A 57671-nucleotide genomic window follows, 5' to 3' on the forward strand; every position below is an offset into this window, starting at 1 on the left:
GACCAAACCAACCTGCAGTTATAAAAGATTCGCCAGCTGAAAAAGCAGGTATTAAAGATGGTGATATTATTTTAGAAGTCAATGGTGAAAAGATTACTGTTGATAATCCTTTGGCTAATACAGTTAGCAAATCAAAACCTGGTGATAAGCTAGAGTTAAAAATTTGGCGAGATGGCAAAGAAATAACAATTACGGTTACTCTTGAAGAAATGAAATCATAATTATAATGGAAAATTTACTAAAACAAACTGAAGATTTACGAGAGAAAATCCTAGAAACCTGGAGGTTACTTTGACCTTGATCGCAAATCAAGTCAGGCACATAGTTTACGCTTAGAAATGAATGAACCTAGTTTTTGGGATGACCAAGAACGAGCAGTTGAAGTTGGTAAGACTGCTGAAGCCTTAGATCAAGAAGTTTTGGCCTGGCAACAATTATTAGACGAAGTGCGACAACTTGAAGAATTAATTGCTCTTTCACAAGAGCAAGGTGATACCAGTTTAGCTGAAGAATCAGACAAACAATTTTTCCTTCTTAAAAAGAAATTTGAGGAGTTGGAATTTTTTGTCTTTTTTTCTGGTGCCTATGATGTGAGCAATGCGATTATCTCTTTACATGCTGGAACCGGGGGAGTTGATGCACAAGATTGGACAGAAATGCTAGAACGAATGTTCTTGCGTTTTTGTGAGCGTCATAATTGGAAAGCAGAAATTGTTGATCGAACGGTTGGTAATGAAGCTGGTTTAAAAAGTGTAACGTTTAATGTTACCGGTCGCTATGCCTATGGTTATCTTAAATCTGAGGCTGGTGTTCATCGTTTAGTTCGTATTTCTCCTTTTGATTCCGAGGGCATGCGCCATACTTCTTTTGCTTTGGTAGAAGTATTACCTGAATTACCAGATAACGAAGGTGTGGAAATAAAACCCGAAGATATTTCTGTTGATTTTTTTCGATCCTCAGGACCTGGCGGACAAAATGTTAATAAAACTTCAAGCGCTGTTCGTTTAGTGCATATTCCAACCGGTATTGTTGTTGCCACACAAACTGAACGTTCCCAGCATCAGAATCGTGAATTAGCTATGAAAATATTACGAGGTAAGTTACATCAGTTGAGCCTAGATAGTCGAGCTGAAGAAAATGCTGTTTTGCGTGGCAAGGTTGAAAAAGCAGCCTGGGGAAAGCAAATTCGTTCTTATGTTTTACAGCCATATCAGTTGGTTAAAGATCATCGAACTGGTTATGAAGAAACTGATGTTGAAGCAGTATTGAATGGCAAAATTGAAGGGTTTATTGATGCATATTTGAGAAGTAAGTCGAAAACGTAATTCCTTTCTGTCATCCCTGCTTATACACTGTCATTCCCCTAATAATCCTGTCATCCCCGTCCCCGCCTTCGCGGGGATAAACTCCGGCGGGGATCTAGTGAAAGATCTGAGATAAAACTTAACCTAGATCCCCGACCAAGTCGGGGATGACAATGGGTAGTTCGTGGGAGGCACATATTTGAGTATTAAGCTTTTAATTTGCTATGGAGGGATCATTACCCAAGGGTAGGGTATTGTTAATTGCTTGTCTTGGATTTATTTTCGGGATTGGTATTTTTTCATTTGGGCAACTATTTTCTGAATTGTGGTGTTTTGGATTGGCTATATTTTTTTGTCTGTGTGCTGTTTGGTCAAATTATAGAAAAAAAATATATATTTCTATAATTTCTATTCTCGCCCTAGGTTTTTTTCTAGCTGGGTGGAGATATAGTTTGAGTTATCCAAATATAGATTCTAATCATATTAGTTTTTATAATAACCAGATCAAAACGTTTGAAGGAATAGTTATCAAGGAGCCAGTTGAGAAAAATCAAAAAAGACAATTAACAATACAGACAAATCAAGGGAAAGTACTTGTCACTACTGATCTCTTTCCAGAATATAGGTATGGCGATTTTTTAGAAATTACCTGCAAACTTGAAGCACCGGAGAACAACGATTTTCCCTATGATCGATATTTAGCTCGTTATAATATATATTCTTTATGTTCAAGACCACATATTAAGTTATTACATAGCGGAGAGGGTAATGTTGTTATAGAGAAGATTATTAAAATTAAACAAGGAGCCTATAAAATAGCTCAAGCAAATTTACCTGAACCAGAATCTTCTTTAGCACTGCCCGTTGTCTTTGGTGGTGGACAGGGAATTGATGATGATATTACAGAAGAATTTCGACGAACTGGTTTAACTCATATTATGGCCGTGTCTGGTTTTAATGTTAGCTTGTTGACGGTTTTAATTGGACTAGGGTTAAACACCTTAGGTTTGCGGCGTCGAATTGTTTTTTATGTTACCAGTTTAATAATTACTGCTTATGTAATTATGGTTGGTGCACCTGCATCGGCGGTGCGAGCGGGTGTGATGAGTTTATTCTTACTAGCAGCTTTGACGCTTGGTAGGCTTGTTAGCTTACCACGTTCTATTGTATTAGTAGCTGTTTTGACATTGTTAGTGAATCCCCGTTTACTACGTGATGATATTGGTTGGCAATTATCTTTTCTAGCAATTCTTGGTTTAATCTATCTTCAACCATGGCTACAAAAGATGATGATGAAAATAACAGCCAACAAAGGAAAATTATTTTTTGAAGCATTAAACGCGACTATTGCTGCTCAAATTGCAACTGCACCAGTGATATTGTATAACTTTGGTAATTTTTCAATTATTGCTCCAATCGCTAACCTCTTGGTTGTTTGGGTGGTGCCTATATTAACTGTTACTATGATGGCATCTTTGGCTTTAACAGCTATATTTCCTTCCCTTGGCCTATTTTTTTTCTTGCCCTGTTGGATTATGGTGAAATATATATTTTTTATTGTGCAGATGTTGAGTGGTTTAAGTTGGGCGGCGGTGGAAATTGAGTAATAGAGGATAAAATATGATTAATAAATTAAAAAGCATTGATTTTATGATAGTACTGTGATATAGATATAAATCTACCATTTTGGTTAGTTCCCATAACTTCGGGCAGAAGTTACAATATTTTTGGACTTTTAGTCCAAGAAAGGAGCATATTAAAAAATGAGTGAAATAGTGGAGCTGTTCGATATAAACGGCAGAAGAATTCCGCTTAACTTGAAAACAGTAATTTTAATTTTTGGGTTGCTTATGTTAAATCAGAAAGCAAACACCCAAATTGTGATTGTTGATACAGTGATACAATCGCAAGAATTTGGCTTCTTACAAGACGGAGTCGGAATAAATAAAACTATCTATGGGCATTTTGACGATAGTCTTTCTGGTCGTATCATCTTCTTGAATATGAATCCAAAAAAATTATTATACGTTGTCGATGATAGACATACGTATATCTTTTTTAAGGATACTCCATTTCTTATCAAGGAAAAATATTTAGAAAGCCTCTCTTTTGCAGAGGATACCTTGATAAAAAATCATGAAGTATATATCAGTTACTTAACAAATTTATGTAATAGTGGAGTCGCTGTTGAAGAGGAAAATTTTCTGTGTATTAGCAGTGGTTATATAACACTAAGGATATTCAAAAGTTTTCAGAAAGAACAAGTTATCATTGTTTTTCATGATGTAAGTTTTTCTAAAAGAGAATGAAAAAAATAGCAGAAATCAAAAAGGTGTATTTACGATTGTAGATACACCTTTTTTCTTTTTATATTTATAGTTCCTTGACTACTTTACTCAGTGCCACTGTTTTCTGCTTCCCGGTTTTCATATCCTTAATCGTCACCTGATTCTTCTTTTCTTCATCTTCTCCGCAGAGTAGAACAAATGGAATGCCAAGTTTATTTGCATAATTTAATTGCTTGGCCATTTTCGTCGCACCAGGATAGATTTCAACATTAATATTATTCTTTCGTAATTCACTTGCTACCTTGAAGCAATAGGGGAGGAGGTCATCACTGAAAACTACAATCAAAGCCTGTGCGGGAGTGGAAGGACCAGCATTTTTTTCTTGTAGCACTGAAAAGAGTCGTGAAACACCAATTGAAGTACCAACACCAGATAAATTTTCTTTACTGTAGTTTGCTACTAGATTATCATATCGACCGCCACCGCCAACACTGTGTCTATCATTGGGCAGAAACATCTCAAAGACAACACCAGTATAGTAGTCAAAACCGCGAGTAATTTTTAAATCAAATATAAACTCAGAAGTTTTCATACCACCAGCCTGTAGTAACTTGGCAAGTTCAGAAAGTCTTTCTAGCCCTTGAGTAAAGCCCAGATTAGTAATAGAAAAACCAGATAATTGTTTTACTACCTCTTGAGCACTTCCTTTGATGTTAACAAGTGAAAGTATCTCCTTACTGTCTTGTGTGGACAAGCCAATGTTTTTTAATTCTTCAGATATTTGAGCAGAAGAAAGTTTATCCATTTTATCAATTGTTCGTAAAGCATCAGTTGTAAATCGATCTAATTTTCGGTCAGCAAGAAAGCCAGCGATTAAACCTCGATGACTAATTTTAAATACAATATTTTTTAAACCCAAGGCTTTATAAGCATTAGCGGCAGCAATAATTACTTCAGCGTCGGCAGCCACGCTATCACTGCCGACAATATCAACATCACATTGATAAAATTGTCGGAAACGTCCGGCCTGTGGTTTTTCAGCTCGCCACACTTCTTGAATTTGATAGCGACGAAATGGGATTGGTAATTCATGATAATGCTCAGCCACATAGCGAGCCAAAGGAACAGTTAAATCAAAACGCAGGGCATAGTCTGTTTCGCCTTTAGTAAAACGATAGACTTGTTTGGCAGTTTCGCCACCTTCTTTGGCTAATAAGACTGGCGCTAATTCTAAGGCTGAGGTTTCCAAGGGAGTAAAGCCAGAGCGTTGATAGGCTCCTTCAATCAATGACAGCATTTTGTTAAAGGCTAATTGATCTTTTGGTAAAAATTCATTAAAGCCAGGTGGAGTTTTTGGTGTAATCATATAGTCTAATTTTATCTGAAATAAGACATTTTCGCAATTTTTAAGGCTTGCCAAAAGCCTAAAAATTACTGTAAAGTAAGGGTAAGACTATGCCTGAATTACCAAAAGCCTATAATCCAGCAAATTATGAAGACTCTATAAATCGTCTCTGGCAAGAGTCTGGTTTTTTTAATCCAGATAATTTGGACCTGCCTGAAAATGCGCCTGCCTATACAATAATTTTACCGCCACCAAATGTAACTGATCGATTACACCTTGGACATGCTTCAATGTTGGCGATTCAAGACTTATTAATTCGTTTTCACCGAATGCAGGGTTTTCGTACTTTATGGGTGCCGGGAACAGATCATGCAGCCATTGCCACCCAAACTGTGGTGGAACGAAAAATTTATAAAGAAGAAGGAAAAACTCGTCATGACCTTGGTCGCGAAGAATTTCTTAAACGAGTGAAAGCCTTTGCCCTGGAAAACCAAAGCACGATTATAAATCAGATTAAATCTTTTGGGGCTTCACTTGATTGGTCACGTTTAGCATTTACGCTTGATGAAGAGCGTCAAACTGCTGTTCGTCAGATGTTTGTTGATATGTATGAGGCAGGCGCAATCTATCGTGGTGAGCGTATTGTTAATTGGTGCCCACATTGTCAATCAACTTTGGCTGATGATGAAGTTGAATATAAGACTGAAAAGACAGTATTATATACTTTTAAATATTGGCCTGACTTTCCGATAGCAATCTCATCTACTCGTCCGGAAACAAAATTAGGCGATACAGCCGTGGCAGTTAATCCAAGCGATGATCGCTATAAGCAATATATTGGCCAAGAATTTTCTGGCGATTTTTGTGGTCAGGCTCTTACTATAAAAATTATTGCGGATCGAGAAGTTGATATGAGTTTTGGTACTGGTGCTTTGGGAGTTACTCCGGCTCATTCACATACTGATTGGCGGATGGCAGAGGAAAATAATCTAATGATTATTAAAGTTATTGACGAGACTGGAAAAATAAAAAAGGAATTTGGGGATTTTTCTAACCTTTCAGTGATTGAAGCCCGAGAAAAAATTATTACCCATTTACGTGAACAGAACCTCATTAGTCAAGAAGAAGAGACTGAACATAATCTTTCTGTTTGTTATCGCTGTGGAACACCAATTGAGCCCTTGCCTTCAAAACAATGGTTTGTAGCAGTTGGCAAACCATTAGAAAAATTAGGCGGAAAGTCATTAAAAGCCAAAGCTTTGGAAGTTTCCGAGGCCGGAAAAATATCTTTTACCCCTGACCGTTTTAAAAAGCGTTATGAGGATTGGATGAAAAATTTACGTGATTGGTGTATTAGTCGTCAGATTTGGTTTGGACACTCTATTCCAGTTTGGTATCGAGGTGATGAAGTATATGTTGGCTTGCAAGCACCAGAGGGAGATGATTGGAAACAGGACACAGATACTCTTGATACCTGGTTTTCTTCTGGTATGTGGACTTTCTCCACATTAGGTTGGGCAACCTCTGCTAAAGCTTCGGCGCGCCAAGGGCATGTTTCTAAAGATGAGAATAAAACAGGCGACTTAGCTAAATTTCATCCAACCGATGTCCTTGAAACAGGTTATGAAATTATTACGCTCTGGGTCTCGCGTATGATTATGATGTCATTATTTGCTTTGGATGAGATTCCTTTTAAAAATGTCTATTTACATGGAATGGTTTTGGATGCTTTGGGAAAAAAAATGAGCAAGAGTAAAGGTAATGGCATTGATCCTCTAGAAGTTAGTCATGAGTATGGGACAGATGCTGTTCGTTTGGCTTTGTTGGTTGGTAATACGCCTGGGGTTGATGTGCGATTAAGCAAAGAAAAGATTGGTAGCTATAGAAATTTTACAAATAAACTTTGGAATATCAGTCGGTATATTTTAAGTCAGGAAGTTGAGAGTAATAATAAAAATGAAACCTTGGCTGATCGTTGGATTCAGTCTCGACTACAAAAAACAATTGAGAAAGTTGGATTAAAGATTAGAAATTTTGAGTTTTCAGAGGCAGGTGAAATCCTGCAATCTTTTACCTTATCCGATTTAGCAGATTGGTATTTGGAAGTGACAAAATTTAAAAAAGGTAACTCCGCAAATTTACTACCAAAGATTCTTGAAACGCTTCTTAAACTATGGCATCCCTTTATGCCTTTTGTTACGGAAACAATTTGGAAAGAAGGTAGTTTTGGAGAATCGTTGTTAATGGTAGCTGAATGGCCCACAGCTGATACTTTTCCCATAAACCAAGAAGCTGAAACAGATTTTGAAGTAATTCAAAAAGTGATTTCTGCGATTAGAACCTTGCGTAGTGAGAATCGTCTTGAACCAGCAGTTAAATTAAAAACCACAATCTATGCTGGATCTAATACTAATCTATTATTAGATTCGGAAAATCTCATATCATCACTTAAAACAGGTGTGGGTGAACTTGTAATTAGAGCCGAAGGAGAAGCTCCGCAGGATGCATTATTTGCTGCCCTGGAAGGTATAGAAATATATATTGAAGCACCAATTGATTCGGCTGCCGAAAAAATTCGTTTAGAAAAAGAAATTGAGTATGTGAAAAATGGAATTCTATCTATAGAAAAAAAATTATCTAACATTGAATTTAAAGACAAAGCGCCAGCAGAAATTATTGCTAGTGAAGAAAATAAGTTAGTTGAATATAAAATAATTTTAAAAAAATTGTCTGATCAACGATTAGTTTTGGATTAGTAAAAAATAACGCACATAAAATTTACCTGTTGATAACTTTTTATTTACTTTTTAACTTACATTACATTTTTTTGATAATTTCTGCAGAAGAAATTATTTTTTTTATTATTAATTATTTTTTTAAAACATAAGTAACAGTATTTTCTTTTTTTAAATTTTGATTTGATAATATAGATTGTGAATACAAAAAAAAATATGCTTATTTTTCTTTTAATAATAGCCAAAAAAACATTGTTTGCAGTTTTTGAGTAATTAATAATATATATAGTTAATTTTAAATAAGATGTAAAAATTTTTTCTCTACGTTTTTGAATTTAGTTAACAGAAGTTTATGCAAAAATATTTTTTTCTATAATACTTATTATTTTTTTATAAAAGTTATTGTTTAAGGTGTCAATTTGTGGTATAATTAATTTAGAAATGAAAAAAAAGAGGCGAGGTTACTCGCACCAACATTTCTATGAAAGGGGGTGACACTATGCCTATCAAGAAAAAGAAAGCTGCAAAGCGACCAGCTCGTAAGGCTGCTCCAAAGCGTAAAGCTGCTCCTAAAAAGAAAGCTGCTCCAAAGCGCAAGCCTGCAAAGCGTAAAGCTGCAAAGCGTAAATAGTTTTTAATTTGGAAACAAAAAACCCTCTATTGGAGGGTTTTTTGCGTTAGACCTAACTTGACTAAGAGGAATTTCTATGACAAAATGGTGTAAAAAAAGGGGGGGAAGAGGGAGAGTTAAAATGTTGGTTGATCGAGCGAGGGGGGGGGGGGGGGGGGGAGGAGGGCAAGCGTTATACAAAACTAATAAATATACTGAGGAAATTTGTTGTAAAACGCGGGGGGGGAATCCCCCCGAAAAAAAAAAAAAAAAGGGGGGAGCCCAAAAAAAATTTAGAGGTTTTTGAGAATATATAAGGTTGCCTAAAATATCTATTTATGTTCTTGGTTTTTGGCTATGTGACCTGGCATCAACTTCATAGCTGGTATTTTGTGCTTCAAAGAAATTAACCAATTCATAGACATCGGTTGCTGAAGCCATCCATTTTGCTGGATTATCAGCCTTGAAATATGGTTGGAAACCAAGCTCTTCTAAACGACGATCAGCCACATATTGTACATACTGATTAACATAATCAGCATTCAGACCAAGAATACCTTTAGGGAATAGGTCTTTATTATAAGCAGTTTCCAAATTAACACCTTCAATAATAATATTTTGAATTTCTTGACTAAATTCAGGGGTAATCAAATCAGCATTTTCTTCCAGAATTGTTAAGATAAGATTAATGCCAAATTTTAAATGTAGACTTTCATCACGCAAAACCCAATCAATCATTGAACCAAAATTTTTCAGTTGGTTACGTTGTCTAAAGCTTAAGGCCACCATAAAGCCACTATAAAACCAAATTCCTTCCATTACAATATTAAAAGCGACCAGGTTTCGGATAAAATCTTTTTTTCCAGCTGGACTTTCAATATCAAGATGTTCATCCGTCATTCGAGTCAAGTAATTTGTAATATAATTTTCTTTTGCGATCATTGACGGTACTTCAAGGTGAAGATTAAAGATCTTTTCTCGGTCAACCGGGAAAGTTTCTAAAACATATTCAAATGCTAAGCAATGGTTTGCTTCCTCCCACATTTGTTTGGCGATATATAGGTGTGTTTCTGGAGCACGAAGATAGGGATAAACGCCTAAAGCCAGAGATCGATTAACAATTAATTCCGCTGGGTTAAAGAAGCTCATCAAAAAACTAACGGCATGCCGTTCGTCTTCAGTCATTTTTTTCCAATCTTCTAGATCTTCGCCTAAAGCGATTTCGTGGGGGAACCAGGTATTGGCCACTGCTTGATTATATAAATCATAGGCCCAGCGGTAATTAATCGGGTGAAGAACCATGTCTTCGTTCATTGGTTTTCCTAGCAACATAGAAATAGAATTAGTTATAAAGTTCTTAAAGTTATAAAGTTAAAAAGTTAAAGAGGTTCATGAGGTATGAAGTTCATAACAATATACTTTATGAACCTTATAACTTTATAAACCATTTTACTATTATTGGCAACTATCGCACATCAATCGTTCCATTGGGTCAACCGGACAGGCTTTACCAATTTGGGATTGATTGATTGACGAAGTGGAATTAGACGTGGATTGCTGTGGTTCGTCGGTCGGAAAGGAAGTTGAATTACTGAGTATTTTTTTATCTGAAATACGTTCATCACTTGGTTCATTATTGGCAACGGTAATTGTTTCTGGAGTTGTGACAGAGAAATTATTAATTATTGGTATTTCAACTGGTGATTGAAGGGGGATTTGAACAGCGGCTGGTTCATTCGTAGTCATTTGATTAAATAGAGCCCCAAAACCTCTTTTTCCAATAGTATTTGCTTTATTAACTTTAACCGTGCTTTGCTCAGCGTTATGACGTGGTTTCATGTGTAAATAGTAAGTCGTTTTTAGTCCTTTCTCCCAAGCAGTTACATAAATTTTCATAATTTCTTCAGTATCACGAGTTTCCAGATACATATTTCGGCTAATAGCTTGATCAACCCATTTTTGGGCGCGAGCTGCTACTTCTATAAAGGCTTGCGGTGCAATTGAGAATGATGTTTTATAGACTTCTTTTAGATGGTCAGGTACTCCTTCAATAGAAGTTATGTCACCGTAGTTCCCAAGGATTTGCTCTTTACATTTTTCCCAAAGTCCAATCCGTTTTAGATCTCTTACTAAATTAAAGTTTATTTCTAAATATTTACCGGATAATGTATTACGGGAAAACATTTGAGCAAAACGAGGATCAATGCCTGGTGAAGTTCCGGCTACTAAACCGATATTAGCTGTTGGGGCAATAGCCAAGAGTGTGGCGTTACGCATGCCTTGCTTGACCTTTTCTCGTAGTTTATTCCAATCAAGTTCTAGAGAAAATATGCCTTGCTCAACTGTAATTGTTTCTTGACGGTTTTCTTCTAATTGTTTAACAGTATCAACTGGTACATAGCCTTTTGACCAACCAGAGCCAGCGAAATTCGCATAGCTACCTTTTTCTTGAGCCAAATTGGCACTTTCATCAATCGCATGATAGCTGATAAATTCTGATACTCGATCTGCTAATTCAAAGGCTTCTTGACTGCCATATGGCAAGCCAAGTTGTTCAATCATATCCGCAAAGCCCATATAGCCCATACCAAGAGCGCGATTATGCGTATCAAAGTTTTTTGCTTCGGGAATTGGTGGTTGATTTATATCTACTAAATTATCAAGTTGTCTGATTCCCAAGCGGGTGCTTTCAGCCAGTTTTTTCCAATCAACACGGCCTTCTTTAAGATGTCGTGCCAGGTTAATTGAGAGGAGATTACAGACAGAGACATTATCTCGATCTTGAGGCAAGGTAATCTCGGTGCAGAGGTTTGAACAATGAATAATACCGGTGTTATTATTCAGAGCTCGAACATTAATTGTATCTTTCCAGGTTAACCAAGGGTGAGAGGTAGTTTGCAGGGAAACAATAATTGCGCGAAATTGTTCATCAGCACGCATTTTCTTAAAGCGTTTTATTTCACCTCGCTCAGCCATGGCAATATAATCACTATAGTTTTTACTAAACTCAGCGCCATAGCTTTCAATTAATAACGGAGTGTCTTTTGGATCAAATAAATACCACCAATCTCTATTTTTGACTCGTTTCATAAATTCGTCAGAGATATAGACGGCTGTATTGGCAGTTCGGGTGCGACGATATTCATCACCAGCATTTTGTTTTAGGTCTAAAAATTCACTAAAATCAATGTGCCAGTTCTCCATATAGAAACATAAGGCACCCATTTTTTTCCCAGCACGAGAAATCGCTCGGATAGTTGAGTCAATAATATGAAGAAAGGGGATTGGTCCGGATGAGAAAGTGTTATTGGTTGAGATGGGAGATCCGCTGGCTCGTAATTTTGTGACTGATAAACCAATTCCACCTGTTGCCTTGGAAAGACGCATAACATCGGCTACAGTTTTACCAATATGATCTATATCATCTTCCATATCCATTAAATAGCAGTTGGATAGTCTTGGAATTTTAGTACCAGCAGCAATGTTAGTTGATCCGCCTGGGATATATTCTAAAGCGGACATCTTAGCGTAGAAACGAAGAGCAATTTCGGTTGGATTTTTTTCTGTTAAGGCAAGCCCCATGGCAATTCGCATCCAAAAATATTGTGGCGTTTCAATTAAATTATGCTCACGATCTCGTAAAAGATAACGTTTTGACATTGTACCTAGTCCGGTGTAGGTCAAAAGTTCATCTCTATCCAGATCAAGGGCTTGAGATAGTAATTCTAAATCAAAAAGTTCTTTTAACTCTGGGTTTAATAGTCCAAGTTCAATTCCTGATGTAATATAGTGAATAAAACCTTGTCGGTGAAGGTCTCTAACCTCATCAGGAGTTTCATAATCTCCAAGAATTTTTTTATAAACAGTTTTTAAACGTAAGCGAACGGCTACGCGGTCAAATTCTATATCTTCTTGGATGTTTTGAACCGTTGTATTAATGACCGCTTGATCTAGTTCAGTTGTTGTAATGCCATCATAAAGTGTTAATTGAGTTTCCGAGGCGATTTGGGTAATTTTTGCCGTTGGATTGGTAAGGCCATAACAGGCTTGTTCAATGGCGCGGTTAATTCGATCCGCATCAAAGGGTTCGCGACTTCCGTCGCGGTGGGTGATTGTTAGACTCATAAGCAAAGGGATTAGGCGACCTCAACATATTGTGTCGCAGTGTTCTCTAGTATACTATATATAGTATACCCAAACAAGAACCGGAAATTTCCGCTGAGTTTAGAAAAAAAATTAACTTATACACAGCTGGCAATTTTTAAGTTTTAGCTAGACATTTTTTAGTTCAAAGTTTATACTTAATTTGACTGAAAAATCACTTGTTTAGACAAGAGTTGACAAAATTACCGAATAAATTTAATTGTTAGTTTTAGATTGTATGACTTTAGACTCAAAATTAATTGAAGAATTTTTAAACCGTGGCGTTGAGCGCATTTATCCAAGTCGTGAGGCTTTGGAAAAAGCGTTGCGTTCTGGTAAACAACTTACTTTTTATGGTGGCTTTGATGCCTCAGCTTCTTCGTTGCATATTGGGAACGCTATTCAGTTAGCAAAGTTAGCCCAACTTCAAGCTTTGGGACATAAAATTATATTTTTAATTGGTGACTTTACAGGAATGATTGGTGACCCAACGGAAAAAAAGTCTGCACGGCAACAACTTGATCGTCTGACTGTCACAGCCAATGCAAAAGTGTATAAGAAGCAAGCTGCTGCTTGGTTATCGTTTAGTGGCCGTAACACTGCCGTGGTGACTGCTAATAGTAAGATCTATGATAAGATGTCGGTCGAAGCTTTTATTCGCCTAGCGGCTAATTTCACGGTTCAGCAGATGATGGTGCGTGATATGTTTCAAGAAAGATTAAAGGAAGAGAAACCAATTTATTTACATGAGTTTTTGTATCCTTTGGTTCAAGGTTATGACAGTGTGGCTCTTGAAGTTGATGGTGAGGTTGGTGGAAATGACCAGACCTTTAACATGTTGGCAGGGCGTGACTTAATGAAGTCTATACAAGGCAAAGAAAAATTTGTTGTTACTAATAAATTACTCGTTGATGCTCAAGGTAAAAAAATGGGTAAGACTGAAGGAAATGTAGTTAATCTTGATGCTAGTCCAGAAGATATGTATGGGAAAATAATGACCTGGCCAGATGGTGTTTTGTCGTCAGCTTTTGAACTATGTACAAAGTTAAGCTGGGAGGAAGTTAAAGAGATTCAAAAACGGCTAGAAAATACTAGCCTTAATCCACGTGATTTTAAGATGCGTTTGGCAAGAGAAATAACCAGTATTTATCATGGGAAGAAAAAAGCTATCATAGCAGAAGCTGCTTTTGTGAAAATGTTTCAAAAAGGTGAGACACCAGAAGAAATGCCAATAATTATTGTAAAGGCAAGTAATATTGTTGAGATTCTTATAGAAACAAAATTATCATCTTCAAAAGGTGATGCCAGACGTTTAATTGAACAAGGGGGGATTAAAGTAAATGGTGACGTTATAAAAGATGCAAATTATACTGTGTCTGTTAATAAGGAAGGAACAGTAATTCAAAAAGGTAAAAGAGAATTTAGAAAAATTATTAAGAGCTAAGACGAATGTACGTTCTTGATCATATAAAAGAGGAATTAGCTGAGAGGGTTAACAAGATCCTTAAAAAGAAGATTGTGATATCTTCTTCTTTTGTTGTGCCACCAGATTCAAAATTAGGTGATTTAAGCTTACCTTGTTTTGCCATTGGCAAAGAATTTAATCAAAACCCAGTGATGATGGCACAGAAGATTGTTGAAGGTCTTGTGGCTGATAAACTTATTGAGAATAGTAGTGTTGCTGGCCCTTATGTAAATATTACCCTAGCAATTTCAGTGATAGGCGATATTATCAAAGAAATTCAAAAACAAGGTTTACAATATGGTAGTAATACCTTGGGCAAAAAAAAGCGCGTAATGCTTGAATATGCGAATGGTAATACTCATAAAGAATATCATGTTGGACACTTACGAAATATTGCTTTTGGTGATGCAGTTAATCGGATTTTAGCCGCTAATGGCTATACCTCAATTCCGGTTTCATATATTAATGATTTTGGAATTCATGTGGCTAAGACGTTGTGGTATTATTTGAATACTCATCCAGAAGAGCCAATAGGAAATAAAGGTTATTTTTTGGGACAAATATATGCCGATGCAGTTAAAGCAATGGAAAGTAATGCCGAAGCTAAGGTTGAGGTAGGTAAGGTCATGAAAGCAATTGAAAGTCGAACAGGAGAGACCTATGAATTATGGAAAAAAACTCGTCAGTGGAGTCTTGATCAATTTGTAGCTATTAATAAAGAACTCGGGGTTAATTTTGAAACTACTTTTTATGAAAATGATTATATTGCCGATGGCTTGAAAATGGTAGAAAAATTTAAGAACGAGGGAATTTTAATTGAAAGCCAAGGGGCAATCATTGCTGACTTGGAAAAATATAATTTAGGAGTATTAGTTGTGATTCGTTCTGATGGAACAGCACTGTACCCAGTGGCAGATTTTGCTTTAACAATTCATAAAGTAAAAAAATATAAACTTGATACATCATTGTGGGTGGTTGATATTCGTCAGGGTCAATATTTGCATCAAATGTTTAAAGTTCTGGAATTAGCTTGTTTAAAAGCGAAACTTGCTCACTTGCCGTATGAATTTGTGAAATTACCTTCGGGAATGATGTCCTCACGAAGTGGTAATATTATTTCGTATGAAGACTTGAAAGAAGAGGCATTGCGTAAAACTACTGAGGAAATTGTCCAACGTCATGCTGATTGGAATAAAGAAAAGATTGAAGCAGTATCTAGAGTCTTGGCTTTTGGGGCTCTGAAATTTGAGATGGTAAAAGTTAGTGGTGAAAAAGTTATTACTTTTGACATGGAAAAAGCTCTGCGTTTTGATGGTTATACTGCGGCGTACCTACAATATACGTATGCTCGTATTAAGAGCTTGCAAAAAAAAGTTAGTCCAGAAGTGGGTTCTGCAAAAAGTGATTTATCGGGGTTGCAGGCGAAAAAGGAAAAAGATCTGGTTTTGAAACTTGGACATTTCTCAGAAATTGTTATGACAGCCGGAGTTTCATATCAACCTTCAGAAGTTGCTCGTTATTTATATGAGTTAGCACAATTATTTAATGAATATTATCACGAAGTTCCGATTTTGAATGATGCAACGATTGCTCTTGGTTTAGCTAAAGCACGTCTAGATCTATCCGAAACAGTGGGGCTAGTTATTAAAAGAGGCTTAGGTTTACTTGGGGTTGAAACAGTGGATGAAATGTAAGAATTTATTGAAAAGCAATAAATTCTTAGTTTTTTAGGAAAAAATTTGACATTTTGTATTTTATATAGTATTTTAAGGTTAAATATTAATTTTTTATTGTTCTATAAAATCTAAAGAAAGGAGAAAGATTGAAAACAAAAAGAATTTTTTTTTCTAACTCAGTTTATTTTACGATGTCTCTCAAATGTTCTGGTAGTCCTACCAGGCAAGGAAATAGCTGAGAAAGTAAAAAGAATATATAGAGATCCCCGAGAAGCGATCAAATATTTTGAAGATAAGGTTCTATGTGGGAATACAGTAATAACACAAAATGCTTGGTATGAAGAAAAAACACCCAAGAGTAACTTGTTTGGGACAGCAGTTTTTTCTGCATGTAATATAGACTTGATGAAGAGGGATAGCTATATTTTTTCGGTTATATGGAAGGGTGAGCTACTTATTAATGATGATCATGATATTGTTATTGACATCATTGATTTTGATGAAGTAGAAGATAAGATTTTCTACAAAATTCTTTCTCGCCCATCGTTTTTTTAGCACTGCCGCTTCTGATTTTGTTTCAGATCCAGATCCATTCGTTCTTTCATTCGTTCTTTCAAATTTGCTCCATTTTATTTATCCCAGTGTATTGTAAATACATCTGGGATTTTTATTTTCTAGAAAATTCTGATCTTGATAGTAATATTTTTTTGTATTTTATAATATCTAAATCTCTCCATATTAATTCTTAATTTGTGAGAGCATGAAAGTAATAATTGAACAACGATATATGGAACTACTAGAAATGTTTAAAGAATTATTATTTAAAGGAATGAAAATTATTTAAAAAACTTAGGAAATTTACCCCTTGATTGAGGTTATTATTTTTGATAAAATATCATCACTCTCCGCTTACTAAATTAAGAGCTGAGATATGAAAAATACATTTGTTACGAAAGAAGAGCATATGGCGCTGGTTGACGATATAAAAGTAGAACTCAATAGACTGGATGATCAGTTTGATACTGTTCATCAACGTTTTGATATCATTGATGATCAATTTGTTAAGATTAATCAACGTTTTGAAACAATGCATCAACGTTTCGAGAAGGTTGATGAGCGTTTTGAATTCTTGGTTCCCCGGTTGGGGGGGGTGGGGGGGGGTTTGGTTAAAATTTGGTCCGCCTTGGGGGGGGGGGGGGGGGGGTGGGTGTAAAATTTGTCCCCCGGGGGGGGGGGGGGGGGGGGGTGGTTTTTTGGGGGGGGGGCCCGGGGGGGGGGGGGGGGGGGTTCGGAAAAGGGGGGGCGGCCCGGGGGGGGGGGGGGGGGGGGGGGGGGGGGGGGGGGGGGGGCGCTTTGATAAGATTGAAGAGCGATTCGATAAAATGGACCAGCGTTTTGAACAGTTACTTAGTCAAATGAACGAAGGGTTTAAAAGAATAGAGAATTCTTTGTCCTATCACGATGGCAGGTTTAACGATATAGAAAAACAACTTTCCGCAAAAGTTGATACTAAAGATTTTAGGACATTAGTTTCTGTTCTAAAAGCTGGTAAGGTCATTAATGAACATGAAGCGGATCATTTTTTAATTCCCGTATCATAATAAAAAACAAACCCTCCAAGGATGTATATTTTGTGGTCGTTAAAGTTTTAGTTATCGAATGGTTCCACCAAACGTCTCCAAAGTAACTTGCTCGAGTTTTTTGTGTCTGGCATCAACTTCTTCGTTGGTTAGGGTTCTATCTAAATGTCTATACACTGTTCGGAAGGTATAGCTTTTTTTATCTTTACCAAACTTGGCTTCATTCTCAAATTCATCCAAAAGCTTTACCTCTTCAACAAAATCTTCGCCAGCAATTTCTCTCACTACTTCATAATATCGGTTAAGATTAAAGCTATTTTTATCAACAATAAAGGAAATATCTCGAATAATTGAAGGGTATTTACTTACTGCTTGGTATTCGTTATCGAGATTAGATAATTGTTTGAGTACTCGCTCATCAGTTGAACGAAGTAAGCGAATATCGGGAATTTTCATTTTAATCATGGCTAGTCGATCAGCGCCAAAACCAAAGGCCCAACCAACATATTTTTCAGGATCAAGTCCAAGATTGCTCATCACTTGATTATGAACAATTCCGGCTCCAAGAATTTCTACCCATTTTTCATTCCAGGCAATTTCCATTTCTAAACTTGGGTCAGTGTAAGGATAATGCTCAACATTAAAACGACCAACAACGTCGTTACCAAATAGAGATTTCGCGACTTCAGTTAGAATTGCTTCTAAATCAGGCTGTTCTAGATTTTTAATATCACGACGAATAATAAACAGACCATCAATGTGATGCAAAACGTTTGTGTGTTGCCAGTCAATTTCATCTTTGCGATATACCTTTCCATAGCAGAGCGTACCAATTGAACCATGTTCTTCAAGTTGCTTAAGAACTTCAGGAATTTCCAAATAGTATTTCCACATTAAACTAGTATGTGGTCGCAAGATATGCGTTTCATCAACATAATATGTGTCGCTACGACTTCGGGCTGGATGATCTTTTGGAAAATTAAATAAATCAAATACTAGCTCAGAGGTAATAATTTCTGGGGTTTCTATAATATCAAGATTTTTTAGACTTGGTAGGTTTAGCACTCGCTCAGTAATGGCTTTTACCGGGTTACCTTCTAAGCGAGTTAAATCAGGTAGCTCTAAATAACGCAATAAACGTTCACTTTCCTTATCACCTCGTTTTTTCAGATTCTCTATTAATTGAGTTTGTTCATCAAGAGAGGTGGTATAGTTGTGACGTTTTAGATGTGGTGTTTCGTAGATGGTAGGCATAATATGTATAAATTAGTATAAAAATAGTGTATCCAAAGATTTGGTTTTGAGCAAGTGGCAAGGTTGATTTTCTATGTTAGTATTCTAGATATTAAAGACTATTAGGTATTATATAGGATATTAACCTAGGTTCCCGTCCACGCCTGCCTGCCGGCAGGCAGGCAGCGGGAATGGCAAAAAAATGACCCTCAACGACATCAAACAATTAAATATTCCCAAACAAAGTGGTTCCTATCAATATTATAATAAAGAAGGGAAGTTGATTTATATTGGCAAGGCGGTTGATTTACGTAGTCGTGTTTTATCATATTGGCGTCTTGGTACAAATCATACACCTGCCAAAGCCAAGATGGTTAAGGAAATTGCTCGAATTGAATGGATTGAGACTGATAGTGAAATTGAAGCTTTATTACTTGAAGCTAATTTAGTTAAAAAATACCAGCCCTATTATAACGTTGATTTACGTGATGACAAACGATTTTATTACGTTCATATTTCTTTGGAAGATGAAATTCCAGGAGTATTTTTAACTCGCACGATTGGTAAATCAGGTCGCTACTTTGGCCCCTTTGTTAATTCTTTGGCCGTTAGAGAAACTATTAAAGCTTTGCGACATATTTGGCCATATTGCAGTATGCGACGTATTCAAAAAAAACCTTGTTTTTATTATCAAATTAATCGTTGTCTTGGGCCTTGTGCTGGAAAGGTGAGTCACAAAGAATATATGGACTTCGTCATTAAGCCCTTAATTTTATTTTTTGAAGGTAAAAAGCAAAGTGTTATTAGACAATGGAAAAAAGAAAAATTAGCCTTAGAAAAAAAGGGGAAAGTAGAAGAAGCCATAAAGCGTGATTATTATATTAAACACATGGAAAAAGTATTAGAAAACACTAAAGTATTAAGTGTAGCGGAAAAATATGCTTCAGATACAGTTGAACTTGCAAAAGTAATGGGATTACCAAAAGTACCGGATCGCATTGAAGGCTATGATATTTCTAATATTTTTGGCTCAGCAGCAGTTGGTTCAATGGTAGTTTTTCGAGATGGTGAGCCAGACAAAAGTCAGTAGAAAAAAGGGTGATGTCTGGATGCTTGAAGAAATGCTTGAGCGACGCTTTAATAATGATTGGCCCTTACCAGATTTAATTATTATTGACGGTGGGAAAGCGCAATTAAATGTGGCTGTTAAAATTCTTAAACGTCATAAATTACAAATTAGTTTAGTAGGGATAACCAAGGGTGAAGGACTTCGTAGTGCGAAAGCGCCGGATAAGCTATATTTTCCAGGCGAATCTCAGCCCTTGAAATTGCCATTAGCCTCAGCTGCTCTTCATTTAATTAAGCGTGTCCGAGATGAAGCTCATCGCTTTGCCATTACATATCATCGAAAAATTAGAAGCAAACAGTTCTTGGCATAATTTCTAGAGAATGATATAATCTAGGGACCTTAAATTTTTATTAACTAATTAATCCTGGATCGTGCTTATTTGTTTGGCTTATTCGGGATGATAGAAAAAAATATGACTCAAGAATTTACTCAAGAAAATTTTAACTCCGAGGTAATTGAAGCTTCAAAAAATAAGCCAGTTTTAGTAGATTTTTTTGCCAGTTGGTGTGGACCTTGTCAGATTCAAGGACCAATTGTTGATGAAGTCTCGGAAGAAGTTGCGGAAAAGGCTGTTATTGGTAAGTTGAACACAGAAAATGCTATGGAAATTGCTAGTCAATTTGGAATTATGAGTATCCCAACAATTATTATTTTCCGTAATGGACAACCTACTGAAAGATTTACTGGGGTTCAGGAAAAAGAAACATTAGTCCAGAGTTTGACTAAACATGTCTAATATTTGTCTATGACGCAATCAAGGAGGGCGAAACGAGCGGTCGTAGCGACCGCCGTTTTTTGTATTATTATAACCGCTACATTGCTAGCGGCTTGGCGACTGTATCCAGATACTAGATTATTAGAAATTAGTGTTTTGGATATTGGCCAAGGTGATGCAATTTTACTTGAAGCCCCGAATGGCCAAGTTATTTTGGTAGATGGTGGACCTGATAAAAAGGTTTTACGACGACTTGGTGAAGAGCTACCTTTTTGGGAGAGAACTATTGATGTAATTGTTTTAACTCATCCGCACGAAGATCACTTGGCTGGTTTGATTTCCGTCCTTGATCGTTATCAAGTTGGTGCCGTGATGATAACCGGTGTTATGGCATCAAGTAATAGCTATAAACATTTTTTAGAAATAATTTCTAATAAACAGATTCCCTTGATTCTTGTTGAGCAAACCGAAACTATTGCCTTTGATGATGTTCGATTAGAAATACTATATCCACAAAGTAGTTTTAAAGCTCGACGAATGAGCAATATTAATAATAGTTCAATAGTTATGAAAATGGTTTATAAAGAAGTTAAATTGTTATTAACCGGAGATGCTGAAGAAGCCGAGGAAAAAGAGTTACTAGCTTCAGGCTTGAACTTAGAGGCAGATATATTAAAAGCCGGTCACCATGGGTCCGATACAAGCTCCAGCGAGCCCTTTGTTAAGGCTGTAGACCCCGAGCTGGTTTTGGTAAGTAATGGAGTAGAAAATAGTTATGGTCATCCTTCTCCAAGAACCCTAAAGCGTTTTGAAAGACTAGGTATTACAGTACGAAGAACTGACCTTGAAGGTACAATCCATATTAATACTGATGGCCAGACTATATATCAGTAGACTTGCCTAAATTAGTATAAAGTTATAAAGTAATAAAGTTCATAAGGTTTTTATGTATCAATATATTTACTTTACGAACTTTATAGCTTTATTACTTTTTAACTTTTTATTATGTCTCATCTTAAACACGAACGAACCTTAGTTATTATTAAACCAGATGGAGTCCAACGCTCATTGATTGGTGAAATTATTTCACGTTTTGAAAGAGTAGGTTTAAAAATGGTAGCAATGAAATTCTTAAAGCCTACAAAAGAAATGGCCACAGATCATTATTATAAGATTGGTGGCGAAGCTTGGCTTGAAGCGGTTGGCGCAAAAGCACGAGCAGCGTATGAAAAGAATGGACAGGTTTCCCCATATGCAACTAATCGGGATAATGGTGAAGCAGTCTTGAAAGCTAACTCTCGTTATTTATCCGCGGGGCCTGTAGTAGCAATGGTGTTGGAGGGAAGCCACTCTGTTCCCTTGGTAAGGAAAATAGTTGGCGGTACCGAACCTTTGACATCAGACGTTGGTACAATTCGTGGTGATTACACATTGGACTCATACTCAGCAGCTGATACTGATAGCCGAAGCATACGTAATTTAATGCATGCTTCTGGTACAGTTGAAGAAGCTAATCAGGAAATTGAGATATGGTTTAAGCCAGAAGAGCTTCTGTCATATAAACTAGCTCAAGAGCAAATTTTATATGACATAGATTTTGATGGAGTGAAAGAATAAAATATTAGTAAAAAAAATATAAAGCCCGGTTTATTCTCCGGGTTTTATGTTTTATAAATCAAGAATAATAGTAACTGGACCGTCATTAATTAATGAAATTTGCATGTTGGTTTTGAATTTTCCAGTCACCACAGAAATATTTTTTGCTTGTAAGGCTTGAATAAATTTTTCATAATATTTCTCAGCTTTTGCTGGGTCAGCTGCATCAGTAAAACTTGGGCGGTTTCCTTGGTTACAATCAGCATATAACGTAAATTGCGAGACAACCAGGATTTCCCCGCCAGTATCAATAATTGAAAGATTAAGCTTTCTGTTATTATCCTCAAAAATTCTAAGCCTAGAGATCTTATCAGCTAATTTATCAATCATTTCTTCGGTGTCATTTTTATGAATAGCTAAAAAAACCACAAGACCGGACTTAATTGATCCAATTTTTTCCCCCTCACTTCTGACAGAGGCATTTGTAACACGTTGAATAACCGTTCTCATATTTATTTATATTACAGCATATATTAAGAAATACCACTTGTGCTTTTTATTATTCTGTGGTATTGTGGAATCTTAAGAAATATTCATAAAATAAAAATTAAGGAGTAGTGATGGGTTCCTCTAATCGTGATCGTGTCAAAGGAAAATTTAATGATCTAATTCCTAAAACTAAAGGAAATGGGAATGGATTAGGAAACAATTGTTGGAAAGGGCCAAGAAATCACAACGAAATCCGTGCGATGGGATCTACAATCAGTAGGTTTGGATCTGATAGCGGAAAGAAGAATCCCCCAAAAAGGGAAAATAACCAAAAAAGAAATAAATAAATCAAACAAACAAGGATATATGCTGTGGTCTCTAATTTGGCCACAGTATTTTTTTACCAAATTGACAGAATTAGTTTTTTCTATTAAGATATACAAAAAATTTCCAGTAAATTAAAAAAAAATTGAAATGGGAAAAATACCGTTATTTGTTTTTACCAGAGAGGGAGTTGACGCAAAACTGTTTTCAGTTAACATCCTTTCAACCACTCCTGGTATTTTCGAACTAAAGCGCAATAATTTCAAAGTGGATCTTTTGAAATCGCAAAGCAGGCTAACTAAGGATGAGATAAATCTTGTTTTCTCGAAATGTATTAGGAAGGAAGATAATATAATTTGCCTTGAGTTAAAACCAGGGAAAATTAGGAATATAAAAAGATTACAGCAAAATTTTCCTTCGTATGCAGGAAATATTTATAAAGGTGTTCCAGATTGCGATGGAATTTTGTTCAAGACAGCTTGGGCCGATCCATGGTTAAGCCCCCGTCGATTTGAGTTAATTAAAGAGAAATATTCAAAGTTTTCGATTCTCGGTGTTAACTTTTCTATGATTAAAAGTATGGGAAATTTTAGCTCGTTAGCTAAAAAAATTGTCTCATATCAAGGAGGAGTTGATGCAGTATATTTTGATATCAATGATCGGGAGCTTAAATTTCTTGAAAAAAATTCTAATTGCAGAAATTTTTACGAAGAAATTGATCATGAATTGCAAGTTGCCTACCAGCAAGAAAGTAATTTTAAGTTCCCAAGTTTATATAACAAAAGCCGATTCGTTTAAGTAGAGTCGGCTTTATTTTATTTTATTAAATTTAGTCTTTGATGCAACGGACGGAGTAAGCTCTGCCACCTGAAATATTTTTTGAACCTCGGGAGATCCCATCACTGGATGAACTAATTTCTCTAACAATTATTGAATCTGGATAAGCAGTACCACCATCTACTCTGCTCACTAAATTAGAAGTAATAAAAGAAGCGTAGCTGCCATAATTGTTAAATTTTGTATTTGTTGGAAAAGGTGGATGTGATGAGCATGCTGTAAGAACAGGGAATTCATAGTAGCTTGGAGGTAGCACAAGGAGTAGGCATGATGCGCCGTCATTGATTCCTAATCTTCTTCCAGTCAATTCCGCATTAAAGCCTGATGATTCATTAACTTTTAATTTTTTTCCAGCTCCTTGGCATTGATAACTTTCATTGCGTTGTGGATCACAAGGAAGTGAATTAGCTAGATAGGTTTCTAAAATTGAAAATTCTTGATCAGTTGGAATATGCCAGCCATCTGGGCATAATCCTTGGACATTTTGATTACTTTTCCATTCACCTGTAGGACTCAAATAAGGTCCACTGCCGGGTTTCTTTGCACAACACATTACATCTGTCTCAGTAGTTACTGGACAGCCACCAAGAGCGTAACTTTGAGTGTTATTTTGACATTGAAGAGCTTCATAAGGAGAATATAAGGTTCTTCCAGCATCACAGTCTGCTTTAGCGCCTTGTGTGCCTGTACCTGAGGTACTAATACAATCAAGCCCATCAGCCCTTGATGAAGATGCATATTTAACCCCGTTGAATAACCAGGTGCAATCTGATGTTGTCATTGTTTGGTTATAATTAATACATACTTCAGGGCCACCACTCCCTATATTGCAATTTGCATCTTTTTCACAGATTCTTGGGGTTCCAGCACAGCGCTTTTGCGTATTAATACAAGTGCCATTTGGTAATGTTCTCGTCCTCAAATTCTCCGCCATCCAACATTGATTACCAATGCTAACAGTCTTATATTCAAAACCATCTCTGTCCGTAATTTTGTCACCGCAGTGGAAAATACCTTCTTTGGTGCTATAAATTAGTTTTCCTTTATTAGGATCACCATCAGCGCCAACACAGCCGGAGAGTGAGTATGATTGTTGGTCAGTAGCTACTTTATATATAAATTCTGAATCTGGGCAATTATGATCGGTTCTTGGCTGTGGGTTTGAGGGGACTTCATCAAGATAAACGATGTTATTTGAACTATTTCGTAACGGTTGGCCGGGAGTAATACTGGTTGGGAAAACTCCATGATCTTTATAATACGCATTTAAGGCCGTCTGCAAAGTATTAATATTTGATATACGCCTAACATCTCGGGATTTTACTCGAATGCTGGTATAGCTAACCATAGCCAAAGAAGCAATAATTACAATAATCAAAACGACAACCATTATCTCAACTAGAGTAAAAGCGTAAATATTTTTGAAGGTAAATATTTTTTTATTTTTTAGGAATGAATTCATAGTATATATAGTATAACATAGTCCTTTTTGGTATCAAAAAGAATTAAAATCGGGTTTAATTTTATCTGTATAATCTTTATATAATTTTTTGATTTTTGGATCTATGACAAGGCGACAATAACCTTGATTCTGATTTTGATTATAATAGTCTTGATGATAGGTTTCGGCTGGGTAGAAAGTAGAGAGTTTTGAAACCTCTGTCACAAAAGGATGCGGATAGATTCCTGATTTTTCTAGCAGACTTTTTGTTTCAAGGATGATGCTTTTTTCTTCATCACTGTTATAAAAAACCGCTGAACGATATTGGGTGCCAATGTCTGCGCCTTGTTGATTTACAGTTGTTGGATCATGAAGTTTCCAAAAGATATCTAATAATTCCTGTAAGGTGATAATTGTTGTGTCATAGGTTATCTGAATGGCCTCAGCATGCCCTGTTTTTCCACTACACACTGCATCATAGGTTGGGTGGGTTGTTGTTCCACCGGTATACCCAGAAATGACAGAAATTACTCCCTTGATTCTTTTAAAAATTGCCTCCAGACACCAAAAACAACCGCCAGCTAATGTAATAGTGTCAGTGGTTTTTTCTAGATGAGGCATATTTTAGAATGATCTACGTTTTGAATGGAATTTTCCTTGAGTAGGTTTATTAGTAGATCGATTTTTTTGAAATGAATTACCTGAAGCGCTTGAACGAGAATTTGAATGGAATTTCTTTGATACCGCAAGGGATGAAGGTGAAGTTGATGGTTGAGAAGAGTATGGTGCTCTAGTAGAGCGGAAATTACCACCTGGATTAGGTTTGGAATTTCTTGGTGCCGGACGACGATTTCTGGAAAAGTTTGATCGTGAATGACTAGGGGATGAAGGACGGGGGGCCGGTGCGTCAATCGTGCCCTTGGTTCCTTTACGAACAGGTAATGATTTTTTTATAAGTCGTTCAATATTTTTTACGTCATTTTGTTGATGAGGCATTGCAAAAGAAATTGCATGACCGGCTGATTCAGCGCGTCCCGTTCGGCCAATGCGATGAACATAGTCTTCGGCATTTTCTGGTAAGTCATAGTTAATAACCAGTTCAATGCCTTTGACATCAATACCTCTGGCCGCAATATCAGTGGCAACTAATACACGATAGCGACCAACTTTAAAACCTTCCAAAGCTTCACGACGTTGACCAAGAGATCTATTAGAGTGAATTTCGGCTGATTTATGGCCAGCGGTTTTCAGAAATTTGGCAATTTTTTTGGCCTCATGTTTTGTTCGAGTAAAGACCAAGACACTGCCACGATATTCAGCCAAAACAGTTTCCAGGACTGATATTTTATTTGCTTTTTCAACAAAAAATAATTCTTGAGTAACATTTTTGCTAGCACTGCCAGCCGGCGCAACTTCAACTCTAATTGGTAGTTGCATATGCGAGGCGGCGAGGGCAACAATACGTGTTGGCATTGTGGCGGAGAAAAGCATTGTTTGACGTTTCTTTGGTAGTTTTTCTAAAATTATTTTAATTTGAGGCATAAAACCCATATCAAGCATACGATCAGCTTCATCTAAGACTAGAATCGCTGTGGTTTCTAGTTTTACTGTTCGGCGTTCCATGTGGTCAATGAGTCTGCCTGGAGTGGCGATGATAATATGTGCTTTGGCTTTTAGACGTCGAAGTTGGCGATCAAAGTTTTCTCCACCAATTAAAACAGCGGTTTTTAAACCAAAGGAACGTCCAATTTTTTGTAGTGATTCGTCAACCTGAACTGCAAGTTCACGAGTTGGAACCACCACTAAACCTTGCCCACCATCACGGGCTAATCTTTGTAGCATAGGAATACCAAAGGCTAAGGTTTTGCCTGTGCCAGTTTGGGCAATACCAATTATATCCTTACCTTCAATACCAAAGGGGATTGATTGCTGTTGGATTGGGGTTGGGGCTGTAAATTTATTTTTTATTAAAACATCAAGGAGTTTTGGAGCAATGCCGAGACCGGCAAACCCGTTAGAGGGCTGGTTCATAGAATATAGTTATTTGTCTAAAGTTACCTATTTAGTATAGGGGTAGTGGGGTATAAAGGCAATTTTTGTATATTTTGATTCTGAGGTATACTATTTATATAGTACATCTGGTAATACAAAAAAATAGTTGGTTTTTGCTCCCACAGCTCTCTGCTTTATGGAGGGGAATTCAATAGCTTTTACTATTGACTGTGGGGCATAATTATATAGATCCTTCTGTTGAATATACGAAGAGATCTTTTTTATTTTCCTTCAGGCACTACACAAATGACTCGTCCACATATTGCACCTTCAGTAGCAATAATTGGTTTATGAGAATTATCACTTGATTCCGGTGCTAACATAATTGCCCCATCGCCTTTGTATAATTTTTTTATTGTCGCCTTGTCGTCAATCACTGCGACAACGCGATCACCTTGTTCATAGCCATCTTGCTTACGGATTAAGACCAGCGAATTATCATTGATTCCGGCCTGATTCATTGAAGTTCCGGACGTTTTTAACAGATAATAATCTTCTGGTGCGTTTTTTATTAATAAGCTGGCAACTGGTAAATATTCTTCAATATTATTATCAGCAAAAAATTCTGGTGTACCGCACGACGCCATACCAAGTAGGGGAATAAGACTTGTTGAGGCGCTGATTGATTCCGTTGGATCAAGTAACTCAATGCTACGAGCATTATGATTTTTTGTGATATAACCTTTGGCTCGTAAGGCTTCAAGATACTGACTGACAGAACGAGTGGAACGAAAGCCTAAACTCTCTTGAATTTCCTCAATTGTTGGAGCAATTGAGTGTTGTTTTAGATAACAATTAATGTAGTCTAAAACGCGCTTTTGCTTTAATGTTAAATTTTTGGTATATTTCATAATACAGTAATTATACAAAAGTAAAAATATAAAGGCAAGACCTTAAATTTATTTAATATTAGCTAAAAATAAACATATGAGACAAAACTATGTTCAAAAAAGAGGTGTGGATAAGTCAGTTTGGAGTAGTAATTACCGCCGTTTTAAGAGATTTTTAACTCCTTATTTTTTAATTATATGTTTGAAAAAGTAAATGAGCCAGTTGAAGTAATGGTTAAATTTTATCGTCGTAAAGTTTGCCCAACTTTTTTCCGTTGGCGTGAGAAAACCTATCGTGTAGAAAAAGTAAATTTAGTTCATCATGAAGGACGTGGTGATGATAAAATTTATTATTTTAGTGTTTCTGATAATGCGAATTTTTTTCGCTTAGCTTTTTCTACCAAAGATTTAGGTTGGAGACTTGAGGAATTATATTTTGAAGGCTAAATACTAACTATATGTATGCAACGTTTTATTCTCCACGTAGACATGAATTCTTACTTTGCTTCAGTCGAGCAACAAGCCAATCCGTTTTTGCGTGGAAAATCGGTTGGTGTTTGCGCCTATTTGTCACCGAACGGAGCTATTATCGCTTCTTCAGTTGAAGCTAAGGCTAAAGGTATTAGAACTGCTTTTCGGGTAGTTGATGCTAGAGTACTTGATCCTAATATTATTTTAGTAGAAAATGAACCAGCAAAATATCGAGCTGTAACAACAAGAATTTTTTCTATTTTAAGAGAGTACACAGATAATTTTGAACCATATAGTATTGATGAGGCTTTTATTGACGTCACCAATGCAGTGAATAGTTTTTCCGCTGCTGACATGATTGGTGAAGAAATTAGGCAACGGATTTTTTCTGAAGTCGGTGAGTGGTTAAAATGTTCAATTGGAATTTCTTGGACAAAATTTCTTGCCAAGTTTGCCGGTGATACTGCACCCAAAGGCGGAACAAAAATTATTAGTCCAGATAATTTAGCTAAGAGTCTAGATTGCGGAGTCACAGAAGCCTGGGGGATTGCCAAAGGTTTAGAACGTCGTTTGCGAATGCTAGGGATCACCACCTTAAATGAGTTGCGGTTAGCTGATGCCATTAATTTAAAGAAAAATTTAGGCATGGTTGGTTATTATTTGTGGGCTAATGTTAATGGACAAGAAATTTCGGTTGTTACTAAAGGTGCTACACCACCAAAATCAATTGGGCATTCCTATTGTCTACCAAAGCAAACAACTGATCATGAATATCTTGATAAAATATTATATAAATTATGTGAGAAAACAGGACGACGATTACGAGAAAAACAATTAGAGGCACAACGATTATCATTGCAGATTCTTCTGCGATCAGGTGAGTCTTTTCAGCAAAGTGAAACAGTGGCAGAGCGTTTGTTTACTACCGAAGAAATTTTTGCTGTTGCCATGAAACATTTTCAAGCCATGGAGCTATCAGCTTCAGTGCGGATGATAGCCATTTCGGTATCGAGATTGTCGCCTGTAACCGGCCAATTGTCGTTATTTACTACAAACACAAAAGGACGTTCGGTGACCGAAGCCCTTGATGTTATTAATGATAAGTATGGTGAGTATACAGTTGTTAAAGGGGCTATGTTTGGTACGAAAGAGTTAGCCCATGATCGAATTGGGTTTAGGAAGACGATTAGTTTTGAGGACTAGAAAAACTTACTGCTACTGAACAGGCAACAGAGATCGAACTTTATCTTTATAAATATGCAGTAAAGAAAGAATAATGAAAAGAAAAGGAATCAAAGTGATCAAACTAGCTTCAACGTATATATTAAAAATAATGATACTTAGTAATATAAGCGGTAAAGCAAACTTAGCTATAGTTGTTGCCCATGGTTTTTTATATAAAAGTGGGTAAAGAGTAGGTAATGCAAACATAGAAACTATTCCATGGTCAAATAAATAATCTTTATCAAATGTTGGATTAATTATGAGTCCTATGAAGATACTTAAGCATATAAGTAAAATAGAATAGCAGGAGCCTAAAATAAAAAGTCTAAGCAATCTCGGTCCATTTATTCTATGTGTAAACTTTATTGTGTTTCTTTTAAAAAGAAAGATAACTTTTTGCGCGAAAAGAAGTAAAAGAAAAATTATCACAAAAGTCAATAGAAAGAGAAAAGATAATAGATTGTCTATTGATAAACCTTGACGAAAATCCAAGGAAGAAATGGTGATTATTAGTTCGGGTATGATAAATAATATAAGAAAGAAAATACGAAGTTTTAAATCAGTTTTATTGCCCAAAAAGGTGTGTCGATAGATATAAAAATATAATAGTATTAAAATTGCAACAGAGGAGACAATATATAAAATTATACCTACGAGGTTTGCGGTGTTATTGCCTATTTCTCTCAGGAATGTAGGAAAAAAATAAGAGAATATCAATATTATTCCGAGTATGTATAGTGCAAATATCCAAAAAAAAGCTTTTATGCAAAAGGCAAGTACTTGATTATTTTTCATATTATTATTATAGACCTATTTTTACTTAGAAACTAGTATAGATATGGAAATACACTATAATCTGCTAGAATTTCTATATGAAAATTATTAAAGAATTACCAGGAGCTTATAGCTCTAAAGTTGAGTTGGTGGAGATAGATAGCCAACAGTACGTTTTGAAAACTGCTGATTTGGAAGAGATTTCCAATGAGATATTTTTTAATAAAACAATAAGTGATAATGGTTTACCTGCTTTAAAAATAATAAAAAATACTAGTCTATTAAAAAACCAGATATTAATGGAGTATATTGAAGGTTCACCAGAACTTGAGAAGCACCGCACGGTGGAAAATTATATTAGTTGGGGTGAAGTGACAAAAAAAATGCATAGTATTATTTCTCCAAAGCCGTATAAGGTTAATGAAGAAGGGAAGCTAGTAGAGGTTAAGTGGCCAGAGTTTATTGAAGAAGAAATAAAGGCAGCTGTTTTACGCCAGCAAGAGCGAAATACTAATTTAGATTCAAGATTTATTGATGAGGTTGTACAATTTATTCGACCAGTAGTAAATATAAAGCATGATAGCTTTTCCCTTGTTCATAGTGATTTACATTCTAATAATGTTTTGATTACAGAACGAGGATCAATTCTATTTGATAAGGGTTCTAATATTATGTACGGAGATCCGTTATATGATTTGGCACAAACTGGAATTTCATTTCAAGTGGGATTAAATTCCGAGAAAGAGAACGAGGAAACAGCAAAATTATTGTTAGCTTTTATTACAGGCTATGGAATGGATTTTATTAAGAAGGATGAAAAGTTATTCGCTCGGTATATAGCGCTTCGAGCTTTGAGAAACCACCCTAATATTTTTGAACCCTATCTAGTGGAATTACTAAAATCAATTCTTAATAAATATACGTAGACATAAAAAATCACCCCATAGTCCCAGCATCGACAACCAGGAGGGTGGTTGGCAATACTGAGGTAATAGGGTGATTTTCTGTATATTGATACAGAAATAGTAAAAAAAAATTAGAGAAAAGTCAAGACTGAAACGAGGTTAAAAAAGACCCAATTTCTTTTTGATAATAAAAAATTGACTGTAAGGTCAAGGATTTGATTTACTTCAGAACTCTTGTTTATGTGTTGTGGACAGTCGAAGATTAATGAGGTGCAAAAAGTATTTTTAAAAGGTTTTGGTGTTGGTGAGTGTGCTGAAAAAGAAAATGATTGGAAGTTTCCTTGTGCTTGCTGCTCAGATTTGATGAAGGTGAGGATGCTATTGATATAGAAATCTATTTTCATGCATCGGTTTTATTAGGAAATGTTAAGGTAAAAATAGTTCCAATTTCTTTTTCGCTTTCAACGGTAATTGTTCCATTAAATTCATCGGTGATTATTGATTGCACCATAGACAACCCTAATCCCATGCCTTTTGATGATGGCTTAGTTGAGAAAAATGGATTAAAAATTTGCGGAAGTATTTTTTCATCAATACCACGACCAAAGTCTTTAATCGTCACTATGATATGACTTTCTGTGGCTCTAATGTAAACAGTAATTGAACGCTGGTTTTGTAATCGATCAACTGCTTCATAGCTATCAAAAGCATTAGAAACAAGGTTGGTAATAATTTGGTGGAATTTTAAAGCATTGCCAAATAAAAATACTTGTTCTCCACCAACGCATTGTAGGTGTATATTGAGCAATGTAGCTCTATGGGAAAAGAGTGTGAAGACTTCTTGAACGGCACCTTGAATTAAAAAGGCAGTAGCAGGCGCTTCAGTATTAATCTGTTTGCTGATTGTGGAAATTAATGTATCCATTCTTTGACTAGCTTTGACGGCACGGGCTAAATCTTCTTTGACAAGTGGCATATCAGGATGAACAGATTCTTGAATATTATTTAAGTTTAAAACAATCGATGTGAGGGGATTAACGAGATCATGAAACAAACCTAAAGATAATCTGCCAAATTCTGCAAAACGATATAGTTGTAAAATTTTTTTCGCTTGAGCCATTTCAAGTTCCTTGGTTCGTTCCGCGATTGTGATCTCTACGGAATCTTTCCCAGTTCGAAATTCTTTCTCAGATGTTTGTGTTCGCAATAAAAGTTTTTTAATATTTCTGGTTGAGATCCAGGAAAATAACGTAATAACAAATATAATTATTGAATATTCAATTAAATTAAGAGTAGGGATGGTCTCACTACACCAGTCTGGAATTATATTATCAACAGATTCTTCATAATCAAAAATAATAAAAATGATAATTGAAATTGTAGCTACTATGACTCCGACCTCACTACTATTCAAGATTGAGGGCATAGTAATTAACAGAGCGAAACTGAGAATGATTGCCGGCAAGATATTGCCCCAAAGATAGGCACCATAGACGTGCTTATAGAATATAAAATTATGAGTGAGTATGAAGCTAATGAATGTTCTATATATCCTTCGACTAGAGATATATGAATACTATACTAGATAGGTATTCAAGAAAAAGTAAAGATTTAGTAAAGTTTTTTTAAGCGATTTTATAGCCTCTACCTGGCACACTAATAATGTAATTAGTACGTGGAGTATTAATCTTTTTTCTTAGGTTTAATATATGAGTTTCAATGGTTTTGGAAAATAAGTCTCCTTCAATATCCCAGACATGCTCAATAATCATACCGCGCGAGACAACGGAGCCTCTGTGTCTTAAGAGTAGCTCAAGGAGAGCAAATTCTTTGCGAGTTAAATGAATGAGTTTTTTACCACGTCTAACTTCGTAGGTAGTAGTATTGAGCGTGATATCACCAACTGATAGACAAGTTTCTTGTATGGTTTGGGGTCGACGTAGAATTGCTTTAACACGTGAAAGTAATTCGGAATACGAAAATGGTTTTGTAAGATAGTCATCGGCACCAGCGTTTAAAAAATTAATTTTATCATCTGTCTCTGATTTCACCGATAATAATAGAATCGGGACGCGATGACCTTTTTCTCGTAATACTGTGCAAATCTCTATTCCGCTTTTACGAGGTAGAACATTATCAAGAATTATTAGATCATACGGATTAGTCTCTGCTAGAAACAAACCTTTTTCTCCATCCAAAGCACTGTCAACGGCAAAAGATTCTCGTTCAAGCGCAGGAACAAGAAAATCGATGATTTCTGTATTGTCATCAATAACAAGTAATCTCATATTCAATATTATTATAATAATTGACTTTTATTATAACGACTATTATTTTTCTGTCCATAATTTCTATCTTTATTCTCATCCCTTGCCATGCTATACTAGCCTTCTAAGGCAGTTCTTTCTTTTCTTGGCTTCATTACACCTGCAGCAAGTTTTGGAACAGACTAACTACATTGGCATCTTCAATTCTAGGGACTTTGGTGCCTAGAAGAAGGCTAGGGGGTGAATACCTGTTAGCTTCGTTTATCGGATTCGTCTGAGACCGCGGACTAACAGTGTTTTGTTTCACGTAACTGTGTAATAAAACCCCACTGGAAATCGGCCAATACTTGTTTCAGGCTCTGGTGATGCCAGGAAAATAAAGAACGCCGGGCTGTAGTATAATGGTAGTACGCGTGCATGGGGTGCACTTTATAAGGATGTTTTTTAACTTAGAATTTGACAAGTTTTTGGAGAAAGTTTATAATGGATTTACCTGCCCGTGGATACGGGTGTGCGATCCGCAAGACCTGATGTAATGTCAGGTTTTTGCTTTATTAAAGCTATATATTTTTTAATATTTTGAGCGTTCACAACTAAATCAGCTAGCTCTTTAAGTTGATGAACTATATTCCCACCTTTAATGATAATAACTTTTTTTCTGTGAGCTTTTACATATCGCAGTAGAGAAACAAAATCAGCATCTCCTGAAAATAAACAAATCGTATCATATTTTTGAATCATTCGAATTACATCAACAGTAATCTCCACATCAAAATTACATTTTGGTATTTGAATATATATTCCTTCATTATCAATAAGTATTGTCCGGGTATTAGAAGGTAATTCTTGAGAGGTTAAGTGGTGCCTTACTTTTTGAATTTGCTTAGTATACACTCTCGACTTTCCAAATATATCACGAACTTTTCTAATAAATCCCAGAGATGAGTAATGTTGTGCATCATGTCCATAATAAAAGCGAACATGATTTGAAAAGATTTCAGTAAAACTTTTTAGACCTTCAAGACTTATCTCAAGTTTCTGATTTTTTCCAAGGGCAACATTTGAGGCATCTTGCCTATCTGACTCAAACCAATAGTTGACATTGCCGAAATCGATAAATGTCATTATTGTGCCAAAGTCCTCAGTAATCCCAAGCTCTTCTTTCACAAACTGACTTTTTAATTCTTGCAAATTCATATGGTATTAATTTTTTTATTGGTAACATTATAGCATGGATAGAACATTTTATATTGTGATTTTTATTTAGTGGATACTAAATATTTTTTTGCAAATGTAGAGTGTTAGAAATAACGAACGAGTAGTAACACTAGGTTTTAATTATGCTTGTATAGTCTGCAATATTCTTTTTTAAAACCTTATCAAATTAACATGAAACATGGTATACTTTTCGAGTTGAGATGGGTGTCATTAATTCCATGTCAATCCTCAAAAATCCCCAAATTCTTTAATACTATTAAAGATTATATATAATTTCTAACTTATACACATCCCATTTAGTGGCCTACACGCCTACGTAATTTCATGTCATTGTTAAAATCATTATTTTCAAAACAATTTCTATTAACCTTGGTCTTAATTGGACTCTTGGTACTTATTTCATTTCCGTTAAGCAAAAATTGGCGTCAGAAAAGATCAATTGATCAAGAAATTAAAGGTCTTGAACTTCAAGCCAAAGAATTAGAGGGAAAAAATAATAATCTCAAAAATGTTTTGGATTATATGCAGTCTGATCAGTTTGTAGAGAAAGAAGCTCGGACAAAGTTAAACTATAAAAAAGCCGGGGAATCAGTGGTTGTGATTGAAGGTCGACCAGGTGAGATTCCGATAACAGTAACATCACCTTTTGAAATTCCACCAGAGCCTCCCAAGATTCCAGAATTACCAGCTACAATTAACTTTAATAAGTGGTTAGATTACTTTTTTGCAGTGGAGAAGTAAGTATTATGAGCCGACCGCGGGACTTGAACCCGCAACCTATAGTTTACGATACTATTGCTCTACCAGTTGAGCTAGGTCGGCGTAGTTATTGATGATATCAAGGAGGAGGAGATAGTCAAGGTGATATATTATGTAAGTGTGAATATTATTTTTAATTAAGAGCATAGAAAAGTAGGCATATCATTGATATTAATTTTAGTTAATTAAACTATAGTTAGGGAGTATGGTTGTAATAAAATTGAAGTTATGTACTGAATTTTATGATATACTAATAGATATTAAACATAATATTATTATATGACCTTCCTTCTTACTGCGGGTTTTACTATTTTACTATTTTTAGTTTTAGATGTACGTCGTCGATTAAAGGTTTTGGAAGCTCAGGGAGTTAATCAGAAATCTACCGTTGCACAGGAACCACAGAGTTCGCCCTCTACTTATTCTTTACCTCAAGCATTGTTAACTTATGTTGAAACTCAGCTACATTTGGGGGAAAATTCTGATTCAATTAAGACGGCCTTACTAGCTAAAGGTTGGGAGGCTACAGAGGTTGATCAGGCACTCTTATTATTAAGTGATTCGCAGAAAATAGTGTCATTACCAGATCAACCCGTTCCAGTTTCTGATAATAAGCCATCGGAGCCTTCTAATAATTTTTCCAATCAATTAATTAGTTGGGTAAAAGAAGATTGGCTACTTAAATTGGGAGCTTTATTGCTACTAATTGGTTTTGGTTGGTTAGTTAGTTACGCTTTTGCTAACAACTGGATTGGTCCGATGGGAAGAATCACTCTTGGCATTATGGCTGGAGCTGTCTTCATTTTACTCGGTTACTGGCGAATTCAAAAATTTATCCATCAAGGGGGAATATTCTTAGTTCTTGGCTCAACTATTATTTTATTGACTGTATTTGCAGCCCGGGAAATTTATGACTTCTTTACGCCATTTTCAGCTCTGATTATTATGTTTTTGAGTACGGTTTTAGTGGCTCTTGCCAGTGTTAAGTATCGTAATAGGATTTTAGCTTTTAGTAGTTTAATACTCGCCACAATTGCTCCTTTGTTTACAAGTGCTGCGGTCGCTGATTATGTTAGTTTGTTTACCTATCTTTTGTTCGTTATTTTAGGAACGATTTGGGTGGTGGCTTTAACTGGATATCGAGAGTTAACGGTAGCTGGTTTGATAGTAGTTGTTTGTTATAGCCTTCCTCATTTATTTGGTTTTACTTCCTCTGACGGTGCTGCTCTCTTGCTATTGATGTATGGTTTCACTATTGTCTTCTTTCTTTCCAGCACTTTTGGAATTATTAAAAATAGAGATAAGGCTCCAGCTGATTTAATAGCAGCTGGTGGTAATGGGTTGTTATTAATTCTTTGGATAATGATGGTTGCCCCTGATGAATGGAAAAGTTTTATTATTTCTGCTTGGATGTTGGTTTTTGCTATTGGAGCCTTTTTGGTTTATCGATCAACTGGTCAAAAACGTCCTTTGTATGTTTATGCCGGAGTCAGTATTGTCATGCTTGGAGCAGCCACTTCGGCTGAATTGACTGGCTCTGCTTTAACAATCGCTTATACATTGGAAAGTGCTGCTATTGTCGTTATTGGCTATATCCTTCTTAAAGATTATAAAATTGCTGAACACTTGAGTTATTTGTTGGCTGTGCCAATTTTGTTGTCACTTGATAACCTGATGTTTGGCTACGAATATTATGATAGTTATTACCGTTCTACAAGTGGCAATCTCTCAGTTTTGTTGATTTTAGCTCTTACTTTATTCGGCCTTGGTTTTTATTTCCGATATATTGGCCAAGAGAATACCGATAAAAGTTTTCATAAATATAATACTATTTTATTGATTTCCGGATCGGCTTATATTTTTCGATTAATTTGGTTATGGCAACATGAGGTATTACTAGGGAGTGATATAGCTACAATGATTTGTCTGATTATTTATATTATTGTTGGATTAGCATGTTATTTTTACGGTTTATTTAATCAACATCGGGTTCTCCGGATGTATGGAACAACTTTATTGGCTTTGACGATTGCACGATTAGTGTTGATTGATGTGTGGGATATGGATCTTACTGGTAGGATTATTACCTTCTTTTTGATTGGTATTTTGTTGATGAGCACAGCATTTTTAAGAAAAAATAAAATTAATAATAATCCTCCCTCTAATTAAGATCTATGATAAAAATTAAAATTTTCTTTTTTGGTATTTTGTTGAGCCTGGGTACAATAGTATCAGCTCAACAAATAATACTCCCACCAGAAATTCAATCAGCAATAAGTCCTTTTCAATTATATAAAGAGGTGACTACTGCCACCTTGGCAGTTCCGACTGTGGCTGAGATTCAGCTTCCAAGCGATTTTGTTGAACGATCAGGTATAGCTATTTTGAATCGTACCACTAATACATTTGAACCTTATTTTCTCAAAGAGGATATTTCTTTACAGAAAACTAATTTAATGATTACTGCTGAGCCGAGTAATAGTAGTGTGCCAATGATGAGTGACGGCAATTCAGTATCGTATGCTGATTTACCTTTACCGCTTGATTCTCAAGGAACTGCTATTCTAACAATTAGTAGCGCTCGTCCGATTACTTCTTCTGGTTTAAGTTTATTATTGGATGATTATGTGGCATTACCTAATTTTATAGAAATTAGAGCTGTAGTTGGCCAGGAAGAAAGAATTGTCGTAGCGCGTCAGAAAATGACTGATCCAATAATTAACTTTTTGGAGACAACCTCAGCTTTATGGAAAGTCACTTTGACGTTTGGTCAGCCACTACGGATCAGAGAACTTGACTTTAATCAGAGTAATACTACTCAATCAACCTCTCGTTCAATTAGATTTTTAGCTCAACCGGGTAATGATTATAGAATCTATTTTAAGCCTGATCGAGCTGTTAATACACCCACAACAGAAGCCGGCAATTTAATCGGTGCTAGTGATATTGTTGATTTTGATAGTGGGCAAACTCAGCCAAATGAATATTATCAAATAGCTGATTCAGATACAGACGGTATTCCTGATATTAATGATAATTGTGTTTCAATATCTAATACTGATCAACTTGATGTTAATAGTAATGGTCGTGGCGATGCCTGTGATGATTTTGATCAAGATGGAATTATTAATAGTGAAGATAACTGTATTAATAATCCGAACTTAGATCAAGATGATACTGATGGTGATGGCCAGGGTAATACTTGTGATAAAAAAGAAAGTCGTCTCACTGAACAATACCCTTGGTTACCATGGGTTGGGATCAGTCTGGCTGGAGTTATGATTATTGTTTTATTATTTTTAACAGCTCGATCTCAGCCAAAAATAGAGCAATAGTATATTGATTTATCTGATCAGATTTTCAGAATTTCTAATGCAGTCTGGTAATCTGCATTAGTTTGTTTTTTCGTAGTAGCAAGGAGCGGAATACCGGAATCGAACCGGCGCTTTAGCCTTGGGAAGGCCACGTACTACCATTATACTAATCCCGCGAAGTTTGTTTATTTACCTAATATTCGTTGTAATAAATAGGGTTTGAAAGGAGATGGAATCGTGGTATAATTATATTGTTACAGTCTATCTTCGTCAACATACGTTGACGTTTTGTTTTTAAATATTACTCCATGCAAAAATTAACAGTCATTACTTTTTTATTAGTTAGCTTTTTCTATGTTTCTCCATTGGCTTTAATTACTAAAGCGGATGAGCCGGGAGGACAAATTGTATCAAATCAAAATTTTTCAGCTAACATAAGTGAGAAAGGTCTTGGCAAAGATCTTTCTTGGCAGGTTTTTGATGAAGAATTACAGGTTGGTATTCCAGTTGGACGGATAATAAAACCAGCTTTAGTGACCTTAACCAAAATATCTGAGCCAATCACTCCACCGGCCGGTTTAACAGCCAGTGGTTCAATGTATCAAATCGATATTCCAGCTGCCTCATTTAGCTCTGGTACATATTATATTAGTTTAAAGAGTAGTGGCTCAAATGCTTATAAGCAAATTTATTTTTTTGATAAAAACCAAGGTTGGCGTCCACTGTCTACTAATGAAAATTTTGGTAAAGGCTTGATTAGTACTAGTGCTACTTTGCCATTTTTAAGAATTGCCGTATTTGAAAATCCTAAAATCTTAGTTAAAGGTGAGGCCAGTTGGTATCGTCATAAAAACGGATTGTTTGCCGCTTCGCCAGACTTTCCAGCAGGAACAAAATTGCGGGTTATTAATTTAGCCACCAAAAAATTTGTTGATATTATTGTTAATGATTTTGGTCCTGATCGTTCGGTACACCCAAACAGGTCTATCGACCTCGATGCAGTCGCCTTTGCAAAACTTGGGAAACTTGGTCAGGGGACAATGCAAGTGGCTATTGAAAAAATTCCCTCTACAGTTTCAGAAACACCAATTTTAAAACCAGCACCTAAATCGGGTGATAATACTCTAACAATCAAATCAAAAGCCGCCTTGGTTCTTAATAGTGTTGATAAAAAAGTCCTATGGAGCAAAGGAGAAAAAACTAAAGTTCCCATGGCTAGTTTAACAAAATTAGTAGCGATTAAAGTTTTTTTGGATACCAATCCGGATATGAAAAAAGTTGTGACCTACTCCGTTGATGACGAGGGAAAGAATGCTTTGTATGCCTTACCAAACGAATCAGCTCGCTTGAGACTTTTGGATAAAGACCAAATTGTTATTAAAGATTTGGTCTACGCTTCTTTAATTGGTTCAACTAACAACACAGTGGAAACATTAGTGCGAATTTCCGGTATTTCTCGGGAAAAGTTTATTAAACGAATGAATGATAAGGTAATTGAATGGGGAGCCACTCAAACACGTTTTGTTGAACCAACAGGTTTGTCAGCAAAAAATATTACGACTCCAAAGGATTATGCTATAATAGCGAGACAGGTATTTCTTGATAATGAAATTGCCGATGCTTCAGTAAGACCAAGCTATAGTCTTACAACTGTTAACACCAAAAAGAGTTTTACATTCAAAAACACAAATACCTTAGCTCGAGAAAAAGATTCACCAATCCTTGGCTCAAAAACAGGGTATACTGACGAAGCTGGATATTGTTTGGCAACAAAGTGGCCAACCAGTAAAGATAAAAATATTATAGTGATATTATTTGGAGCTCCAAGTCATAGTGCCAGTGTAGAGGATACAAAAAAACTTGTGGCTTTTGCTGAAAAAAATATTAAATAAGTATAGGTTTATATTTGGAATTTGTATATGATTCGACTTGATAATGTATCTAAAATTTACAAACCCAATATTAAAGCTCTTGATCATATAAACTTGTCTATTAAGCCAGGTGAATTTGTTTCGCTAGTTGGACAATCAGGAACTGGTAAAACAACCTTAGTTCGTTGTTTAATTGGTGAAGAACAACCAACAGAAGGTAGTATACAGATTGGTGATTGGGATATTACGACAATCGGAAAACGAGAGATCCCATACTTACGTCGACAGATTGCTGTTATTTTTCAAGATTTTAAATTATTGCCAAAAAAAACTCTTGCAGAAAATGTGGCTTTTGCTTTAGAAGTGGCTGGTAAGAGTAACAAAAAGATAAAAGAACTCGTTCCAAAGGTTATGGGGATTGTGGGTTTGGGTCAAAAAATGAAACGATATCCTAATGAAGTTTCTGGTGGAGAACAGCAACGAGCTGCTATTGCTCGTGCGTTAGTTTATCAGCCCAAAGTTTTATTAGCTGATGAACCAACCGGAAATCTTGATTCAATTAATGCTCAAGAGATTATTGATTTATTATTGAAAATTAATGAATTTGGTACTACGGTTTTGTTAGTGACGCATAACAAAGATATTGTTAATCGTTTAAAACGTCGCGTGGTTACCTTACATGATGGAAAGATTATTTCTGATCAAGCAGTTGGTAAATACATTATTTAATTTATGTTTATATCTTTTGCCAGAGCCTTAAAATTTAGTCTTCAGGATATCTGGAGAAATGTTTGGCTTTCTATTGTAACCATTGTTATTTTAGTGTTGGCTTTGTTTTCAGTTAATTTACTATTAGCAGTTCAGGTGATTTCTGGGGCTGCTGTAGAGACAGTTAGAGATAAAATTGATATTAGTCTATATTTACGAACGGAAGCTTCAGAAAGTGATATTTTAGCCCTACGAGCTAAAATTAGTGCCTTAGAGAATGTTCGAGAAGTTAACTATACGTCTAAACAAGCTGCCCTGGAGGCTTTTCAAAACAAGCATCAGAATAATCTTGATGTAATTAGTGCTTTGCGTGAATTGGATGAAAATCCCTTATCGCCAAGTTTGATTATTCATCCCAAAGATTTGAACCGTTATGATGATTTAATTACTGAATTAAATAAGATTAGTGATCCGATTATTGAAACCAGAAATTTTGATGATCATAAATTAATGCTTGAGAAGATAAATGGTATTACGGATCGAGTAAGCGAAGCGGGATTTTTAGTTAGTTTATTATTTATTTTTATTACCCTACTTGTGCTTTATAACACAATTCGGGTGGCGATATATACGCATCGTCAAGAGATTGCCATTATGCGATTAGTTGGGGGCTCAAGTTGGTTTATTCGCTCGCCATTTTTGATTTCTAGTATTTTGTATACCTTGATTGGGATGATTATTACTACAATTCTTTTCTACTTTTTCCTGACATTATTACAACCATACTTAGAGACATTTTTCCTAAATTATAACTTTAATATTGTTTCTTATTTTAGCGCTAATTTTGTGCGATTATTTATTCTAGAATTTTTGGGAGCTGCGGTGATTAATATGGTTGCTAGTTTAGTGGCGGTTAGAAAATATTCAAATATTTAAATGTTAACCGTTAAACAAGAAAAATTAATTCGCTCTCTTGCTACAAAAAAGGGTCGGAATGAATCCGGCTTTTGTTTAGTGGAGGGTGAAAAAAATATTGTAGAGGCCGGAGATTCAGTTGAGTTTACTTTTACTCCAGATGATTCAAAAGATTTTGCTAGTTTAGTAGAAACAGTTACGCCTCAACCAACAGCTGCCGTGGCCCGTATTCCAGTTTACACTAAAGATGACATTTTACGATGTGATAGTATTGTTGTTTTGGATGGTGTTCAAGATCCCGGCAACGTAGGAGCAATTCTCCGTCTCTGCTTAGGTTTCGATGCCTCATTGTTGCTTATTGAGTCAGCTGATCCTTCTAATACAAAAGTGATTCGTTCTTCTGCTGGAGCATTTTTTAATGTTCCGTGGCTTGAAATTGAACGACCAGGTGCTGAAGAAGAGTTATATTCATTTGGCCGAGAAGTCTATCGTTTAGAAGTTAGTAAGACGGATAATAATATTATTTTGAATCAAAAAAATGTAAAGACTTTAGCTGAAAAATTATTGTTAATTGCCGGATCTGAAGGACAGGGGATTAAGCTTGGTATTGCTGGCACTTCTTTGTATATTAAACATAGTTCAAAATTGGAGTCATTAAATGTGGCTAATGCGGTCGCGATAGTTTTATCAAGACTATATAATCGATATTGACTTTTTTTGTCAATCGTGGTATTTTAATATTGATAAAAACGTTGTTTAAAAATTAAAAGGAGGAAATTTTGGAAAATTATTGTCCTCGAGGGCCATTATATTTAAGGGATGGAGGTTATAGAGGGAAAATAAAAAAGAGTTTGGAGCAATTAATGTTTAGTGACTACAAAACAGTTTATGATTTAAAAAATGGCTTCTAAGATACTCCCTTGAAGAAAGTTCATTCCGTCGAAATATTAATTGGCTTTTTGAGAAAGGTAGAAATATTTGTCCAGTACGGAGTTGTGGTATTGATGGATGTTTAAATTGCGTTAAATATTTCTCTGTTAGATTTTCTGATGGCCTAACGTCAATTAATAGGATGTTTATGTGTTGTGACAATGAGGAGTGTATTTCAAAACTAAAATCTCCGGGAAAATGTTATTTATATGAAATTAAATTTGATGTTCATATTATTAATTTTTCAAAGCTGATTTTAAAAATAATTAAGAGAACCTTTTTGCTTATGCGTGTGGCATAAAAATTAATAAAAAATTTAGTGCTAATTTTGCATTTGAGTTTTTTAAAAGCTGCGCATCAAGGAAAATAGAAATTCAATTCAAATCGTAGATTTATAATAATAAAAAGATTTTTGATCTTTAAATTTGAATTTTAAGGTTTTTTCAATAACAAAACCCCCAGTCTTTCGACCGGGGGTTTATTATTGGTAATCAATTACCAACGGCTGTTGCCACCACGGTCTCCACCGCGGTTGTAACCGCCTCCATTGCCTTCACGGCGAGGAGGACGTTCAGTCATTGGGCGAGCTTCGCTGATTGAAAGTGCTCGGCCGTCAAGTTCTTTGCCGTTGAGCATTGCAATCGCGTTAGCTGCCTCTTCATCAGTAGACATTTCAACAAAACCAAAGCCTTTTGAGCGTCCGGTCATGCGATCCATGATGATAGTAGCTGAAACAACATTACCTGCCTGGGAAAAATATTCACGCAAGGCATCGTCGTTAGAACCATAGGAGATTCCGCCGACATAAAGTTTCTTTGCCATACTTATCTGTCTCTTAAAGAATAAATTGTAAGTCGACTTGTTCCGCCTGTGGCGGACCTGTTCATACTTTGTTTTAAGAGACCTTATCGAGGCTCGCAAACTTTCGTAAGAAACACTTACAAGTAATTCCAGGATATCAGAAAAGGGTTAGCAAGTCAAGATGCTTATAAGCTTTGAAAATTGCTATTTACCTCTTCCCAATTAATGATACTCCAGAATGCTTCTACATACTCGGCACGTCGATTTTGGTATTTTAAATAATAGGCATGCTCCCAAACATCAAGACCTAGGATTGGCTTGCCACCATTCATAATTGGGTTATCTTGAAGGGGAGTAGATTGAATTTCCAATTTTCCCTCACCATTTAAGCTTAACCATGTCCAACCACTGCCAAATTGAGTACTAGCCGTTTCTGTAAATTGCTTTTTAAAATTATCAAAACTTATGAAATCCCGGGTGATCGCCTTCATTAATTCTTCTCCTGGTTCTTCGTTATTATTTATTTTTAATATTTGCCAAAAGAATGAATGATTAAAATGTCCGCCACCATGATTTCGGACAGCCGTTCTAATATCTTCTGGAACTGACTCTAGGTTTTGTAATAATGAAATCAGACTTTGATTATATAGTTCTGGGTGTTTATCTAAAGCGGCATTTAATTTATCAACATACGCTTGATGATGTTTATCGTGGTGAATACGCATTGTTTCGGCATCAATATATGGCTCAAGAGCATTAAAGTTATATTGGAGAACTGGCAAAGTATGCATAATAATATATTTATATACGTGAATAAGTCTTTATAGTATACCTTATTTTTTCTATTGTCTTAAATTAAAAAAAAGACCCTGAAATCAGGGTCTTTTTGTTTTAATATTTAGAATACGATTTGACCTCTGGATAGATCAATTTCACTTACTGCGCCACTCATGTAAACCTGAACATAGTACTCACCATTTATTAACTTTTCTTCATCTATAGAATCATTATATTTCCACTCGCCAGTGAAAGTATTATTTGTATTTGTGTCTAATATTTTAACTACGGGACCGATGGTGCCCGGTCGAGCTGGCCCATGAATTTTTATTACTCTTCCAGTGGCTGAAATATTTTTTAATTTAAACTCATATTTTAATGTATTATTTTTGGTATTGATTGTAAATCTTGCAGTACCACCTTTATTAGTGTTAGCAATAGGGTCTACTACGTTTTTTGAAGAAAGAGTTGTTTTATAGGCAAGTTCTGTAAAGGCTGGAATATTAAGGTCTGTTCGATAGACAGGGTTTTCAGTTGGATTAGGGTTTAGATCAAAAATCTGTTCTTTACTAACTTCTAACTTATCAAAGATCTTTGGATAGGATACATATTGAGTAAAGCTCATATATCCAGTTCCATTATTTTTTCTAATTGTTGAACCAATACTTAAACGATAACCTGTTTCAGAATCAAGTAACCAGGCTTGATAGACGTATGATTTATCAGCTGAGTTTGCTGGCAAATTTTCCAGACTCAGGGTAACTGCCACTTTATAAGTTGGTCCACTAATGGCAGAGACTTGAATATTTGATTTTACTTTAACACCAGAAGTTACTTCATTTGGTAAATAGCCAATAAACTTTGGGCTTGTTGTCCAAGGAAATGGATCGGCCGCTGAAGCAATTCCAGTTAACGAAAAACCAATTACTAAAACTAAGATGAGGCTACTTAGTCTTTGAAAAATATTATTTTTCATACTTATTAAATTAATAAATAAAAACCAATTATTAAGATAAGAATCACAATGATTCTGATTATCTATATAATACTACAATTTTGCTTAAAAGTCTAAAATTTCTGTTAATACTTTTGAACATAATTTAGCTAAGATTTGACTGATTTTTGAACTATGATATGCTTGCCGATATGAAAGTAAAAAATAAAAAAAGAGTGATTGTTGGATTATCTGGGGGCGTTGATTCGTCAGTGGCGGCTGCTTTGCTTATTAAAAAAGGCTATGAAGTCATTGGTGTTTTTATGAAGAATTGGAGTGAAAATGTTGGGGATTTTTGTTGTAGTTGGACTGAAGATTTAGAAGACGCTCGTCGGGTTGCTCAAACCTTAGGTATTCGCTTTTATGTCTGGAATTTTGAAAAAGAATATAAGGAGCAGGTGATTGGCTATTTTTTTAATGAATATCGAGCCGGACGCACACCAAATCCAGATGTATTATGTAATAGAGAAATAAAATTCAAATTATTTTTAGAAAAAGCCCTTCGTTTTGGTGCAGATTATATTGCCACAGGGCATTACGCACGAGTAAAAAAGGTTGGCGAGGTTTATTCATTATTAAAAGGCAAAGATGGGAATAAAGATCAAACCTATTTTTTATATACTTTGACTCAGAATGAATTACAGCATAGCCTTTTTCCTGTCGGTGATTATAAAAAGCCTGATATTAGGAAATTAGCAGAGAAATATAAACTGCCTACATTTGCAAAAAAAGATTCACAAGGAATTTGTTTTATTGGTGAAGTTGATATTAAAGAGTTATTACAACAGCAAATTAAACCAAAACCAGGGATAATCGTTAATGTGAAAGGGGAGAAACTTGGTAAACATGATGGATTTCCTTTTTATACGCTTGGTCAGCGAGGTGGTCTTGATATTGGGGGAAAGGGCCCATATTACGTAGTTGCAAAAGATAAAAAGAAAAATCAAATTGTAGTCAGTGATAATCCTGATGATTCGATGCTATGGCGTAAAGAGTGTATATTAATGGATGTTACATGGACTCGAGATATGGTTATTCCAAGGCAGTTGGATGTAACAATTCGGTATCGACACTCAACTTCAGTCGCAACTGTACAAGTTTTATCAAAAAATCGTATAAAATTAATTTTTAATGAACCGCAACGAGCAATCACCCCAGGTCAAGCGGCAGTTTTTTATATTAAAGATGAGTTAGTTGGTGGTGGTGTGATTGATGAGGTTTTGTAGATTGCTATCGTATTTTTTTATATGTCATCCTCTGAATTGCCGAAGGCTATACTGGGCGACTTGAGTAAATTTACATATCACAGTCTCTGTCATCCTCCGGTTTAACCGGAGGATCTGAGTATTAATGTTTTGCCCTCTTCTAAATTAATAAATATGAAGAGTGAAAAGCATTACTATGTTTATATTCTCACAAACCGACATAATTCGGTGTTATATATTGGTGTAACCAATAGTTTAGAAAGAAGGCTTGGTCATCATATTCTTCGGGTTAATGAACATTCGTTTACTTCAAAGTATAAAGTAAATAAGTTAGTTTACTTTGAGATCTATGGAAATATAGGTATGGCTTTGCAGCGTGAAAAACGATTGAAAAAATGGAATAGAGATTGGAAGATAGAATTGATTAAAAAAAATAATCCCGAATGGCGGGATTTATATTTTCAAGCCTCAGAAGAAATCTAGGTTATACGCAGATTATCCGATATTGCCTTCGGCAATTCGGATAATGACATGTTTGTATATAAAGTTCAGTTAAACATTCAGTTACTTCGGTAATTCGGATAATGACACGTTTTTTGAGCAGAAAGACTGGCAATGACATTGTATCTATGCACACATCAATTAATGACATAGTTAGTGCGATAATCCGATATATGACAAACACAATCATTAAATCGGATAATGACACGTTGCATGATTAGTGGAGATACTGACAACTAACTTATTACAATATCTTTTCACCCTTAATAACCTTAATTAAAACAACGACAATAGCGACTATTAGAAGAATGTGAATAAATCCACCCAGGGTGAATTTAGTTACGAGGCCTAATAACCACAGTATTAATAAAACCACGGCGATCGTATACAACATAGACGTAAAATTAATTAATAAGTGGACTCTTAATTAATAATACGTTGAACAGCGGGTATTGTTACGTTTAGGCTTATTTTATAGCGTTTTTGATGTTTTCAGCCATCTCTTCAAGTTCTTCTTTTGAAGTATTATACGCCCGACGATGATCCAGTTCATATATAGCATTGATCGGTATGAGGTGAATATGAACATGTTCAACACCAAAGCCTTCAACAACATAGCCGATTCTTTTTGCGTTTGTAGCTTTACGAAGCGATATTGCTAGATCTTTGGCGTTTAAAAATAAATCAGTATATTCTTGATTATTCATATCTAGGACATCACCAACAACTTTTTTTGGAACTATCAAAAGATGTCCAGGATTAATTGGTTTAATATCTAGAAAAGCAATATGTTTTTCATCTTCCCAGACAATATAGGCTGGGATTTCGTGAGCAATGATTTTTTCAAAAATAGTCATAGAGAGAGGTTTATAAAGTTAAAAAGTTATAATGTTGTAAGGTTATAAAGAGGGATAGAAATAATTATTTTTTTTGTAAAAATTTTTTTACTATTTCTTCAACCTCTTGTATATTTTCTGTTTTCATTAATTCTATCCGTAATTCCTTGGCTCCGTCAAAGCCATTAGCATAGGCCTTATAATGTTTACGCATAATATGAAAAGATTTGATATCACCAAGTAGCTCCATAAATAATGTACTGTGTTCAATCATTACGCTTAGTCGTTCAGAAATTGAAATATCAGAAATATTTTTTTCTGTATTAAATAACCAAGGATTTCCAAAAATTGCTCGTCCAAGCATTACGCCATCACAACCTGTTTGCTCTGCTTTGGCACGAGCATCGGCAATATCCATAGCATCTCCATTACCAACAATTAAGGTTCCTGAACCACGAGCAATTTCAACCGCTTCAGCAATCGTATCCCAACGAGCAGGAACTTTGGACATTTCTTTCCTGGTTCTACCGTGAACAATAATCATTTCTGGTTTTTCAGCTAATAACTCTGGGAGCCAATCTTGAAGTGTATTTTTTGTATCACCAATTCTTGTTTTAATCGATAGGGGAATATTTGGTGCGCCGGCTTTGGCGGCTTTCATTAATTCCCGAGCTAGGCTTGGATTTTTCATTAAACAGGCTCCCGCTCCTTGCTTCATGACATTTTTATCAGGGCAACCCATATTAATATCAAGGCCATCAAACCCTAGTTCTTGAATTAATTTAGCTGCCCCATACATTTTTTCCGGATCAGCCGTAAAAAGTTGGGCAATAATTGGTCGTTCAACTTCTGAAAATAATAAATCTTTTAACAACACTTCTCGACCCGGGGATAATAAGCCATTAGCTGAAACAAATTCAGTGTACATAACATCTGGTTTTCCGTATTTTGCAATTATTCTACGAAAAGCAGCATCAGTGACATTAGCCATTGGTGCCATAATAAAAAAAGGCTTGGGAAGTTTATGCAAAAAAGACATTTTAATTAAACAGTAATTTTACGCCTGTTAGCAATAAATAAATACCTAGAGAGTTGAGAAAAAAGGTCAAAAGAATAAAATGCCATTTTTTCATTTTATTAGCTGACAGTAATGACACTCCAAGTTCATCTGGTAGTGGTGAAGCGATAATAATTGCTCCAATCACCGGAGTCAACCACACAAAATAACGACTGTGTAAAATATGAGCAATTGGTGAGTGACTTAGTTTTTCAATGATTGGTTCAAGCTCAGTAAAGATGGTTTCTTTAAAAAAGCTGAAAATAATAAAATCACCGATAACAGAACCAAGACCAGCTAATAGAGATAATTCAATTAAATTTAAATTTTCCGAGAAGGTATAGAGAACTGCCAAAGCTGGGGCTGCTGTAAATGTCATGACGGAAAAAATTCCTATAATGATTGCTCCGGCATACCCCCAGTCACCAAAATTGGCAATAACTGTTTTTACTGAGGGTGTTTCGGCTACGAAGAAGAAAACAATAATACTTATAGCCAGTAGGCTTAAGTTTTTATAGCGCCAGTGATGATGTTTTTTGAACCACATAATACTAGTATATGTTTGAAATAAGATTTTTTCAATTTTTATTCATTATTTGCCTAAAAATCAGTATTATTATATTATTGAGAGTATTCAATTTATCATATGAAAAAATTAATTCAAGATTATAGTATACCCGTAGCTCTGGTCCTGTCTATTGCTGGTTTATTAGGAAGCCTTTATTTTAGCGAAGTTAAAAATTTTATTCCCTGCGTGCTTTGTTGGTATCAAAGAATCGCCTTATATCCTTTAGTTCTTATTTTTTCTATCGGTATAGCTACTCGTGATACGGGAGTTTGGCGATATGCCTTACCGTTATCGGTTATTAGCCTCGGGATTGGTGTGTATCAGCTATTACTCGTCTATGGAGTGATTACGGCCTCTTCAGCTTGTTCTGTTGGTGTTTCCTGTGTGGCGATTACCTGGTCATTATTTGGCTTTATTACGATTCCCTTGCTAGCCTTTCTTGAAGCTTTAATTATTACAGTTATTCTAATTGCGTATCGTAAATACGTATAAATATTATATGTCAAAAGAATACAAAATTTTATTAAGCATTGGCTTAGGAGCCGTTATCTTGGCGGTAGTTTTATTTAAGTTTACTGGGCAACCAGCAACCAAAGCGCCTTTAGTGGAACGAACAGGACTATATATTAAAGGCTCTGCAACAGCTCGAGTAACTGTTACCGAGTTTGCAGATTTTCAATGTCCAGCTTGTCGAGTTGCTAATGATCTTTCAAATAAAATTTTGGCAGCCTATCCTAATGATGTAAAATTTGTATTTAGACATTTTCCTTTGTCAGGTCATTTGAATGCTATGATTTCTGCTCAAGCTGTTGAGGCGGCCGGTGCTCAAGGAAAGTTTTGGGAAATGCATGATATTTTATATGAAAAACAAGCTGAGTGGGGTGATACTGTTAATCCCTTAAGTCGTCAACAGGCCCTAGATTTGTTTAAAGGGTATGCCGAGCAACTTGGACTTGATCAAGTCGCTTTTGTGCAAGCTATAGAAAATAATTCTTATGCTGACGTCATTAATCAAGATATGTCGGCTGGAAGTGCTTCTGGAGTTAATGCTACCCCTTCATTTTTTGTAAATAACGTTTTGATTGGTCAACCAAGCTTTGAAGCTATTAAATCTGAGATTGATAAGGCATTGGCAAAATAAACAAGAAAGTAAAAAAGACTTTGTATGCTACAGAGTCTTTTTTTGTTTTCGCCTTTTTTGTATAAACCAAAGTGTATAACCAATAATAATTAAGATCCAGTTTGGAAAAAATATTAAGGGATGTGACCAGGGTGTGCCATCTATTTTAAAATCTGATAGTGGCCAGAGAAAAGGTGTAGCAAAAAATGAATCAGAATGGGTAAATATATCAAGAATAATATGTATGCCCCAGGCCAGTAAGGGGATATATGGTCGTTTAAGAATAAGCCATAGCCCAAGAAAAACCACAGCAAAAATTATAAAACTATGAGTATAGTTATATAAGACGTGAACGTAAGCGGGAATATCAGCGTTAGTTGGGTTATTTGCCCAGTCAATGCGAGGCTCTATACCAACAAGTTGTGCAATAGTGAAAATACCGAAAGATAAAACATCAGGAAGTACACCAAACAAAAAAGCCAACCAATAGTCTTGGCGCTTTGTTCTTCCAAACGCTAATCCTCCCCATAGTCCATGAGAAACAACATCCATAAATATATGATATGATAGTAATATGAAACAAGCAAATCTAGTTTTATTACGACATGGACAAAGTGTCTGGAATAAGAAGAATGTTTTTACTGGTTGGGTAGATGTTGGTTTATCAAAAAAAGGCGAAGCAGAAGCTAAAGAGGCAGGGCGATTATTACATCGTCGTGGATATTCTTTTGATTTGGCCTACACCTCTGTTTTAAAGCGAGCCATCAAAACTTTATCTTTAACACTGAAAGCAGCCCATAGTCCAAAGATTCCAACCAAGCAGTCGTGGCGCCTTAATGAACGTCATTATGGTGCTTTACAAGGAAAGAATAAACAAACCATTGAAAAGGAATTTGGCACCAAGCAATTTTACTCTGGCGTCGAAGTTACGCTGTTCGTCCGCCATTATTGTCTAGGCCAATGAAAGGTCAATGCACGCCAGCTCAGTGTGGTCTAAAGCTCAGTGAATTTCCACAAGCTGAGTCTTTGAAGGATACATATAAACGGGTAATGCCTTTTTGGAACCAAGAGATTTTCCAGCCCTTAAACGTGGTGAAAAAATTATTATATCGGCTCATGGTAACAGCTTACGTGCCTTAGTGAAGCATTTAGATAAGATTAGTGATACCAAGATTACTCAGCTTGAAATTCCTACTGGAAAACCACTTTGCTATCAGATCACAACTAAAGGCCTAGTGCAAAAGAAATGGTACTTAAAGTAAGGTGAAAATGATTAAAAAAATTTAGATAATTATCCATTTGCTTGGGTAATTATTTTTTGTTAGACTGGATGTAATCCCTCCAAGATTATTAATTTACTTGGAGTATGTATGCAACACAAGAAGATATGGACCTCCTTCTCGAATCAGTTAATAAAATGGCTACGTGTATAGAAGAACTATCGGCACGAATGGATGATTTTTCTATACGTATGGATCAATTATCTGCCCGCCTGGAAGATCTAGCTTCGCGTATGGAAGAAGGATTTATACGAATAGATCAACGACTTAATTATCTTGAGACTAGACTTGAACGAATTGAAAAGAATATGGTTCATAAAGCCCAGTTTAATAGTCTATTAATTATTTTGGAAAAGAAGCAGGTTATTACCTCGTTTGAAAAGGCTCATATCCTTTTTCCTCCAATTGAAGACCCTTTGTCCTAGGGCTTGACAGACTCCTTATTTTAAGAGATAATGAGCCTATTGCTTAATTTTTAGAAAATATATTTATGAGTACACGATGCCAACTGACGGGCAAAAAAGCTGCGAGTGGTTTTAATAAAAGCCATTCAAATCGTCGCACTAAGCGTAAATTCCGTCCAAATTTGCAAGAAAAAAAAGTGGTTAATCCAAAGACTGGACGAACAGTTAAATTAACCTTAAGTACTACTGCTTTAAAGACATTAAAGAAATGGGATAAAGCTGGTAAAGTATACGACTTACAAGCCATTACTGCTAAGCGATAAACCCGTTATAAAAAAATCCTCCCGGTTAAATGCCGAGAGGATTTTTTTATAAGTTTATTCTTTCCACTTATCCACATACTGACCAATTCCAAAGTTATTAAATTTATTTCTAAGTTTAGTATTTTTTAACATCCAGATAGCTAAAGTAGCGAAATTAATAAGATAACGATTACGAACTACTTTAAATTTTAAAATTCCAGAATCCAAACCTCTTCTGATGGTTTTTGATTGAACACCACCTAATTTCGCAGACTCAGAAACAGATAACCATATTGGGCTTATAGCCTCTGCCGGGGGATTTGAAATAATAGGTAATTTATTATTTTTTTTATTTTTTACTTTATTATTTTCAGACTCCATATTCAGGATTTAAGTCTACATAATTGTAGACTAATGATGATTTATATAGTAAAATATATTATTTTTAAGTCTATAAATTCGTAGACTTATCTCTTGATTCTAATCATTCTTTAGACTTTAAGTCTAGATTAGAATGGACTTAACTTCTATTTTACAGCTTTTCTATAATATTGCAAGTGGAATTGCTTGTCATCCCCGCCTGCCTGCCGGTAGGTAGGTGTAGACGGGGATCCTGTCGTTATTATGACTATGAATTTAAATTTTTCAAATATGTAATCAGATGTTATTTGAACAAGTCAGTGGTTTAGTTTGATTTTATATATTTATCTATTTTGTTGTTTTTAATTTTGTATTTGCCTGTTTTTACCTATTTTAGTAATTGCTCTACTGATGACACTTCCTTGTCATTTTATCTCTCTTATGGTATATTGTGAGGATTAATAGGGGAATATTGATAGTATTTTTTACCCCTTGTTTAGCACTAAAAGGGTTACTGTAACACTTTTATTTTTTTTTCGTAATCTAATGGTAAGTCTAAAAGAGACCTTATTTGGAGGGGAAGCAGAACTCTTCTTAAGGCTAAAAAAACATAAAGATAAACAGGCTTTTATTGAAGCGTATGATCTGTATATTGAGCAGATATGCCGCTTCATATACTTTAAAGTTGGGAACCGAGAGGAAGCTGAGGATATTGCCTCAATGGTTTTTTTAAAGTGCTGGAATTATGTCTATGAAGGCAATTTAGGTGATTACCATACTTTAAAATCATTATTATATAAGATTGCTCGCAATACGATTATTGATCATTATCGAAAGAATCAAAATCGTAAGAGTGTATCTTTGGATGATATTGCTCAAACTTCTGCAGCGATTGATACTGATTCAAGTCCAGAAGAAAAGGCAGCCGTGGCTTTTGACTTTCAAAAAGTTATAGAAGAAAAGTTACCGCTCTTAAAAGAAGAATACCGTGAAGTAATCATTCTACGTTTTATCAACGAACTTTCAATCACAGAAATTGCTGCTGTGCTTGGTAAGACAAATGGAAATATTAGAGTTATTATTCACCGAGCTTTAGAATCACTTCAGCAATTAGTCAAAGAAGATAATCAAGATTAATAAAATTGTTACATTATTATAGGTTTATATTTCTATATAATCCTGTAACAATTTAATAAATTTATTATATGAATGAAAAAGACTTAGTTCGCCATCTCTCAAGTCTTAAAGATATGTCTCCTCGTGCCGATTGGGTCCGCCAAAATCGCGAGGTTTTGTCATATCAAATTTTTAATGGCCAAGAATCAGTCGCAACTGAGCTTGGATTTTTCAGTCGTTTAAATTTATTAACCCACCGTTTATTGCAACCTACACCAATTGCTGCCTTAATTCTTTTATTTTTTGTAGGAAGTGGTTTTGTTAGTATCCGTGCCTCACAGAAGACTACGCCAAATGATGTTTTATATATTGCTAAAATAATTAGTGAGAAGACTGAATATGCAGCAACCTTTGATGAAAAGGCTAAGGCTCAATTAAATGTCCAATTTGCAAAAAACCGAGCAGCTGAATTAAGTATGATTGTTGGTAACTCTACAGAAACTAATTCTACTGATCCACGAGTACAAGAATTGTCAGATAGTTTTAAGAAGGAAATTGCCTCTGTCCGTGAACGACTTACTCGACTACAAGAAGAAGAAGCTAGACAGGCAACCATTGACGCTCAATCTCAGTCAAGACAAAAAATGAATATTACTACCAAGAAAAATACAGAAACTACCGATCCGGCTGATACAAAAACCCCTGAAGATGCTACCGGAGAAAGTGAAGTCTTTAGTGCTGATTCCAGTAAAGATGAAAAGGGAATTGAGATTTCAATGCCAGTATCCAGTCAAAAAGTATTAGAAGAAGCAGAAAAGCTGTTTAATGAAAAAAATTATAATGAAGCTGTCAGTAAATTAGGAGAAATAATAATTAAATAACGTTAGTAATAGAACATTAACAATTCGCCTGATATGTCTTATGTAGAACGTCTCGTAGTAAGTGAAGAGGAGAAACAAACACTTTTATATGATGAACATATAATTCGTTATGAATTAGTAAGGCCATTTGTCAGTAATAAAATTGTTTTGGATATTGCCTCTGGGTCTGGTTATGGGGCTGATATACTTGCTCAAGCCGGAGCTAAAAAGGTGATTGGTATTGATATTGATGAGCAGGCGGTTGCCGAAGCCCAGAAACGCTATGGCTCCAATCAGATTGAATTTAAGGTCGGTAAAACAATAGAAGGCGTTGAGAAGTTAGATATAACTGATAATAGTATTGAAGTTATTGCCTGTTTTGAAACTATCGAACATATTAAGGACTATAAAGGTTTTTTACAAGAATTGGCACGGGTGCTAACGGCTGAAGGTGTCACATTTATTTCCACCCCAAATCGTGACGTCTTTGGCCAGAAGAATCCGTTTCATATAAAAGAATTTACAAAAAAAGAATTTATAGAAGAATTACAAAATCATTTTAGTTTTGTCACTGTTCTTGAACAAAAGAATGGTCTAGCTAGTGTGATTTCTGGGTCAGGTGAGCAAAAGATTTTAGTTCAAGAAAAAAAAACACAAAACATTAAAACAAAAATAATCATTTTGTATTTTGTTATTTAAAAGTTTGGTTTTTTACTATATATATAGTAGTTCATTGCAGTTAGGTAGTGAATTGATATATCTATAGTAACGCTCTTTTCGAAGAGTGGCAGTATAGAGAAAGACTGGATTTGGTCTTTGACTGAATTCAGCAGTATGGCCCGAAAGGTCGAAGTTCGTTTTTATAACGAATTGTTGTACTCAATATTTTACAGTGTAAAATATTGCCTTATAAACCTTATATATTTTTGAAAAGCTCTCATCAAAACTTTGTACAAAGTAGCGATGAGCACATTCAATTACTGAGTGTGGAATACATCAATTTTGCTTTTCTCCGCGTCAACTAAAACATAAGTTTAAAAGTTATAAAGTTTGTCATCCCCGCGAAGGCGGGGATCTGGAGTTATAAAGTATATGTTTTTCTTCATAACTTTATAAACATTATAACCTTCTACTATGTGATGATCGTGGAGTAGTGAATTCCCCCCATAATTTGCTCTCTAGCGTTAATAAAGCTTATGCTTTTGTTGATGCGGGGAAGCGGGATTCCGATTGATGTGCGCGGTTTTCAAGAATTCTAAAGGATTAAATTACGTATGAATAATACATTACGAAAGATTTTTACTTTCGCTCTTGTAGTAGCTACTGTTGTTTCGACCAGTGGTATTTTATCGGTTAATTCCGTTAAAGCTGCTGCTCCTGACATGAGCTTAATCAAGATGAGCGGTTTATCAACCGTTTATTACCTCAAAGGAAGTAAGCGATATGTGTTCCCAAATTCAAAAACTTACATGACTTGGTACCGTGACTTTAGTTCAGTTATGACTATTTCTCAGTCAGAACTTGAAAGCTACCCATTGGGTGGTAACGTTACATACCGACCAGGTGTAAAACTTGTTAAGATTACAACTGATCCAAAGGTATATGCTGTTGACAGCAACCGTACTTTGCGATCAATCGTTAGTGAAGCTAATGCTATCAGCCTTTGGGGTTCAAACTGGGCCTCTATGGTTGAAGACGTTCCAGATGCATTCTTTACCAACTACAATGTCGGCACTCCTTTGACTGCTGGTATGTATGGTACTGGACAGTTAGCTAAATTAGCTAATAGTTCTGAAGTTAACTATTTTGACGGTTCATCATGGCGCAAGTTCTCAGGCGAATCTGCATTTAATGCAAACCGCTTTAGCTTTGCTCACGTTGCAACTGCTCCATCTAGCTGGACTTCATTCTCTCCTGTTGGATCTATGATTTCCGGTGTCGAAGCTTCTTTGATTGACACAGCTTCTGGTGCAGGTGGTGTTGTTAGTACTGGTTCTGGTTTGACTGTTGCTTTGTCAGCAAGCACTCCAGCCTCTACTACTTACATCCGTGACACTGGCGCTGCTCACTCTCAAGCTTTAGCTCCATTCACTGCTTTAAATTTCACTGCTGCTAACGATGGCGATGTCATTGTTAATACAGTTAAATTAACTCGCAGTGGTATCTCTACAGATACTGATCTAGGTACTGTATATTTGTTTGACGGTAATACGATGATTGCAGAACATACTTCAATCTCAAATAAAGTTATTACTTTCAACAATAGTAATGGTTTGTTTACTGTTACTAAGGGTGCTACTCGTAACTTAATGGTCAAAGCTGATATTTCAAATGCAAACGCT

Annotated in this window: 56 protein-coding genes, 2 tRNA genes and 2 pseudogenes (2 of these 60 cut by a window edge); 36 read left to right on the forward strand and 24 right to left on the reverse strand. The window is 35.6% G+C overall.

The window, feature by feature from the left end:
• The 4 genes and pseudogenes from IPN41_01485 to IPN41_01500 form a co-directional block, all read left to right on the forward strand.
• A protein-coding gene (locus IPN41_01485; protein ID QQS60797.1) for a trypsin-like peptidase domain-containing protein crosses the window boundary here: on the forward strand, positions 1–221 show its 3' portion. Its footprint begins 883 nt before the window's first position; the window shows 221 of its 1104 coding nt (coding positions 884–1104); its start codon lies beyond the left edge, outside the window; it ends in the stop codon at positions 219–221.
• A 63-nt stretch (positions 222–284) separates the two neighbouring features.
• Positions 285–1325: pseudogene (gene prfB / locus IPN41_01490) on the forward strand (peptide chain release factor 2).
• A 203-nt stretch (positions 1326–1528) separates the two neighbouring features.
• The gene (locus tag IPN41_01495) at positions 1529–2911 is read left to right on the forward strand and encodes a ComEC/Rec2 family competence protein (GenBank protein QQS60629.1); all 1383 of its coding nucleotides are present in this window, start codon (positions 1529–1531) and stop codon (positions 2909–2911) included.
• Between the two features lie 156 nt (positions 2912–3067).
• Positions 3068–3613, forward strand: a complete 546-nt coding sequence (locus IPN41_01500; GenBank protein ID QQS60630.1) for a hypothetical protein — start codon at positions 3068–3070, stop codon at positions 3611–3613.
• A gap of 64 nt (positions 3614–3677) precedes the next feature.
• Here IPN41_01500 and hisS read toward each other — a convergent pair whose 3' ends face one another.
• Entirely contained in the window at positions 3678–4958 is a 1281-nt protein-coding gene (gene hisS / locus IPN41_01505) for a histidine--tRNA ligase (GenBank protein ID QQS60631.1), read from the reverse strand.
• An 89-nt stretch (positions 4959–5047) separates the two neighbouring features.
• Here hisS and IPN41_01510 point away from each other — a divergent pair, with 89 nt between their 5' ends.
• The gene (locus IPN41_01510) at positions 5048–7693 is read left to right on the forward strand and encodes a valine--tRNA ligase (GenBank protein ID QQS60632.1); all 2646 of its coding nucleotides are present in this window, start codon (positions 5048–5050) and stop codon (positions 7691–7693) included.
• A 925-nt stretch (positions 7694–8618) separates the two neighbouring features.
• Here the strand turns inward: IPN41_01510 and IPN41_01515 are convergent.
• Both IPN41_01515 and IPN41_01520 read right to left on the reverse strand, forming a co-directional pair.
• Positions 8619–9614: a ribonucleotide-diphosphate reductase subunit beta gene (locus IPN41_01515; protein ID QQS60633.1), complete on the reverse strand. Its 996-nt coding sequence runs from the start codon at positions 9612–9614 to the stop codon at positions 8619–8621.
• A 123-nt stretch (positions 9615–9737) separates the two neighbouring features.
• Positions 9738–12407: a ribonucleoside-diphosphate reductase subunit alpha gene (locus IPN41_01520; GenBank protein QQS60634.1), complete on the reverse strand. Its 2670-nt coding sequence runs from the start codon at positions 12405–12407 to the stop codon at positions 9738–9740.
• Positions 12408–12663: 256 nt separating this feature from the next.
• Here IPN41_01520 and tyrS point away from each other — a divergent pair, with 256 nt between their 5' ends.
• The 4 genes from tyrS to IPN41_01540 all read left to right on the forward strand — a co-directional run bounded on the left by tyrS (position 12664) and on the right by IPN41_01540 (position 17167).
• Positions 12664–13869: a tyrosine--tRNA ligase gene (gene tyrS / locus IPN41_01525; protein QQS60635.1), complete on the forward strand. Its 1206-nt coding sequence runs from the start codon at positions 12664–12666 to the stop codon at positions 13867–13869.
• A gap of 5 nt (positions 13870–13874) precedes the next feature.
• Complete coding sequence (gene argS, locus IPN41_01530) at positions 13875–15584, forward strand: arginine--tRNA ligase (protein QQS60636.1); 1710 nt, start codon at positions 13875–13877, stop codon at positions 15582–15584.
• Between the two features lie 913 nt (positions 15585–16497).
• Positions 16498–16779, forward strand: a complete 282-nt coding sequence (locus IPN41_01535; GenBank protein QQS60637.1) for a hypothetical protein — start codon at positions 16498–16500, stop codon at positions 16777–16779.
• 169 nt (positions 16780–16948) lie between these two features.
• Positions 16949–17167 (forward strand): hypothetical protein, encoded by a 219-nt coding sequence (locus tag IPN41_01540; GenBank protein ID QQS60638.1) that lies wholly within the window; start codon positions 16949–16951, stop codon positions 17165–17167.
• A 51-nt stretch (positions 17168–17218) separates the two neighbouring features.
• On the opposite strand, the gene IPN41_01545 is transcribed toward IPN41_01540, so the two are convergent.
• A complete protein-coding gene (locus IPN41_01545; protein ID QQS60639.1) occupies positions 17219–18400 on the reverse strand; it encodes a hypothetical protein in 1182 nt (393 codons plus the stop codon).
• A gap of 181 nt (positions 18401–18581) precedes the next feature.
• On the opposite strand from IPN41_01545, the gene IPN41_01550 reads away from it, so the two are divergent.
• The 5 genes from IPN41_01550 (at position 18582) to IPN41_01570 (ending at position 21840) form a co-directional block, all read left to right on the forward strand.
• Positions 18582–19469, forward strand: coding sequence for a GIY-YIG nuclease family protein (locus tag IPN41_01550; protein ID QQS60640.1), 888 nt, complete (start codon positions 18582–18584; stop codon positions 19467–19469).
• Complete coding sequence (locus tag IPN41_01555; GenBank protein ID QQS60641.1) at positions 19447–19818, forward strand: hypothetical protein; 372 nt, start codon at positions 19447–19449, stop codon at positions 19816–19818. The genes IPN41_01550 and IPN41_01555 overlap by 23 nt, the downstream gene beginning before the upstream one ends.
• 102 nt (positions 19819–19920) lie before the next feature.
• Positions 19921–20244, forward strand: a complete 324-nt coding sequence (gene trxA, locus IPN41_01560; protein ID QQS60642.1) for a thioredoxin — start codon at positions 19921–19923, stop codon at positions 20242–20244.
• Between the two features lie 9 nt (positions 20245–20253).
• The gene (locus tag IPN41_01565; protein ID QQS60643.1) at positions 20254–21117 is read left to right on the forward strand and encodes an MBL fold metallo-hydrolase; all 864 of its coding nucleotides are present in this window, start codon (positions 20254–20256) and stop codon (positions 21115–21117) included.
• A 111-nt stretch (positions 21118–21228) separates the two neighbouring features.
• Entirely contained in the window at positions 21229–21840 is a 612-nt protein-coding gene (locus IPN41_01570; protein ID QQS60644.1) for a nucleoside-diphosphate kinase, read from the forward strand.
• 51 nt (positions 21841–21891) lie between these two features.
• Here the strand turns inward: IPN41_01570 and IPN41_01575 are convergent, their stop codons facing one another.
• Entirely contained in the window at positions 21892–22329 is a 438-nt protein-coding gene (locus tag IPN41_01575) for a D-tyrosyl-tRNA(Tyr) deacylase (GenBank protein ID QQS60645.1), read from the reverse strand.
• Between the two features lie 453 nt (positions 22330–22782).
• On the opposite strand from IPN41_01575, the gene IPN41_01580 reads away from it, so the two are divergent.
• Positions 22783–23430, forward strand: coding sequence for a hypothetical protein (locus tag IPN41_01580; protein QQS60646.1), 648 nt, complete (start codon positions 22783–22785; stop codon positions 23428–23430).
• Between the two features lie 31 nt (positions 23431–23461).
• Here IPN41_01580 and IPN41_01585 read toward each other — a convergent pair whose 3' ends face one another.
• The 4 genes from IPN41_01585 to lexA form a co-directional block, all read right to left on the reverse strand.
• Positions 23462–24931, reverse strand: coding sequence for a fibrobacter succinogenes major paralogous domain-containing protein (locus IPN41_01585; GenBank protein ID QQS60647.1), 1470 nt, complete (start codon positions 24929–24931; stop codon positions 23462–23464).
• 33 nt (positions 24932–24964) lie between these two features.
• A complete protein-coding gene (msrA, locus tag IPN41_01590; GenBank protein QQS60648.1) occupies positions 24965–25531 on the reverse strand; it encodes a peptide-methionine (S)-S-oxide reductase MsrA in 567 nt (188 codons plus the stop codon).
• 3 nt (positions 25532–25534) lie between these two features.
• Positions 25535–26941 (reverse strand): DEAD/DEAH box helicase, encoded by a 1407-nt coding sequence (locus IPN41_01595; protein ID QQS60649.1) that lies wholly within the window; start codon positions 26939–26941, stop codon positions 25535–25537.
• Positions 26942–27183: 242 nt separating this feature from the next.
• Positions 27184–27813 (reverse strand): repressor LexA, encoded by a 630-nt coding sequence (gene lexA / locus IPN41_01600; protein ID QQS60650.1) that lies wholly within the window; start codon positions 27811–27813, stop codon positions 27184–27186.
• A gap of 177 nt (positions 27814–27990) precedes the next feature.
• On the opposite strand from lexA, the gene IPN41_01605 reads away from it, so the two are divergent.
• A complete protein-coding gene (locus IPN41_01605) occupies positions 27991–28239 on the forward strand; it encodes a hypothetical protein (protein ID QQS60651.1) in 249 nt (82 codons plus the stop codon).
• A 15-nt stretch (positions 28240–28254) separates the two neighbouring features.
• Positions 28255–29466, forward strand: coding sequence for a DNA polymerase IV (locus tag IPN41_01610; protein QQS60652.1), 1212 nt, complete (start codon positions 28255–28257; stop codon positions 29464–29466).
• A 12-nt stretch (positions 29467–29478) separates the two neighbouring features.
• On the opposite strand, the gene IPN41_01615 is transcribed toward IPN41_01610, so the two are convergent.
• Positions 29479–29694, reverse strand: coding sequence for a hypothetical protein (locus tag IPN41_01615; protein QQS60653.1), 216 nt, complete (start codon positions 29692–29694; stop codon positions 29479–29481).
• Positions 29695–30359: 665 nt separating this feature from the next.
• Here IPN41_01615 and IPN41_01620 point away from each other — a divergent pair.
• Positions 30360–31187, forward strand: coding sequence for an aminoglycoside phosphotransferase family protein (locus tag IPN41_01620; protein QQS60654.1), 828 nt, complete (start codon positions 30360–30362; stop codon positions 31185–31187).
• A 379-nt stretch (positions 31188–31566) separates the two neighbouring features.
• Here the strand turns inward: IPN41_01620 and IPN41_01625 are convergent, their stop codons facing one another.
• The 3 genes from IPN41_01625 to IPN41_01635 all read right to left on the reverse strand — a co-directional run bounded on the left by IPN41_01625 (position 31567) and on the right by IPN41_01635 (position 34630).
• Positions 31567–32592 carry a HAMP domain-containing histidine kinase gene (locus tag IPN41_01625; protein ID QQS60655.1) on the reverse strand — a complete coding sequence of 342 codons (1026 nt, stop codon included), beginning with the start codon at positions 32590–32592 and terminating at the stop codon, positions 31567–31569.
• Between the two features lie 199 nt (positions 32593–32791).
• Complete coding sequence (locus tag IPN41_01630) at positions 32792–33454, reverse strand: response regulator transcription factor (GenBank protein QQS60656.1); 663 nt, start codon at positions 33452–33454, stop codon at positions 32792–32794.
• Between the two features lie 468 nt (positions 33455–33922).
• A complete protein-coding gene (locus IPN41_01635; GenBank protein ID QQS60657.1) occupies positions 33923–34630 on the reverse strand; it encodes an NYN domain-containing protein in 708 nt (235 codons plus the stop codon).
• 345 nt (positions 34631–34975) lie between these two features.
• Between IPN41_01635 and IPN41_01640 the strand changes: the two genes are divergently transcribed.
• Complete coding sequence (locus IPN41_01640; protein QQS60658.1) at positions 34976–35392, forward strand: septum formation initiator family protein; 417 nt, start codon at positions 34976–34978, stop codon at positions 35390–35392.
• An 8-nt stretch (positions 35393–35400) separates the two neighbouring features.
• Here IPN41_01640 and IPN41_01645 read toward each other — a convergent pair.
• Positions 35401–35473, reverse strand: a tRNA-Thr gene (locus tag IPN41_01645).
• A 216-nt stretch (positions 35474–35689) separates the two neighbouring features.
• On the opposite strand from IPN41_01645, the gene IPN41_01650 reads away from it, so the two are divergent.
• Both IPN41_01650 and IPN41_01655 read left to right on the forward strand, forming a co-directional pair.
• On the forward strand, positions 35690–37579 hold the full coding sequence (locus IPN41_01650) for a DUF2339 domain-containing protein (protein QQS60659.1): 1890 nt from the start codon (positions 35690–35692) through the stop codon (positions 37577–37579).
• Positions 37580–37584: 5 nt separating this feature from the next.
• The gene (locus tag IPN41_01655; protein QQS60660.1) at positions 37585–38745 is read left to right on the forward strand and encodes a thrombospondin type 3 repeat-containing protein; all 1161 of its coding nucleotides are present in this window, start codon (positions 37585–37587) and stop codon (positions 38743–38745) included.
• Between the two features lie 84 nt (positions 38746–38829).
• Here IPN41_01655 and IPN41_01660 read toward each other — a convergent pair.
• Positions 38830–38900: transfer RNA gene (locus tag IPN41_01660), tRNA-Gly, on the reverse strand.
• A gap of 132 nt (positions 38901–39032) precedes the next feature.
• Here IPN41_01660 and IPN41_01665 point away from each other — a divergent pair.
• From IPN41_01665 to IPN41_01680, 4 genes are read left to right on the forward strand one after another with little or no spacing between them, the layout of a single operon-like run.
• On the forward strand, positions 39033–40616 hold the full coding sequence (locus IPN41_01665) for a serine hydrolase (GenBank protein ID QQS60661.1): 1584 nt from the start codon (positions 39033–39035) through the stop codon (positions 40614–40616).
• A gap of 21 nt (positions 40617–40637) precedes the next feature.
• Positions 40638–41324, forward strand: coding sequence for a cell division ATP-binding protein FtsE (ftsE, locus tag IPN41_01670; protein QQS60662.1), 687 nt, complete (start codon positions 40638–40640; stop codon positions 41322–41324).
• A gap of 3 nt (positions 41325–41327) precedes the next feature.
• On the forward strand, positions 41328–42239 hold the full coding sequence (locus IPN41_01675; GenBank protein QQS60663.1) for an ABC transporter permease: 912 nt from the start codon (positions 41328–41330) through the stop codon (positions 42237–42239).
• A complete protein-coding gene (locus IPN41_01680) occupies positions 42240–42929 on the forward strand; it encodes an RNA methyltransferase (GenBank protein QQS60664.1) in 690 nt (229 codons plus the stop codon).
• Positions 42930–43643: 714 nt separating this feature from the next.
• On the opposite strand, the gene IPN41_01685 is transcribed toward IPN41_01680, so the two are convergent.
• The 3 genes from IPN41_01685 to IPN41_01695 all read right to left on the reverse strand — a co-directional run bounded on the left by IPN41_01685 (position 43644) and on the right by IPN41_01695 (position 45702).
• Positions 43644–43970 (reverse strand): RNA-binding protein, encoded by a 327-nt coding sequence (locus IPN41_01685; protein QQS60665.1) that lies wholly within the window; start codon positions 43968–43970, stop codon positions 43644–43646.
• Between the two features lie 164 nt (positions 43971–44134).
• Positions 44135–44746 carry a superoxide dismutase gene (locus tag IPN41_01690; GenBank protein QQS60798.1) on the reverse strand — a complete coding sequence of 204 codons (612 nt, stop codon included), beginning with the start codon at positions 44744–44746 and terminating at the stop codon, positions 44135–44137.
• Between the two features lie 101 nt (positions 44747–44847).
• Positions 44848–45702 carry a CHRD domain-containing protein gene (locus tag IPN41_01695; GenBank protein QQS60666.1) on the reverse strand — a complete coding sequence of 285 codons (855 nt, stop codon included), beginning with the start codon at positions 45700–45702 and terminating at the stop codon, positions 44848–44850.
• 158 nt (positions 45703–45860) lie between these two features.
• Between IPN41_01695 and mnmA the strand changes: the two genes are divergently transcribed.
• A complete protein-coding gene (gene mnmA, locus IPN41_01700; protein ID QQS60667.1) occupies positions 45861–46946 on the forward strand; it encodes a tRNA 2-thiouridine(34) synthase MnmA in 1086 nt (361 codons plus the stop codon).
• A gap of 153 nt (positions 46947–47099) precedes the next feature.
• Positions 47100–47408, forward strand: coding sequence for a GIY-YIG nuclease family protein (locus IPN41_01705; protein QQS60668.1), 309 nt, complete (start codon positions 47100–47102; stop codon positions 47406–47408).
• A 262-nt stretch (positions 47409–47670) separates the two neighbouring features.
• Here the strand turns inward: IPN41_01705 and IPN41_01710 are convergent, their stop codons facing one another.
• From IPN41_01710 to IPN41_01725, 4 genes are all read right to left on the reverse strand, one after another.
• On the reverse strand, positions 47671–47820 hold the full coding sequence (locus IPN41_01710) for a lmo0937 family membrane protein (protein QQS60669.1): 150 nt from the start codon (positions 47818–47820) through the stop codon (positions 47671–47673).
• A gap of 73 nt (positions 47821–47893) precedes the next feature.
• Complete coding sequence (locus IPN41_01715) at positions 47894–48283, reverse strand: HIT family protein (GenBank protein ID QQS60670.1); 390 nt, start codon at positions 48281–48283, stop codon at positions 47894–47896.
• Between the two features lie 64 nt (positions 48284–48347).
• Positions 48348–49301 carry a tRNA-dihydrouridine synthase gene (locus IPN41_01720; GenBank protein QQS60671.1) on the reverse strand — a complete coding sequence of 318 codons (954 nt, stop codon included), beginning with the start codon at positions 49299–49301 and terminating at the stop codon, positions 48348–48350.
• 1 nt (position 49302) lies between these two features.
• The gene (locus IPN41_01725) at positions 49303–49866 is read right to left on the reverse strand and encodes a hypothetical protein (GenBank protein QQS60672.1); all 564 of its coding nucleotides are present in this window, start codon (positions 49864–49866) and stop codon (positions 49303–49305) included.
• 99 nt (positions 49867–49965) lie between these two features.
• On the opposite strand from IPN41_01725, the gene IPN41_01730 reads away from it, so the two are divergent.
• Both IPN41_01730 and IPN41_01735 read left to right on the forward strand, forming a co-directional pair.
• On the forward strand, positions 49966–50379 hold the full coding sequence (locus IPN41_01730) for a disulfide bond formation protein B (GenBank protein QQS60673.1): 414 nt from the start codon (positions 49966–49968) through the stop codon (positions 50377–50379).
• A gap of 7 nt (positions 50380–50386) precedes the next feature.
• Positions 50387–51028, forward strand: coding sequence for a thioredoxin domain-containing protein (locus IPN41_01735; GenBank protein QQS60674.1), 642 nt, complete (start codon positions 50387–50389; stop codon positions 51026–51028).
• Positions 51029–51055: 27 nt separating this feature from the next.
• Here IPN41_01735 and IPN41_01740 read toward each other — a convergent pair whose 3' ends face one another.
• Positions 51056–51559 (reverse strand): hypothetical protein, encoded by a 504-nt coding sequence (locus IPN41_01740; protein QQS60675.1) that lies wholly within the window; start codon positions 51557–51559, stop codon positions 51056–51058.
• 22 nt (positions 51560–51581) lie between these two features.
• Between IPN41_01740 and IPN41_01745 the strand changes: the two are divergent.
• From IPN41_01745 to rpmB, 3 genes and pseudogenes are all read left to right on the forward strand, one after another.
• Positions 51582–52269 (forward strand): annotated as a pseudogene (locus tag IPN41_01745) (2,3-bisphosphoglycerate-dependent phosphoglycerate mutase).
• Between the two features lie 125 nt (positions 52270–52394).
• Positions 52395–52712 carry a hypothetical protein gene (locus tag IPN41_01750; protein QQS60676.1) on the forward strand — a complete coding sequence of 106 codons (318 nt, stop codon included), beginning with the start codon at positions 52395–52397 and terminating at the stop codon, positions 52710–52712.
• A 65-nt stretch (positions 52713–52777) separates the two neighbouring features.
• Positions 52778–53014, forward strand: coding sequence for a 50S ribosomal protein L28 (gene rpmB / locus IPN41_01755; protein QQS60677.1), 237 nt, complete (start codon positions 52778–52780; stop codon positions 53012–53014).
• Between the two features lie 54 nt (positions 53015–53068).
• Here the strand turns inward: rpmB and IPN41_01760 are convergent, their stop codons facing one another.
• Complete coding sequence (locus IPN41_01760; protein ID QQS60678.1) at positions 53069–53374, reverse strand: hypothetical protein; 306 nt, start codon at positions 53372–53374, stop codon at positions 53069–53071.
• 525 nt (positions 53375–53899) lie between these two features.
• Here IPN41_01760 and IPN41_01765 point away from each other — a divergent pair.
• The 4 genes from IPN41_01765 to IPN41_01780 form a co-directional block, all read left to right on the forward strand.
• On the forward strand, positions 53900–54490 hold the full coding sequence (locus tag IPN41_01765; GenBank protein QQS60679.1) for a sigma-70 family RNA polymerase sigma factor: 591 nt from the start codon (positions 53900–53902) through the stop codon (positions 54488–54490).
• Between the two features lie 68 nt (positions 54491–54558).
• Entirely contained in the window at positions 54559–55350 is a 792-nt protein-coding gene (locus IPN41_01770; protein ID QQS60680.1) for a hypothetical protein, read from the forward strand.
• Between the two features lie 33 nt (positions 55351–55383).
• Positions 55384–56028 (forward strand): class I SAM-dependent methyltransferase, encoded by a 645-nt coding sequence (locus IPN41_01775; GenBank protein ID QQS60681.1) that lies wholly within the window; start codon positions 55384–55386, stop codon positions 56026–56028.
• Positions 56029–56603: 575 nt separating this feature from the next.
• Positions 56604–57671, forward strand: the 5' portion of a protein-coding gene (locus IPN41_01780) for a hypothetical protein (protein QQS60682.1). Its footprint extends 2592 nt past the window's final position; only the first 1068 of its 3660 coding nucleotides appear in the window; its start codon is at positions 56604–56606; the stop codon falls past the right edge of the window.

The sequence above is a fragment of the Candidatus Falkowbacteria bacterium genome (genome assembly GCA_016699775.1).
GTDB classification, from domain to species: Bacteria; Patescibacteriota; Patescibacteriia; order Patescibacteriales; family Patescibacteriaceae; genus Patescibacterium; species Patescibacterium danicum.

Bases quoted from the DNA above. Each gene is read 5' to 3' on its own strand.
- IPN41_01685 (QQS60665.1), bottom strand. From the start codon at position 43,970: ATGGCAAAGAAACTTTATGTCGGCGGAATCTCCTATGGTTCTAACGAC.
- IPN41_01675 (QQS60663.1), top strand. From the start codon at position 41,328: ATGTTTATATCTTTTGCCAGAGCCTTAAAATTTAGTCTTCAGGATATC.
- IPN41_01650 (QQS60659.1), top strand. From the start codon at position 35,690: ATGACCTTCCTTCTTACTGCGGGTTTTACTATTTTACTATTTTTAGTT.
- IPN41_01720 (QQS60671.1), bottom strand. From the start codon at position 49,301: ATGTCTTTTTTGCATAAACTTCCCAAGCCTTTTTTTATTATGGCACCA.
- IPN41_01625 (QQS60655.1), bottom strand. From the start codon at position 32,592: ATGCCCTCAATCTTGAATAGTAGTGAGGTCGGAGTCATAGTAGCTACA.
- IPN41_01595 (QQS60649.1), bottom strand. From the start codon at position 26,941: ATGAACCAGCCCTCTAACGGGTTTGCCGGTCTCGGCATTGCTCCAAAA.
- IPN41_01550 (QQS60640.1), top strand. From the start codon at position 18,582: ATGACCCTCAACGACATCAAACAATTAAATATTCCCAAACAAAGTGGT.
- IPN41_01620 (QQS60654.1), top strand. From the start codon at position 30,360: ATGAAAATTATTAAAGAATTACCAGGAGCTTATAGCTCTAAAGTTGAG.
- msrA (QQS60648.1), bottom strand. From the start codon at position 25,531: ATGCCTCATCTAGAAAAAACCACTGACACTATTACATTAGCTGGCGGT.
- IPN41_01605 (QQS60651.1), top strand. From the start codon at position 27,991: ATGTTTGAAAAAGTAAATGAGCCAGTTGAAGTAATGGTTAAATTTTAT.
- IPN41_01680 (QQS60664.1), top strand. From the start codon at position 42,240: ATGTTAACCGTTAAACAAGAAAAATTAATTCGCTCTCTTGCTACAAAA.
- IPN41_01730 (QQS60673.1), top strand. From the start codon at position 49,966: ATGAAAAAATTAATTCAAGATTATAGTATACCCGTAGCTCTGGTCCTG.
- IPN41_01510 (QQS60632.1), top strand. From the start codon at position 5,048: ATGCCTGAATTACCAAAAGCCTATAATCCAGCAAATTATGAAGACTCT.
- IPN41_01635 (QQS60657.1), bottom strand. From the start codon at position 34,630: ATGAATTTGCAAGAATTAAAAAGTCAGTTTGTGAAAGAAGAGCTTGGG.
- IPN41_01750 (QQS60676.1), top strand. From the start codon at position 52,395: ATGGACCTCCTTCTCGAATCAGTTAATAAAATGGCTACGTGTATAGAA.
- trxA (QQS60642.1), top strand. From the start codon at position 19,921: ATGACTCAAGAATTTACTCAAGAAAATTTTAACTCCGAGGTAATTGAA.
- IPN41_01775 (QQS60681.1), top strand. From the start codon at position 55,384: ATGTCTTATGTAGAACGTCTCGTAGTAAGTGAAGAGGAGAAACAAACA.
- IPN41_01735 (QQS60674.1), top strand. From the start codon at position 50,387: ATGTCAAAAGAATACAAAATTTTATTAAGCATTGGCTTAGGAGCCGTT.
- IPN41_01575 (QQS60645.1), bottom strand. From the start codon at position 22,329: ATGAGAACGGTTATTCAACGTGTTACAAATGCCTCTGTCAGAAGTGAG.
- IPN41_01535 (QQS60637.1), top strand. From the start codon at position 16,498: ATGAAAAATACATTTGTTACGAAAGAAGAGCATATGGCGCTGGTTGAC.
- IPN41_01665 (QQS60661.1), top strand. From the start codon at position 39,033: ATGCAAAAATTAACAGTCATTACTTTTTTATTAGTTAGCTTTTTCTAT.
- IPN41_01585 (QQS60647.1), bottom strand. From the start codon at position 24,931: ATGAATTCATTCCTAAAAAATAAAAAAATATTTACCTTCAAAAATATT.
- IPN41_01740 (QQS60675.1), bottom strand. From the start codon at position 51,559: ATGGATGTTGTTTCTCATGGACTATGGGGAGGATTAGCGTTTGGAAGA.
- IPN41_01515 (QQS60633.1), bottom strand. From the start codon at position 9,614: ATGTTGCTAGGAAAACCAATGAACGAAGACATGGTTCTTCACCCGATT.
- IPN41_01695 (QQS60666.1), bottom strand. From the start codon at position 45,702: ATGAAAAATAATATTTTTCAAAGACTAAGTAGCCTCATCTTAGTTTTA.
- IPN41_01770 (QQS60680.1), top strand. From the start codon at position 54,559: ATGAATGAAAAAGACTTAGTTCGCCATCTCTCAAGTCTTAAAGATATG.
- IPN41_01545 (QQS60639.1), bottom strand. From the start codon at position 18,400: ATGCCTACCATCTACGAAACACCACATCTAAAACGTCACAACTATACC.
- IPN41_01760 (QQS60678.1), bottom strand. From the start codon at position 53,374: ATGGAGTCTGAAAATAATAAAGTAAAAAATAAAAAAAATAATAAATTA.
- IPN41_01710 (QQS60669.1), bottom strand. From the start codon at position 47,820: ATGTTGTATACGATCGCCGTGGTTTTATTAATACTGTGGTTATTAGGC.
- IPN41_01765 (QQS60679.1), top strand. From the start codon at position 53,900: ATGGTAAGTCTAAAAGAGACCTTATTTGGAGGGGAAGCAGAACTCTTC.
- IPN41_01725 (QQS60672.1), bottom strand. From the start codon at position 49,866: ATGTGGTTCAAAAAACATCATCACTGGCGCTATAAAAACTTAAGCCTA.
- IPN41_01540 (QQS60638.1), top strand. From the start codon at position 16,949: ATGGACCAGCGTTTTGAACAGTTACTTAGTCAAATGAACGAAGGGTTT.
- mnmA (QQS60667.1), top strand. From the start codon at position 45,861: ATGCTTGCCGATATGAAAGTAAAAAATAAAAAAAGAGTGATTGTTGGA.
- IPN41_01520 (QQS60634.1), bottom strand. From the start codon at position 12,407: ATGAGTCTAACAATCACCCACCGCGACGGAAGTCGCGAACCCTTTGAT.
- tyrS (QQS60635.1), top strand. From the start codon at position 12,664: ATGACTTTAGACTCAAAATTAATTGAAGAATTTTTAAACCGTGGCGTT.
- IPN41_01615 (QQS60653.1), bottom strand. From the start codon at position 29,694: ATGTTTGCATTACCTACTCTTTACCCACTTTTATATAAAAAACCATGG.
- IPN41_01630 (QQS60656.1), bottom strand. From the start codon at position 33,454: ATGAGATTACTTGTTATTGATGACAATACAGAAATCATCGATTTTCTT.
- IPN41_01495 (QQS60629.1), top strand. From the start codon at position 1,529: ATGGAGGGATCATTACCCAAGGGTAGGGTATTGTTAATTGCTTGTCTT.
- hisS (QQS60631.1), bottom strand. From the start codon at position 4,958: ATGATTACACCAAAAACTCCACCTGGCTTTAATGAATTTTTACCAAAA.
- IPN41_01570 (QQS60644.1), top strand. From the start codon at position 21,229: ATGTCTCATCTTAAACACGAACGAACCTTAGTTATTATTAAACCAGAT.
- IPN41_01715 (QQS60670.1), bottom strand. From the start codon at position 48,283: ATGACTATTTTTGAAAAAATCATTGCTCACGAAATCCCAGCCTATATT.
- lexA (QQS60650.1), bottom strand. From the start codon at position 27,813: ATGAAATATACCAAAAATTTAACATTAAAGCAAAAGCGCGTTTTAGAC.
- IPN41_01565 (QQS60643.1), top strand. From the start codon at position 20,254: ATGACGCAATCAAGGAGGGCGAAACGAGCGGTCGTAGCGACCGCCGTT.
- IPN41_01655 (QQS60660.1), top strand. From the start codon at position 37,585: ATGATAAAAATTAAAATTTTCTTTTTTGGTATTTTGTTGAGCCTGGGT.
- IPN41_01580 (QQS60646.1), top strand. From the start codon at position 22,783: ATGGGAAAAATACCGTTATTTGTTTTTACCAGAGAGGGAGTTGACGCA.
- IPN41_01610 (QQS60652.1), top strand. From the start codon at position 28,255: ATGCAACGTTTTATTCTCCACGTAGACATGAATTCTTACTTTGCTTCA.
- argS (QQS60636.1), top strand. From the start codon at position 13,875: ATGTACGTTCTTGATCATATAAAAGAGGAATTAGCTGAGAGGGTTAAC.
- IPN41_01705 (QQS60668.1), top strand. From the start codon at position 47,100: ATGAAGAGTGAAAAGCATTACTATGTTTATATTCTCACAAACCGACAT.
- IPN41_01640 (QQS60658.1), top strand. From the start codon at position 34,976: ATGTCATTGTTAAAATCATTATTTTCAAAACAATTTCTATTAACCTTG.
- IPN41_01500 (QQS60630.1), top strand. From the start codon at position 3,068: ATGAGTGAAATAGTGGAGCTGTTCGATATAAACGGCAGAAGAATTCCG.
- rpmB (QQS60677.1), top strand. From the start codon at position 52,778: ATGAGTACACGATGCCAACTGACGGGCAAAAAAGCTGCGAGTGGTTTT.